This is a genomic window from Ferrovibrio sp. GW821-FHT12F09 (assembly GCF_058806775.1).
Genome location: NZ_JBXAPZ010000003.1, coordinates 335,066 through 391,327 on the forward strand (window position 1 = coordinate 335,066; position 56,262 = coordinate 391,327).

General features: G+C 63.7%; 54 protein-coding genes (2 of these 54 only partly in view). 29 read left to right on the forward strand and 25 right to left on the reverse strand.

The window, feature by feature from the left end:
• Positions 1–616, reverse strand: the beginning of a protein-coding gene (locus AC1ROB_RS21930) for an AsmA family protein (RefSeq protein WP_492972938.1). The gene continues 1,385 nt to the left of window position 1, outside the view; only the first 616 of its 2,001 coding nucleotides appear in the window; it begins with the start codon at positions 614–616; its stop codon lies beyond the left edge, outside the window.
• A gap of 123 nt (positions 617–739) precedes the next feature.
• Here AC1ROB_RS21930 and AC1ROB_RS21935 point away from each other — a divergent pair, with 123 nt between their 5' ends.
• On the forward strand, positions 740–1,132 hold the full coding sequence (locus AC1ROB_RS21935; RefSeq protein ID WP_492972937.1) for a hypothetical protein: 393 nt from the start codon (positions 740–742) through the stop codon (positions 1,130–1,132).
• 56 nt (positions 1,133–1,188) lie between these two features.
• Positions 1,189–2,109 (forward strand): AEC family transporter, encoded by a 921-nt coding sequence (locus AC1ROB_RS21940; protein ID WP_492972936.1) that lies wholly within the window; start codon positions 1,189–1,191, stop codon positions 2,107–2,109.
• 6 nt (positions 2,110–2,115) lie between these two features.
• Here AC1ROB_RS21940 and era read toward each other — a convergent pair whose 3' ends face one another.
• From era to folK, 10 genes are all read right to left on the reverse strand, one after another.
• Positions 2,116–3,042 (reverse strand): GTPase Era, encoded by a 927-nt coding sequence (era, locus tag AC1ROB_RS21945; RefSeq protein WP_492972935.1) that lies wholly within the window; start codon positions 3,040–3,042, stop codon positions 2,116–2,118.
• Complete coding sequence (rnc, locus tag AC1ROB_RS21950) at positions 3,039–3,791, reverse strand: ribonuclease III (protein WP_492972934.1); 753 nt, start codon at positions 3,789–3,791, stop codon at positions 3,039–3,041. Before rnc ends, era begins: the two co-directional genes overlap by 4 nt.
• A 7-nt stretch (positions 3,792–3,798) precedes the next feature.
• Positions 3,799–4,557 carry a signal peptidase I gene (gene lepB / locus AC1ROB_RS21955; RefSeq protein WP_492972933.1) on the reverse strand — a complete coding sequence of 253 codons (759 nt, stop codon included), beginning with the start codon at positions 4,555–4,557 and terminating at the stop codon, positions 3,799–3,801.
• A gap of 88 nt (positions 4,558–4,645) precedes the next feature.
• Complete coding sequence (acpS, locus tag AC1ROB_RS21960; RefSeq protein ID WP_492972932.1) at positions 4,646–5,080, reverse strand: holo-ACP synthase; 435 nt, start codon at positions 5,078–5,080, stop codon at positions 4,646–4,648.
• Complete coding sequence (locus AC1ROB_RS21965) at positions 5,077–5,829, reverse strand: pyridoxine 5'-phosphate synthase (protein ID WP_492972931.1); 753 nt, start codon at positions 5,827–5,829, stop codon at positions 5,077–5,079. The genes acpS and AC1ROB_RS21965 overlap by 4 nt, the downstream gene beginning before the upstream one ends.
• 10 nt (positions 5,830–5,839) lie before the next feature.
• Positions 5,840–6,427: an orotate phosphoribosyltransferase gene (gene pyrE / locus AC1ROB_RS21970; RefSeq protein ID WP_492972930.1), complete on the reverse strand. Its 588-nt coding sequence runs from the start codon at positions 6,425–6,427 to the stop codon at positions 5,840–5,842.
• 64 nt (positions 6,428–6,491) lie between these two features.
• Positions 6,492–7,745: an alpha/beta fold hydrolase gene (locus tag AC1ROB_RS21975; RefSeq protein WP_492972929.1), complete on the reverse strand. Its 1,254-nt coding sequence runs from the start codon at positions 7,743–7,745 to the stop codon at positions 6,492–6,494.
• Between the two features lie 120 nt (positions 7,746–7,865).
• Entirely contained in the window at positions 7,866–10,043 is a 2,178-nt protein-coding gene (locus tag AC1ROB_RS21980; protein ID WP_493031563.1) for a RelA/SpoT family protein, read from the reverse strand.
• A 145-nt stretch (positions 10,044–10,188) separates the two neighbouring features.
• Positions 10,189–10,593 carry a DNA-directed RNA polymerase subunit omega gene (rpoZ, locus tag AC1ROB_RS21985; protein WP_492972927.1) on the reverse strand — a complete coding sequence of 135 codons (405 nt, stop codon included), beginning with the start codon at positions 10,591–10,593 and terminating at the stop codon, positions 10,189–10,191.
• A 115-nt stretch (positions 10,594–10,708) separates the two neighbouring features.
• On the reverse strand, positions 10,709–11,212 hold the full coding sequence (gene folK / locus AC1ROB_RS21990; protein WP_492972926.1) for a 2-amino-4-hydroxy-6-hydroxymethyldihydropteridine diphosphokinase: 504 nt from the start codon (positions 11,210–11,212) through the stop codon (positions 10,709–10,711).
• Positions 11,213–11,312: 100 nt separating this feature from the next.
• Between folK and AC1ROB_RS21995 the strand changes: the two genes are divergently transcribed.
• Complete coding sequence (locus tag AC1ROB_RS21995; protein WP_492972925.1) at positions 11,313–12,002, forward strand: LabA-like NYN domain-containing protein; 690 nt, start codon at positions 11,313–11,315, stop codon at positions 12,000–12,002.
• 31 nt (positions 12,003–12,033) lie between these two features.
• Positions 12,034–12,678, forward strand: coding sequence for a uracil-DNA glycosylase (locus AC1ROB_RS22000; protein WP_492972924.1), 645 nt, complete (start codon positions 12,034–12,036; stop codon positions 12,676–12,678).
• A gap of 8 nt (positions 12,679–12,686) precedes the next feature.
• Here the strand turns inward: AC1ROB_RS22000 and AC1ROB_RS22005 are convergent, their stop codons facing one another.
• Complete coding sequence (locus AC1ROB_RS22005) at positions 12,687–14,276, reverse strand: ABC transporter substrate-binding protein (protein WP_492972923.1); 1,590 nt, start codon at positions 14,274–14,276, stop codon at positions 12,687–12,689.
• A 91-nt stretch (positions 14,277–14,367) separates the two neighbouring features.
• Here AC1ROB_RS22005 and AC1ROB_RS22010 point away from each other — a divergent pair, with 91 nt between their 5' ends.
• Positions 14,368–15,885, forward strand: a complete 1,518-nt coding sequence (locus tag AC1ROB_RS22010) for a M81 family metallopeptidase (RefSeq protein ID WP_492972922.1) — start codon at positions 14,368–14,370, stop codon at positions 15,883–15,885.
• A gap of 70 nt (positions 15,886–15,955) precedes the next feature.
• A complete protein-coding gene (locus AC1ROB_RS22015; protein WP_492972921.1) occupies positions 15,956–16,864 on the forward strand; it encodes a hypothetical protein in 909 nt (302 codons plus the stop codon).
• Here AC1ROB_RS22015 and AC1ROB_RS22020 read toward each other — a convergent pair.
• Genes AC1ROB_RS22020 through dapA form a run of 4 tightly spaced genes read right to left on the reverse strand, consistent with a single transcriptional unit; the run spans position 16,861 to position 19,980 of the window.
• Positions 16,861–17,865 carry a CorA family divalent cation transporter gene (locus AC1ROB_RS22020; protein WP_492972920.1) on the reverse strand — a complete coding sequence of 335 codons (1,005 nt, stop codon included), beginning with the start codon at positions 17,863–17,865 and terminating at the stop codon, positions 16,861–16,863. The genes AC1ROB_RS22015 and AC1ROB_RS22020 overlap by 4 nt on opposite strands.
• Positions 17,866–17,888: 23 nt before the next feature.
• On the reverse strand, positions 17,889–18,560 hold the full coding sequence (locus AC1ROB_RS22025; protein WP_492972919.1) for a sulfite oxidase-like oxidoreductase: 672 nt from the start codon (positions 18,558–18,560) through the stop codon (positions 17,889–17,891).
• Between the two features lie 25 nt (positions 18,561–18,585).
• Entirely contained in the window at positions 18,586–19,044 is a 459-nt protein-coding gene (smpB, locus tag AC1ROB_RS22030; RefSeq protein ID WP_492972918.1) for an SsrA-binding protein SmpB, read from the reverse strand.
• A 6-nt stretch (positions 19,045–19,050) separates the two neighbouring features.
• Positions 19,051–19,980, reverse strand: a complete 930-nt coding sequence (dapA, locus tag AC1ROB_RS22035) for a 4-hydroxy-tetrahydrodipicolinate synthase (protein WP_492972917.1) — start codon at positions 19,978–19,980, stop codon at positions 19,051–19,053.
• A gap of 234 nt (positions 19,981–20,214) precedes the next feature.
• On the opposite strand from dapA, the gene AC1ROB_RS22040 reads away from it, so the two are divergent.
• The 6 genes from AC1ROB_RS22040 (at position 20,215) to AC1ROB_RS22065 (ending at position 26,615) form a co-directional block, all read left to right on the forward strand.
• Positions 20,215–22,269 carry a lytic transglycosylase domain-containing protein gene (locus AC1ROB_RS22040; protein ID WP_492972916.1) on the forward strand — a complete coding sequence of 685 codons (2,055 nt, stop codon included), beginning with the start codon at positions 20,215–20,217 and terminating at the stop codon, positions 22,267–22,269.
• Between the two features lie 2 nt (positions 22,270–22,271).
• On the forward strand, positions 22,272–22,964 hold the full coding sequence (locus AC1ROB_RS22045; RefSeq protein WP_492972915.1) for a haloacid dehalogenase type II: 693 nt from the start codon (positions 22,272–22,274) through the stop codon (positions 22,962–22,964).
• Entirely contained in the window at positions 22,961–23,824 is an 864-nt protein-coding gene (locus tag AC1ROB_RS22050; RefSeq protein ID WP_492972914.1) for an alpha/beta fold hydrolase, read from the forward strand. Before AC1ROB_RS22045 ends, AC1ROB_RS22050 begins: the two co-directional genes overlap by 4 nt.
• Positions 23,825–23,915: 91 nt before the next feature.
• Positions 23,916–24,923, forward strand: coding sequence for a threonine ammonia-lyase (locus AC1ROB_RS22055; protein ID WP_492972913.1), 1,008 nt, complete (start codon positions 23,916–23,918; stop codon positions 24,921–24,923).
• Between the two features lie 62 nt (positions 24,924–24,985).
• Entirely contained in the window at positions 24,986–26,188 is a 1,203-nt protein-coding gene (gene pcaF, locus AC1ROB_RS22060; RefSeq protein ID WP_492972912.1) for a 3-oxoadipyl-CoA thiolase, read from the forward strand.
• A 16-nt stretch (positions 26,189–26,204) separates the two neighbouring features.
• Complete coding sequence (locus AC1ROB_RS22065; RefSeq protein WP_492972911.1) at positions 26,205–26,615, forward strand: VOC family protein; 411 nt, start codon at positions 26,205–26,207, stop codon at positions 26,613–26,615.
• On the opposite strand, the gene AC1ROB_RS22070 is transcribed toward AC1ROB_RS22065, so the two are convergent.
• Positions 26,612–28,546, reverse strand: coding sequence for a methyl-accepting chemotaxis protein (locus AC1ROB_RS22070; protein ID WP_492972910.1), 1,935 nt, complete (start codon positions 28,544–28,546; stop codon positions 26,612–26,614). The genes AC1ROB_RS22065 and AC1ROB_RS22070 overlap by 4 nt on opposite strands.
• A 268-nt stretch (positions 28,547–28,814) precedes the next feature.
• On the opposite strand from AC1ROB_RS22070, the gene AC1ROB_RS22075 reads away from it, so the two are divergent.
• The 3 genes from AC1ROB_RS22075 to AC1ROB_RS22085 all read left to right on the forward strand — a co-directional run bounded on the left by AC1ROB_RS22075 (position 28,815) and on the right by AC1ROB_RS22085 (position 31,701).
• On the forward strand, positions 28,815–30,824 hold the full coding sequence (locus AC1ROB_RS22075) for a PhoX family protein (RefSeq protein WP_492972909.1): 2,010 nt from the start codon (positions 28,815–28,817) through the stop codon (positions 30,822–30,824).
• Between the two features lie 113 nt (positions 30,825–30,937).
• On the forward strand, positions 30,938–31,441 hold the full coding sequence (locus AC1ROB_RS22080; RefSeq protein WP_492972908.1) for a hypothetical protein: 504 nt from the start codon (positions 30,938–30,940) through the stop codon (positions 31,439–31,441).
• A gap of 53 nt (positions 31,442–31,494) precedes the next feature.
• A complete protein-coding gene (locus AC1ROB_RS22085; RefSeq protein WP_492972907.1) occupies positions 31,495–31,701 on the forward strand; it encodes a hypothetical protein in 207 nt (68 codons plus the stop codon).
• A 2-nt stretch (positions 31,702–31,703) separates the two neighbouring features.
• On the opposite strand, the gene AC1ROB_RS22090 is transcribed toward AC1ROB_RS22085, so the two are convergent.
• The 4 genes from AC1ROB_RS22090 to AC1ROB_RS22105 all read right to left on the reverse strand — a co-directional run bounded on the left by AC1ROB_RS22090 (position 31,704) and on the right by AC1ROB_RS22105 (position 36,780).
• Positions 31,704–32,687, reverse strand: a complete 984-nt coding sequence (locus tag AC1ROB_RS22090; protein ID WP_492972906.1) for a pentapeptide repeat-containing protein — start codon at positions 32,685–32,687, stop codon at positions 31,704–31,706.
• 78 nt (positions 32,688–32,765) lie between these two features.
• Positions 32,766–33,296 (reverse strand): gamma carbonic anhydrase family protein, encoded by a 531-nt coding sequence (locus tag AC1ROB_RS22095; RefSeq protein WP_492972905.1) that lies wholly within the window; start codon positions 33,294–33,296, stop codon positions 32,766–32,768.
• Complete coding sequence (gene argC / locus AC1ROB_RS22100) at positions 33,293–34,339, reverse strand: N-acetyl-gamma-glutamyl-phosphate reductase (protein ID WP_492972904.1); 1,047 nt, start codon at positions 34,337–34,339, stop codon at positions 33,293–33,295. Before argC ends, AC1ROB_RS22095 begins: the two co-directional genes overlap by 4 nt.
• An 86-nt stretch (positions 34,340–34,425) precedes the next feature.
• Positions 34,426–36,780, reverse strand: a complete 2,355-nt coding sequence (locus AC1ROB_RS22105) for a methyl-accepting chemotaxis protein (protein WP_492972903.1) — start codon at positions 36,778–36,780, stop codon at positions 34,426–34,428.
• A gap of 176 nt (positions 36,781–36,956) precedes the next feature.
• Between AC1ROB_RS22105 and AC1ROB_RS22110 the strand changes: the two genes are divergently transcribed.
• The 12 genes from AC1ROB_RS22110 to AC1ROB_RS22165 all read left to right on the forward strand — a co-directional run bounded on the left by AC1ROB_RS22110 (position 36,957) and on the right by AC1ROB_RS22165 (position 48,303).
• Positions 36,957–37,568 carry an anthranilate synthase component II gene (locus AC1ROB_RS22110; protein WP_492972902.1) on the forward strand — a complete coding sequence of 204 codons (612 nt, stop codon included), beginning with the start codon at positions 36,957–36,959 and terminating at the stop codon, positions 37,566–37,568.
• Complete coding sequence (gene trpD / locus AC1ROB_RS22115; protein WP_492972901.1) at positions 37,565–38,641, forward strand: anthranilate phosphoribosyltransferase; 1,077 nt, start codon at positions 37,565–37,567, stop codon at positions 38,639–38,641. Before AC1ROB_RS22110 ends, trpD begins: the two co-directional genes overlap by 4 nt.
• On the forward strand, positions 38,638–39,444 hold the full coding sequence (gene trpC, locus AC1ROB_RS22120; RefSeq protein WP_492972900.1) for an indole-3-glycerol phosphate synthase TrpC: 807 nt from the start codon (positions 38,638–38,640) through the stop codon (positions 39,442–39,444). Before trpD ends, trpC begins: the two co-directional genes overlap by 4 nt.
• Entirely contained in the window at positions 39,441–39,920 is a 480-nt protein-coding gene (gene moaC / locus AC1ROB_RS22125; protein WP_492972899.1) for a cyclic pyranopterin monophosphate synthase MoaC, read from the forward strand. The genes trpC and moaC overlap by 4 nt, the downstream gene beginning before the upstream one ends.
• A 3-nt stretch (positions 39,921–39,923) precedes the next feature.
• Positions 39,924–41,132 carry a molybdopterin molybdotransferase MoeA gene (locus tag AC1ROB_RS22130; RefSeq protein WP_492972898.1) on the forward strand — a complete coding sequence of 403 codons (1,209 nt, stop codon included), beginning with the start codon at positions 39,924–39,926 and terminating at the stop codon, positions 41,130–41,132.
• A 2-nt stretch (positions 41,133–41,134) separates the two neighbouring features.
• Positions 41,135–42,010 carry an MBL fold metallo-hydrolase gene (locus AC1ROB_RS22135; RefSeq protein WP_492972897.1) on the forward strand — a complete coding sequence of 292 codons (876 nt, stop codon included), beginning with the start codon at positions 41,135–41,137 and terminating at the stop codon, positions 42,008–42,010.
• Positions 42,011–42,490, forward strand: coding sequence for a GNAT family N-acetyltransferase (locus tag AC1ROB_RS22140; protein ID WP_492972896.1), 480 nt, complete (start codon positions 42,011–42,013; stop codon positions 42,488–42,490).
• Positions 42,491–42,517: 27 nt separating this feature from the next.
• Positions 42,518–44,227, forward strand: a complete 1,710-nt coding sequence (locus tag AC1ROB_RS22145; RefSeq protein ID WP_492972895.1) for a RimK family ATP-grasp domain-containing protein — start codon at positions 42,518–42,520, stop codon at positions 44,225–44,227.
• Between the two features lie 48 nt (positions 44,228–44,275).
• Positions 44,276–45,511: an MFS transporter gene (locus tag AC1ROB_RS22150; RefSeq protein WP_492972894.1), complete on the forward strand. Its 1,236-nt coding sequence runs from the start codon at positions 44,276–44,278 to the stop codon at positions 45,509–45,511.
• The gene (locus AC1ROB_RS22155) at positions 45,508–46,047 is read left to right on the forward strand and encodes an ureidoglycolate lyase (protein ID WP_492972893.1); all 540 of its coding nucleotides are present in this window, start codon (positions 45,508–45,510) and stop codon (positions 46,045–46,047) included. Before AC1ROB_RS22150 ends, AC1ROB_RS22155 begins: the two co-directional genes overlap by 4 nt.
• The gene (locus AC1ROB_RS22160; protein WP_492972892.1) at positions 46,044–47,564 is read left to right on the forward strand and encodes an acetate--CoA ligase; all 1,521 of its coding nucleotides are present in this window, start codon (positions 46,044–46,046) and stop codon (positions 47,562–47,564) included. The genes AC1ROB_RS22155 and AC1ROB_RS22160 overlap by 4 nt, the downstream gene beginning before the upstream one ends.
• A gap of 64 nt (positions 47,565–47,628) precedes the next feature.
• On the forward strand, positions 47,629–48,303 hold the full coding sequence (locus tag AC1ROB_RS22165) for a hypothetical protein (RefSeq protein WP_492972891.1): 675 nt from the start codon (positions 47,629–47,631) through the stop codon (positions 48,301–48,303).
• Here AC1ROB_RS22165 and kefC read toward each other — a convergent pair whose 3' ends face one another.
• The 3 genes from kefC to AC1ROB_RS22180 are packed head-to-tail and all read right to left on the reverse strand — an operon-like array spanning position 48,304 to position 51,506.
• Entirely contained in the window at positions 48,304–50,109 is a 1,806-nt protein-coding gene (kefC, locus tag AC1ROB_RS22170; protein ID WP_492972890.1) for a glutathione-regulated potassium-efflux system protein KefC, read from the reverse strand.
• Positions 50,110–50,117: 8 nt separating this feature from the next.
• On the reverse strand, positions 50,118–50,723 hold the full coding sequence (gene kefF / locus AC1ROB_RS22175) for a glutathione-regulated potassium-efflux system oxidoreductase KefF (protein ID WP_492972889.1): 606 nt from the start codon (positions 50,721–50,723) through the stop codon (positions 50,118–50,120).
• Between the two features lie 21 nt (positions 50,724–50,744).
• A complete protein-coding gene (locus tag AC1ROB_RS22180) occupies positions 50,745–51,506 on the reverse strand; it encodes an SDR family oxidoreductase (RefSeq protein ID WP_492972888.1) in 762 nt (253 codons plus the stop codon).
• Positions 51,507–51,600: 94 nt separating this feature from the next.
• Here AC1ROB_RS22180 and AC1ROB_RS22185 point away from each other — a divergent pair, with 94 nt between their 5' ends.
• Entirely contained in the window at positions 51,601–52,257 is a 657-nt protein-coding gene (locus AC1ROB_RS22185) for a DsbA family oxidoreductase (RefSeq protein WP_492972887.1), read from the forward strand.
• A 2-nt stretch (positions 52,258–52,259) separates the two neighbouring features.
• Positions 52,260–52,784: a PAS domain-containing protein gene (locus tag AC1ROB_RS22190; protein WP_492972886.1), complete on the forward strand. Its 525-nt coding sequence runs from the start codon at positions 52,260–52,262 to the stop codon at positions 52,782–52,784.
• Here AC1ROB_RS22190 and mfd read toward each other — a convergent pair.
• Positions 52,781–56,262 carry the 3' portion of a transcription-repair coupling factor gene (gene mfd, locus AC1ROB_RS22195; protein WP_492972885.1) on the reverse strand. The gene runs 55 nt beyond the window's last position, so the window shows 3,482 of its 3,537 coding nt (coding positions 56–3,537); its start codon lies beyond the right edge, outside the window; it ends in the stop codon at positions 52,781–52,783. The genes AC1ROB_RS22190 and mfd overlap by 4 nt on opposite strands.

Below are 56,262 nucleotides of genomic sequence, written 5' to 3' on the forward strand. Positions count from 1 at the left end.
GTTGCAGATCGAACCGTTCGCCATGCATGTTGCCGCGACCGCGCAGGCGCACCTGGTCGCGGCGCTCGCGCCCCACGATGGTGGCGATATTGGCGTCGATATCGATTCCGGCTTTTTTATCCTGATAGAGGAAACGGCCATCCTCGATGATCAGCCGGCCGATCAGCGGGACTTCGGTGCGGTCTTCCGGTGCGGCCACATCCTTCGCGACCGCAATGCCGAAGGTCCAGTTGCCCTCGCCGTCGGCGCGGCGCTCCAGTGCCACCACGGGCTTCACCAGGCGGATCTCGGGCAGGACGGTGCGGCCGCGCAGCAGTTCGCGCAGGTCGATCACGATTTCGGCCCGTTCGAAACTGATCAGCTCCGGCTGCCCGGCCCAGTCGGCATTGGCCATGTGGAAGTCTTCGATGACGAAGCGCGGGGTCAGCGACCACTCGCCGGTGAGCCGGCCGTTGATCTTGGTGGCCCGGCCGGTGGCGGCGGTGATGGCGCTCTGCGCCGGGTTGCGCAGCCAGTTCCAGTCGAACAGCAGGGCGCCGGCCACAATGGCGACCACCAGGACCCCGACGAGTCCCAGGGCCCAATGCCACCATTTCATCCGTTTTATTGCCGTCATAGCCGGTCTCCAGATAAGGGAAACCGGCCTATCTCCTTAGAGTTCCAAGGAAAACTGTGTAACGCCCGATGAAAATTAACCCGAGTTTAAGATTTCTTAACAAAGCTTTGTAATCCTCACGCCATGGGCGTGCAGACCGAGATCATCATCCCGCGTTACGTGGTGCTGACCAGACTGGCAGACAGCTGGATTCCGCGTGCATCCCATGGCGATGCCGAACGTGCCGAGGCGGAGGCGTTCCGCTGGCGCCGCATCTACGGCCCCAACCACACCCGGGTGGCCGAGTTCATGGTGCCCGAACTGGTGCGGGAGAGCGCCAACCTGCCGGCTCTCTACGAACCGCCGCCCGCCGTGACGGTCTCTGCCGAGCCGGTTGGCAACCTGCGCTATGCCGCGCCCGGACTGCGGCAGCCGCTCAGCCTGCAGGATGCCGCCCTGCGTGGACTGGCCCTGTATCTGGGCTTCGGCTTCGCCAACCGCGTGATGGAACTGCTGATCGTCCTCGCCCAGCATTAGTGCCGGTCGCCGGCATCGGCTAGACTTCGGCGCAGCGCCGCCTGTCCGAGTCCATCATGCTTACCGTCATCCTCGCCATCGTGCCGATCTTCCTGCTCATCGCGATCGGCGGCGGCATGAAGCGGTTCAATTTCCCCGGCGATGCCTTCTGGCCGCTGGCCGACAAGGTCACCTATTACATCTTCTTCCCGGCCCTGCTGGTCGAAAACCTGAGCAGCGCCAAACTGGGCGGACTGGATCCGACCGGCATGCTGGGAGCGCTGCTGGCCGGCATCCTGCTGCAGGCCGCGCTGGTCTATGTGCTGCGGCCCCTCGCCCGCGTCGATGGTCCGGGCTTCACCTCAGTGTTTCAGGGCGCGGTGCGCTTCAACACCTTTGTCGGCCTTGGCGCCGTGGCGGCGCTGGAAGGCGGTGCCGGCCTGACGCTGTTCGCGGTCGCCATCGCGCTCGCCATTCCCGTGCTGAACGTGCTCTGCGTGCTGACGCTGGCGCGCTATGGCGCCCATGGCCAGGGCACCAGCCTGCGCGCGCAGATGCTGTTCCTGATCAAGAACCCGCTGATCATCGCCTGCCTGATCGGCATCGCCATGAACCTGTCGGGCCTGACGCTGCCGCCAGGCATCCTGCCGGTGTTCAAGATGCTGGGCAGCATGGCCGCACCGATGGGCCTGCTCACCGTCGGCGCCGGCCTGCAATGGCAGGCCGCCCGCAGCGGCGGACGGGCCGTGGCACTGTCCTGCGCGCTGAAGCTTCTGGTCTATCCCGTGATGCTGTACGGCCTGAGCCGGCTCTGGGGCCTCGGCGCGCTGGAGACCAAGGTGCTGGTGCTGTGGGGCACCATGCCGACGGCCAGTGCCAGTTACATCCTGGCGAGACAGATGGGCGGCGATGCGCCGCTGGCCGCCGCCATTGTCACGGTCGGCACGATGATGGCCTTCATCACCATGCCGGTCTTCCTGCTGCTGGCCGGCGTGTAGGGCCAGTTATTTCTTCGGGAAGTCGAGCCCCATGGCCTCGTAGCGCTCGGGGTCGTCGCCCCAGTCCTCGCGCACCTTCACGAACAGGAAAAGATGGATGCGGCGCTCGAACTGCTCCTCCATCTCCTTGCGCGCATAGGAACCGATGCGCTTGGCCATCTGCCCGCCATCGCCCAGCACGATCTTCTTCTGGCTGTCGCGCTCGACATAGATCACCTGGTCGATCCGCGCCGAACCGTCCTTCTGGTCTTTCCAGTTCTCGGTCTCGACCGTGATCGCGTAAGGCAGCTCGTCATGCAGCGAGCGGTAGACCTGCTCGCGCGTGATCTCGGCCGCCAGGAAGCGCATCGGCACATCGGCAAGCTGGTCTTCCGGATAAAGCCACGGGCCGGCCGGCATGCGGGCGGCAAGATCGCGACGCACATCCTCGACGCCGCTGCCCTTGGTGGCAGAGATCATGAAGACTTTCTCGAAGTCATAGGCTTCGCTGATGATCTTGGCCAAACCAAGCAACCGGTCGCGCGGGACGGCATCGATCTTGTTCAGCGCCAGCAGCACGCCCTTGCGGTTGCGGTCCTTCAGGGCCTCGACAATGGCCCGGCTTTCGTCGTCGAAGCCGCGTTCGGCATCGACCAGCAGCAGCACGGCATTCGCTTCATCGATGCCGCTCCAGGCCGCATTGACCATGGCGCGATCCAGCCGGCGCTTCGGCTTGAAGATGCCGGGCGTGTCCAGATAAATGACCTGCGCCTGCCCTTCCATGCCGATGGCCGTGATGCGCGCCCGCGTGGTCTGCACCTTCTTCGAGACGATGGAGACCTTCGCCCCCACCATCTGGTTCAGCAGGGTGGACTTGCCGGCATTCGGCGCGCCGACGATGGCGACATACCCGCATTGGGTATTCGCCCGCACAGTTTCAGTTTCTTCGTTCATGCTTTCCCGACGACCAGCTGCCCGAGCAGAAATCCGGCCGCTTCCTGTTCCGCGGCCCGTTTCGAGCCGCCCTGTCCCTTGGCCAGATTGCCGCCGCCCAGCTTCACCGACACGGTGAAGCGCGGCTCATGCGGCGGACCTTCCTGGCTCACGATCTCATAGCGCGGCGCGGCCATGCCGCGGGCCGCAGCCCATTCCTGCAACGCAGTCTTGGGATCCTTGTCGCCGGCGGCCACCTCGGTGACCATCGGTTCCATATAGCGGCGCACAAAGCGCTCGGCGGCGCGCAGGCCGCCATCCAGATACAGCGCCGCCACCACGGCCTCGCAGGCATCGGCAAGGATGGCCGGCTTGCCGGCGCCGCCGGAATCGCGCTCGGAGCGCGACAGATGAATGAAGTCACCCAGGTCGAGCGACTGGGCGAAGCGCGCCAGGCTTTCCTGTTTGACCAGCGAATTGTAGCGCAATGCCAGTTCGCCGGCCTCGGCCTGCGGGAACCGCTCGGCCAGCAGGGTCGCCACGATCAGGCCCAGCACGCGGTCGCCAATAAATTCCAGACGGTTGTAGTCGCGCTGGATGGCGGGTGCGTCGGCCGGCGGCGTTTTCTGCCGCGCCGACTTGGCGCGACTGCGCCGTGGATTGGCCGAAGGATGCACCAGGGCCTCCTCCAGCAGTTTGGTATCGGCGAATTTATGGCCGAGAACCTGCTGCAGCTGCTCCAGCACCGGTTTGCGCTGATCGGCCGTCACGCCCGCCTCACTCGATACCGGTGAACATGCGGTTCCAACGCAACGCACTGAACCAGGTCCAGGGCTTCAGCAGCGTGGCATTCTGGTCGATGGAGATCCAGCGCACATCGGCCCGACCGATCAGATGATCGGCCGGCACGAAGCCGACGCCGCCGGCTTCCAGGCCGATACGGCTGTCGAGCGAGTTGTCGCGGTTGTCGCCCATCATGAAATAGTGCCCGGCCGGCACCGTATAGGTGCCGGTATTGTCGGTGCTGCTGAACATGTTGATGTCGAGCGTGCGGTAGGTCACGCCATTGGGCAGGGTTTCCTCCCACTGGCGCTCGCGGTCGACGACATTGCCGAAGCGGTCGCGGCGTTCGAAATCCTCGACGCGCCGGCGCTTCACCGCTTCGCCGTTGATGTAGAGCGCACCTTCGCGCATCTGGATGCGGTCGCCCGGCAAACCGACCAGGCGCTTGATGTAATCGATCGAGGGATCGCGCGGCCAACGGAAGACCACGACATCGCCACGCTTGGGCGGGGTGCCGAGGATGCGGCCTTCGAAAATCGGCGGGCTGAACAGCAGGGAATACTTGCTGTAGCCATAGGCGTATTTCGAAACGAAGACATAATCGCCGACCAGCAGGGTGGGCAGCATCGACTCAGACGGGATATGGAAAGGCTCGTAGGCGACGGTGCGGATACTGAGGGCAATCAGCACGGCGTAGACGAGCGTCCGCAGGCTTTCCCAAATGTCGCCCACACGCGTCTTCGTCTTAGCCACTGCCTGCTCCTGATCCATATAAATCAATCCCTTAGACCCGATTTCCGCCCGGTCGGGGCAGCATCAAGCCGGCAACGATCCGCCAAAGTCAAGGTCCCGTCGGCGTTCCCGGAAAACCAGGTAATCTGGGGCGCGCGGAGATAATAACAATAGCCTGGGCCAGGGGTGGTTCGTCGGTCAATGAGACCTCGATCTGGGCCTCGTAGCCCTCGGGCAGCAGGCTCTGCAACCGGGCCAGCGCGCCGCCGGTCAGGGCCATCGAGGGCTTGCCGCTGGCCAGATTGATGACGCCCATGTCGCGCCAGAACACGCCTTTGCGCAGGCCGGTCCCCAGGGCCTTGGAGCAGGCCTCCTTGGCAGCAAAACGCTTGGCGTAGGACTCGATGCGGGTCAGCGGCCGGCGCTCGGACCGGGCCCGTTCCATCGGCGTGAAAATGCGCTCGAGGAAACGGTCGCCAAAACGGGCAACCGTCTGCTCGATACGGCGGATATCGATCAGGTCAGAGCCCAGACCGATGATCATGCCGATTTCGCGTTCAGACCGCGGGCTTCGTTCATCAGCGCGCGCATGCGACGGATAGCGCCGTCGAGGCCGCCAAAGATCGCTTCGCCGATCAGGAAATGACCGATATTGAGTTCGACGATGCTGGAGATCGCCGCAATCGGTGCCACCGTTTCGAAATTCAGACCATGGCCGGCATGGCATTCCAGACCCAGGGCTTCGGCATGGGCGGCGGCCTTACGAATACGCTCCAGTTCGGCCTGCTGTTCCGCGCCATCCGTTTCGCAGTAGCGGCCGGTATGCAGCTCGACGACCGGCGCACCCAGGGCTTTGGCAGCATCCAGCTGACTGATGGAAGCCTCGATGAATAGCGACACGCGTATTCCGGCCGCCGACAATTGCCGGATCATGGGCTCCAGTTGCTTGTACTGGCCGGCTGCGTCCAGGCCGCCTTCGGTGGTGCGTTCCTCACGTTTCTCCGGCACGATACAGGCTGCGTGAGGACGATGACGTAACGCAATCCCCAGCATCTCATCGGTCGCCGCCATCTCGAGGTTGAGTGGCAGGCTGATCTCCGCCATCAGGCGGTCGATGTCGCCATCGGAAATATGACGACGGTCTTCACGCAGATGCGCCGTGATGCCATCGGCACCGGCGCCGGCCGCCATCTTCGCGGCACGCAGCGGATCGGGATGCCGGCCGCCGCGCGCGTTACGGATGGTGGCGACATGATCGATGTTGACCCCGAGGCGCAACGGACGCAGCGACATCGCCCTCTCCTTATTTCAGATTGCGCGAGCCCGGCTTCACGGCCGGAATCTTCTGCAGCTCCGGCGGCAGTTCGTCCTCGCGATAGGCCATCACCTTGTAGCCGCAGAGAGCGAAAAGCGGCACGCCGAGATCGACTTCGCCATCAGAACGGTCGACGATGCAGGAGGCGCCGACGGTGACACCGCCGTGATCCGTAATACAATCGATGCATTCGCGGCTCGACTTGCCGGTGGTGACCACATCCTCGGCCATCAGCACGCGGGCGCCCTTCGGGATATCGAAGCCGCGGCGGAGCGCGAACTTGCCATCGACGCGTTCGGTGAAGATCGCCGGCACGCCAAGCTGGCGCGCCAGCTCGTAGCCGACAACCACACCACCCATGGCGGGCGAGCAGACCAGATCGACAGGCTTGGGTCCGAGTTTGGCCCGGATACGCTCGGCCAGGGCCTTGCACAGGGCTTCGGCACGCTCGGGATACATGAACACACGGGCGGACTGCATGTAGACGGGGCTGTGCAGACCCGAGGTCAGCAGAAAATGGCCTTCCAGAAGGGCGCCGGACTCCCGGTAATGCTGCAGCACGTCGTCGCGAGTCATGATCGGCGGGGTCCTTTCAGGCTGTCGGCTTATCGGCCGCAGCCTATACAAAGACCCGCGCCGTTCAAGGCATCCGATGCATCAGGATTGTCTCGATTTCCGTGCCTTTCCGGCGCTCGCCCCGCAGGGTGCCATCCGGCCCCGGGCCGAAGGCATAAGCTACCCCGTCGCCGTCCTCCAGCATGCCGCCAAGGGGCAGGCGCCATGCACGGTTTTCCGGGAGCTGGCCATCGACCCCGCGTCCCGGGCGGTAGGTTGCCGTGGCCATATCGCCCTCGACATGGCTGACCGCCAGGACGGCAAAACGGCCGGAGTCCCAGGTGCCCTGCCAGACGCCGACATAGTCGCCCTGCCGCGCCGGTGCCGGACCGGGCGCAATCCCGAAGACAGCCGCTGTGGCAGGATCGCGATCGTCGCAGGCCGGACGCGCGCCGGACTCGACAAACAGCTCCAGACAGGGCCCGTAGCGGCGCGCGAACGGCCAGCCCAGGCCAGCCTCGTGGCCTTCCATTGCCTTTAAGGCCGGCTGGTCGATCACGAAATGCGGCACCTGCATGGCGGTCAGCGCTTCGGCAGCGGCAGGGCCGCGCACATTCGGCTGGTAGCCTTCATACCATTCGTCGCCCTTGAAGAAGGCGGTCGCCAGCTGAATCGAGGCCGGCGGGAATTCATTATAGAGCCGCAGCAGGCTGCTGTGATTGCGACGCCAGTGCATGGTGCTCAGATGATCGTTATAGAGCGCCGGCGCCAGCGCGATGATGCCCTGCACGCTGGCGCGAAACCGGCCGGCGCGGATGCTTTCATAAGCGCCACGGCCGGTGCCCATCAGCACCACACGCTGATAGCCCATGGCACGCCCCTCTTCGGCAATGGCCAGGATCAGCCGCACCACCTTGTTGTCGCGCCGCGGCGGCAGCCAGGGCTGTATCATGCCTTCGTTGCCGGCCAGAATGGAGTGACGGCGCAGGTTGTAGACATCCCAGCCCTGCTCGGCGAAATACTGCGCAATCGGCGTCACCTTCAGGAAGGCGATCTTTTCCTCATGGTGATCCGCGCTCCAGATCACCAGACCGCGCGCAGCCTTCGGACCATAGGGATGGCCTTGCACAGGAACCGTGCCGGGGAACTCGGCCGGCGCGAACCAGTAATGGGTGCCCTGCACCCAGTTCTTGATCGCCTCCACCGTATGCGGCGCGGGCACGAAGGCCGGCGGCTCCTCGCCCTCGACCGGCAGCGTCGGCAGGGTCACCTGGGCGCTGACCGCAGCCACCTGCAGCCATGCAGCCAAGCCCATGGCCATGACGGTGCCGACTTTCATGCGCATCCCCCTGCGACCGTGTCTGGCAGAACGATGCGGGACGACTCTGGGTCGGGGCAAGCGGAGACTGCGTGAATAAAACGTCAAAAGCCGCCGGGAAGCGCCTTTTCCGTCTGCGCCCTACCCTTTGGCGCGCTCCACCGAACTGATCGCCGGCGTCGCACGAAGCGCGGCGATGATGTTGGTCAGGTGCTTCACGTCGCGCACCTCGATATCCACGAACATCTCGAAGAAATCCTGGCTGCGATTGGTGATCTTCAGGTTGGTGATGTTGCCCTTGTGCTTGGCGATGATGGTGGTCACCGCACTGAGCGCGCCGGGTTCGTTGTTGATCACCAGGCTGGTGCGGCCGATATGGCCCTGGGCCTTTTCGCCATCGGACGGCGAATCCCAGGCCAGATCGAGCCAGCGCTCCGGCTGTTCGGCAAACTGCTCCAGGGCGTCGCAATCGATGGTGTGGATGGTGACGCCCTTGCCGGTGGTGACGATGCCGACAATGCGGTCGCCCGGCAACGGATGACAGCAGCCGGCGAAATGCATCGCCATGCCCGGAATCAGGCCGCGGATCGGGATGCCGCCACCGGCCTTGTCGCTCTGCTTATGCGGCCGCGGCAGCGGCGGCGCCTTGTCGGCCTCATCTTCCTTCTGTCCCGGGAAGACGATGTTCAGCACCTGGCGGGCTGTGATATTGCCCTCGCCCACGCCGGCATAGACATCATCGGCCGAACGCAGCTTCAGCACCTTCACGACAGGCTCCAGAACCTTGTCGCTGACCGATGCGTCCTGCTCCTTGAATTTCTTGACCAGGATCGCCTTACCCAGCTCCTGGTACTGGCCGCGCTGCTGCTGGCGAATGAAGCGGTTGATGCACGACTTGGCGCGGCCGGATTTGACGAAGTTCAGCCAGGTCGGATTGGGCGACGGCACCTTGGAGCGCAAGATGTCGACCTGGTCGCCGTTGCGCAGCACCGTACGCAACGGCACCACGCGGCCGTTGACCTTCGCGCCCACCGCCGTATCGCCGACATCGGAATGCACCGCATAGGCGAAGTCGATCACCGTGGCGTCGCGCGGCAATGCAATCAGGTCGCCCTTCGGCGTGAAGCAGAAGACCTGATCCTGGAACATGTTGAGCTTGGTATGCTCCAGAAACTCTTCCGGATCGGCGGTCTGCTCCAGGATTTCCAGCAGCTCGCGCAGCCAGCGGTATTGCCGTGCCTCGGATTCCGGCGCACCCGTGTTGCTGTTGCCGTTCTGCTTGTACTGCCAATGCGCGGCCACGCCGAGATCAGCGATGTCGTGCATCTCCTGCGTACGGATCTGGATTTCGATACGTTTGTTTTCAGGACCGATCACCGTGCTGTGCAGGCTGCGATAGCCATTCTGCTTCGGCGTCGAGAGATAATCCTTGAACCGGCCCGGCACCGAAGGCCAGGTCTGATGCACCACGCCGAGCGCGTGATAGCAGGCGGCGACATCGCGCACGACGATACGGAAGGCCATGATGTCGGAGAGCTGCTCGAACGCAATGTTCTTGCGCTGCATCTTTTCCCAGATGGCATAAGGCCGTTTCTCACGACCCGAAACCCAGGCATCGACGCCGCTTTCCGCCAGCGTGCGCTTCAATCGGTCCGCAATGCGGTCGACCAGGCTGCCGCCCTCACTGCGCAACTGGTCCAGGCGCGCGATGATCGAGGCGCGGGCATCGCCATTCAGTTCGGCAAAGGCCAGGTCTTCCAGTTCCTCCTTCAGTTCCTGCATGCCGATGCGATCGGCCAGCGGAACGAAGATTTCCATGGTCTCCTTGGCAATGCGGCGACGCTTGTCCGGTGTCTTGATGAAATGCAGCGTGCGCATGTTGTGCAGCCGGTCAGCCAGCTTGACCAGCAATACGCGGATGTCGTTCGACATCGCCAGCAGCAATTTCCGGAAATTCTCGGCCTGGCGGGCGCGGTCGGATTGCAGTTCGATACGCGATAGCTTGGTGACGCCATCGACCAGGCGCAGCACATCGCCGCCGAAATTCCGCTCAATCTCTTCCGGCGTGGCGACGGTATCTTCGAGGGTGTCGTGCAGCAGGCCAGTGGCAATGGCGGTGCTGTCCAGCTTCATGCCGGCCAGGATGCCGGCAACCTCCACCGGATGGGAAAAATAGGGGTCGCCCGAGGCCCGTTTCTGCGCCCCATGCGCCTTCATGGAGAACACATAGGCGCGATTCAGCAGATCCTCGTCCGCATCCGCATCGTATGCGAGGACCTTCTCTACCAGCTCAACTTGGCGCATGACTCGCGGGCGCATGGTCTTCGGTCCGTTTCACCTCTGGCAAACGGTTGAACCTAAAGACGAATTTTGAACGAAAATGCGGCGGGAACAAGCCCGCCGCGTCACAAACCGGAGGTTTTATGGTCAGACCAGCCCTGCAGGCTGGCCATACCTTCCGATCTCAGGCTTCGTCGGCCTCGGCAGCCGGTGCGGCTTCCTCGGCCTCTTCAGCCTCGTCCTCGCCTTCGGCGTCATCGATGGACATACCTTCGGCCAGATCATCGTTATCCTGCTGCACGCCGGCCCATTCGCCGGACTGCATCAGGTTGGCCATGTTGTCCTCTTCCGGCTCGTCGACTTCCGGGCTGTCCTGCATATCGCCGATCATGCGCTGGCGCAGACCTTCGATATCCACGGTTTCATCGGCGATTTCACGCAGAGCGACGACCGGGTTCTTGTCGTTGTCGCGATCCACGGTCAGCGAAGCGCCGGTGCCGATGGCGCGGGCGCGCTGGGCCGCCAGCAAAACCAGCTCGAAGCGGTTCGGGATCTTGAGGACGCAATCTTCGACGGTGACGCGAGCCATGGTCTACCCTTGGGTAAAGCAGTGAAATACGGCGGAGGGCGCTTATTAAGGGCGATTCCGCAGGGATGCAAGGCCTCATTCAAGCAGAAATGCGCCTGAAGGCCCAAGAAAATACCTATAACCTATTGATATCAATAGATTCTGCCGCCGTCCGCAGGTCCGGTAACCCCAGCCCGCTGACCGGATGGCGCCAGTCTGGTGCGATTTCCTGCAGGGGCAGCAGCACGAACAGCCGTTCATGCAGGCGCGGATGAGGCAGAATCAGCGATCCCCCAGCCTCTGCTTCCGGCCGAACCAGACCGCGGTAATCCAGCAGATCAAGATCGAGTGTCCGCGCTTCCCAGCGTTGCTGACGGACCCGGCCGCAGATCGTTTCAATCCGGTGTAACTGCTGCAACAACGCGGTCGGGTCGAGATGGGTATCGATTTCGACCACGCCATTGATGAAGTCGGGCTGGTCGCCAGCCGGCAGCGGTGCGGAGCGCCACCAGGAGGAGCGGTTCAGGATGGCAATATTCTCGGCCGCGAGCATCCCTAGGGCGGTTTCCAGCGTTACGCGTGGCTCACCGAAACGGCTGGGCAGGTTGGCGCCCAAGGCTATGTAAATACCGCCGGTCATGCTGCGAATTATCTTGCCATGAAGGCCGGAGTGACTAAGAAGAAGGGCATAGAAGATTAAGTACCATTGCCTTGAAAGTCATTGAACAAAGGATATTGCCATGAAGTTCTATACGCAGGAGCGTGTGGCGCTCTTCATTGACGGTGCGAACCTGTATTCGGCGGCCCGCAGCCTCGGCTTTGAAATCGACTATCGTCGTCTGCTGGAGTCCTTCCGCAAAGAATCGCATCTGGTACGCGCCTTCTATTACACCGCTCTGGTCGAGGACCAGGAATATTCGCCGCTACGCCCGCTGATCGACTGGCTCGACTATAACGGCTTCACCATGGTGACCAAGCCGGCCAAGGAATACACCGATGCCATGGGCCGCCGGAAGGTGAAAGGCAACATGGATATCGAGCTGGCCATCGACGTGATGGAAATGGCGCCGCATATCGACCATGTGGTGCTGTTCTCCGGCGATGGCGATTTCCGCCGCCTGGTGGAAGCCGTGCAGCGCAAGGGCGTGCGTGTCAGCGTGGTCAGTTCGACCAAGACCCAGCCGCCCATGGTGGCCGACGAACTGCGCCGCCAGGCCGATACCTTCATCGAGCTGCAGGACCTGATGCCCAAGATCATGCGCGACCAGACCGCCCGCGACCATTCGCGCACCGCCGGCGTGCACGCCACACTACGCAGCGGCCACGGTAATCAGATGGGGGGCAATGCTGTGGCACCGTCCAGTCCGTCTCAGGCGATGGACGATTTCGACGAGATCGATACGGCCGACCCACGCAAGCATCTGCGTTGATCTCTGCTCATAATCGCTATACACCGCGATTATGACCGCTGCCCCTGCCCTGCCGAGCCATGACTGCCCGCTCTGCCCGCGCCTGGCCGACTTCCGCACCGCCAATCGCGTCGCCTATCCGACTTTCTTCAATGGCCCGGTGCCGCCCTGGGGCGATCCGCAGCCCGCCCTGCTGATCGTTGGCCTGGCGCCCGGCCTGAAAGGCGCCAACCGTACCGGCCGACCCTTCACGGGCGATTATGCCGGCGACCTGCTCTACAGCACGCTGATCAAATACGGCTTTGCCAAGGGCGTGTTCAAGGCCGATCCGAAAGACGGACTGCAGCTGGTGCGCTGCCACATCACCAATGCGGTGAAATGCGTGCCCCCGGAAAACAAGCCGACGCCGGCCGAGACCAAGACCTGCCGCGCCAATTTCCTGACCGGCGAAATCGCGGCGTTGACCAATCTGAAAGCGATTCTTGCGCTTGGCCAGATCGCCCATATCGCCACACTGGACACCCTGAAAGTAAAACGCGCCGCAGCCCCCTTTGGCCACGGCGCGCAATACAGACTGCCCAGCGGCGTGACGCTGCTCTCCAGCTATCACTGCTCGCGCTACAACACCAACACCGGCCGCCTGACCGAGCGGATGTTCCACGACGTCTTCGACAAGATCGTCACGGTCACCGGCTAGCCCGGCTTTTACGCCTTCGGCTTCATCATCAGCGCGTTGAAGCGGCGTTCCGGCCGCGGCGTGACCGCGATATTCGCCTTGCTGGCCATTTCCGCGTTCGGATGGAAGATCGGAATGATCGCCTGTTCTTCCATGGTGATTTCAATCGAAGCCTGAACCAGGGGCTTGCGCTTCACCGGATCCATCTCGCCCTGCGCCTTCTCGATCGCCGCATCGATATCGGTATGCGAGAACTTGGTGCGGTTGGCAGTGCCATAGATACCACCGGGCGTATGCACCAGCGCGCGCGGACCGATTGAGGCATCCTCGGTGCCATATTGCGCCATGAAGACGGAGTATTCCTGCTTGGTGGCCTGGGTGAAGAACACCGTGCCGGGCATGGCTTCGACGCTCACCTGCAGGCCAAGCCGCGTCCAGGCCTGACCGACGGCCTGGGCGATATCCTTGTCCTTCGGATAGCGGTCGTTGGTCGCATGCAGCGTGATCTTGAAACCGTTGGCGTAGCCGGCGTCTTTCAGCAGCGCCTTGGCCTTGTCCAGATCGAAGGGATCGACCTTCAGTTTGGTGCTGGTGCCGTCAAAGCGCGACGGGAGGAACTGCGAGGCCGGCGTGCCGGAGCCATCCAGAATCTTGTCGACAATCAGCTTACGATTGATGGCCAGCGACAGCGCCTTGCGCACGCGCTTGTCTTTCAGCGGATTGCCGAGCAGCGCCGGCTGGCCGTCCTTGGCCGAAATGAACGGGCTGACATCGCGCACGGCATCCATGGCGATATACTGCACGGTGGCGGATGCACCGCTGGACATGGCGAAGCGCTTGTCCTGCTTGATGCGCGGGATATCCACGGTGGGAATTTCGTCGATGGCATCCACATCGCCCGACAGCAGTGCCGCAATACGGCCGGCATCGCCCTTGATGACACGCTCGGTCACCTTGGCCCAGGGCTGCTTTTCGCCCCAGTAGGCGTCATTGCGGTTCAGCACCAGCTGCTGGCCATTCGTCCATTCCACCACCTTGTAGGGGCCGGTGCCAACCGCCGCGCCGGCGGCGCCGTTATTGAAGTCGGCCGTGCTGGCGGCGACGTGCTTCTTCGAGATGATAAAAACGCGCGCGAGGTCGGAGGCCAGTGTCGGGGTCGGCGTCTCGGTCTTGAAGCGGATCTTGTGATCGCCCAGCTTTTGGCTGGAGACAATCGAACGACTGAACTGCGTGAACGGATTCGGGCTGTTCGGCACCTTCGGCACGCGCTCCAGCGTGGCGATCACGTCATCGGCGGTGAAGTCGGAACCATCATGGAACTTCACGCCCTGGCGCAGGTCGAATTCCCAGGTCAGCGGATCGACATTGCGCCAGGCAGTCGCCAGCGCCGGCACCAGGCGCAGCTCGCTGTCCATCGCCAGCAGGGCATCGAAGATCACGCTGTGCGACGAGCCTTGCGGGAAGCCGTTGAAGAAATGCGGATCGAGGGTATTCAGTTCGAGCTTGGTGCCGATCACCAGAGACGGCGCGCCCTGCGCCAGACCGCGAGAATGGATGCCAGCCGCGGCCAGGGTCGCGAGCGTGCCGCCCATGAAGAGCCGGCGTGAGACTGGGATCATTTCCATTATCCTTCTGGTTCTTGGCGTCGTGTTGAATCTATAACAGACTGCATTTCACAGAAGTGTCAATCAGACAGGATGACATAGCCCCATGTCGCGCCGGTATCGCATTGCAATTGGTGGATTCATGCTCGAGAGCAACGGCCATGCGCCGGTCTCGACCCGGGAAGAGTTCGCGTCCAGCGTCCATATCGAGGGCGACGCGCTGTTGGCCGACCTGGCCAGCGCCAATCCGCGCAGCCCCACCACCCTGACCGGCTTCACCCATGAAATGGACAAACTGGCCGACTGGGAGCGTGTGCCGCTGGTGATGGCCGCCGTGGGCGCCTCCGGTCCGGTCGACCAACCCTTCTTCGAAGAGGTCGTGGCCCGCCTGTGCCAGTTGCTGCGCGAGGCCGGCCCGGTTGACGCCGTCTATCTGTCGCAGCATGGCGCCGCCATTGCCACGGTCGATATCGATCCCGACGGCACCATCTTCCGCGCCGTGCGCGAGATCGTCGGCCCCGATGTGCCGGTGCTGGCGACGCTGGACCTGCATGCCAATGTCAGTATCGAGATGGTACAGGCCGCCGATATCCTGGTGGCCTATCGCGAGAACCCGCATACCGACATGCCGGACCGCGGCGCCGATTGCGCACACCATATGATGGCGATGCTGAACGGGCTGAAGCCCCATGCCGCCTTCGTGAAGCTGCCGTTCATTCCGCCCTCGACCAGCCAGAACACCAAGGCCGGGCCTTACGCGGATGTGATCGCCTATGGCCAGAAGAAGGTCGGGAACGGTGTGATCGACGTCTCGGTATCGTCAGGCTTCTCGCTGGGCGATACGCCCAAGAACGGCATGTCGGTGATCGCCACCGCGACCGATCCGAAACTGGCGGAAACCGTGGCGCGCGACGTCGCGGCACATGCCTGGAGCCAGCGCCATCGCTTCACCACAAACCTGACCAGTCTGGAGAACTGCACGGCCATGGCGCTGGCCTGCAGCCGCGACGCGGCGAAACCGTCGCTGCTGTTCGCCGATGTCGCTGACAATCCCGGTGGCGGCGGCCGCGGCAACACCACCTATATCCTGTCTGCCTTCCACAAGGCCGGCGTCACCGGTTGTTCTATCGGCCCGATCTTCGACCCGGCTCTGGCAGCCGAGGCGCATAAGCTGGGCGTGGGCGCCGAATTCGAGGCGCGCTTCAACCGCGACGAGACCACCACCTTCTCCGACCCCTTCACCGCCAAAGGCCGCGTCGTCGCACTCAGTGCGGGACTGTTTGTCGGCCGGCGCGGCATGGCGGCCGGACGCACGCTGGACATGGGCCCCGCCGCCGCCATCGATGTCGGCGGCATCATCGCCGTGGTGATGACCAACCGGCATCAGGCGCTGGACCCGATGTTCTTCGAAACCTTCGGTATCGATATCACCAGGCTGCGCAGCCTCGTGGTGAAGTCGCGGGGTCATTTCCGCGCCGGCTTCGACCAGTTCTTCCCTGACGACAGGATCATCGAGGTGGACGTGCCCGGCCTGACCACCCCGGTGCTGAAGAATGTGCCCTGGCGCCAGGTCCCGCGGCCAATTTATCCGCTGGATCCGGATATCGCCTGGTCGCCGCCATGAGCGACCGCAGCGAACATATTGGCAACAATATGATGGCGTGGTATAATTAGATAAATCAGTGCGTTATGTCATGAAAACAGAACAAATAAAGATCAATAATATCCCTGCCCGGACAACGATTTACGACCATCTGCGCGAGCGGTTCGGTCTGGACGAGGCCATGCGGCCGTTCCTCGGCCGCACCACCGCCCTGCACCGCTACCGTCTGGCGATTGCCAGCCAGGATCTGCTGGCCGAAGCCTGCCGCGCCGTGATTGCCCATTACGGCCTGCGCGGTTTCCGCAACACCGGCGACGATAACCCCAACCCGGCCTATGGTTCACTGTCGCTGACCTGCGATCCCGATGCGCGGACCGATCCGCATTCCGCCACCCTGGGATCGCCCAGCCTGCGCGGTGACCAGTATTATCTGGCCACGCCGGACATGATGGCTCTGCTGCCGCAGCAGAAAGGCGGCTACCACGACAGCTACTGCTTTCGGCGCCTGACCCCGGCCGGTGAATACGGGGCACTGGGCGACCTGCTGCGCGGCTTTCGCCTGCCATTGATCCGCTCGCGTCTCAGCGTGATTGCCGCCGACCGTATCGAACCGACGCTCGACCACTTTGGCTGGCATCGGGATGAAACCGTCTTCCACAACCTGCGCATCAACATCCCGATCTGGACGGCGCCGGAATTCCTGCTGGAGATCGAGACAGCGCTCGATCATCACGTTCCACAATCCACCACCGTCCTGCGCCGGCATCTGGCGACAGGCCATGCCTGGTCCTGGGATACGTACAGACCACATCGCGTCTTCGCAGCGCGGCAAACCGCACAGTCGCGCTGCCATATTGTGGTGGGGCTGGCGCCCTGGTTCGATTACGACCCGGCGACCGACAGCTGGAGCCCGAACCGGTATTTCGGCCGGGTCCATCCGCATGACCTGATCGCCGAAGGTCTCGCACACCCTGCGATCCGCGCAGGGGCAAGGCTCTAGAACCAGCGCATCTTGCGCAGGAGCCAGACCTCCAGGCCGATCATCACAAAAGCCGCAGCACAGACTGCAGCGAAAGCCCATGGCTCGTCGGCGAACGGAATGCCGGCAACATTCGTGCCCAGCAGACCGGCAATCAGGCTTGGCGGCAGCAGGATGGCGGTCAGTGCGGTCAGACGGTTGGTCGTCTGTGCGATCTGCTCACTCATCACCGTGGTCAGATCTTCGTGCAGGATGGTGAGGCGGTCTCGCAACGCATCGAGTGTTTCCACACTGCGCAGCACTTTATCGGTTAGTTCGCGCAGGCGCTGGCGATCACGCGGCATGATCCAGCCGACATTGGCACCCTGCAGGCGGAACATCGCCTCGCGCTGTGGCGCCATGTAGCGGCGCAGCGAGATCACCCGCCGCCGCATATTGCTGAGATCGCCGCGCGCCACGCGCACATCGCAGTCCTCGATCTGGTGGTCGAATTCATCGACCTCATCTTCCAACTGCTCCAGTACCGGCTCGATATATTTCACCACCCGGCGGGCGATTTTGGTCAACAGGTGGCCGACATGGGCCGCACCCTGGCGCTGCGCAAACGATTCCCGGATATCGCGCAGCGCATGGAGATAATGATCCTTGTCGCGCAGCGAAATCAGCCGGGTCTCATCGGCCCAGAGATGGATCGGCACCAGATCGAGCGTATTCTCGTTGGGATCGCGATTGACGCCGCGCAGCACCGCGATCAGGCCGTTGGTGCTTTCCTGGATACGCGGTCGCGATTCGTCAGCCAGCAGCGCATCGCAAACCACGGCGTCGAGACCGCTTTCCTGGCGCAGCCAGCGCGCGGCCGTCGGATCGTCGCGCTCAAGATGGACCCAGAGTACGCCCTGGGCGGGACGCCAGTGCCGCACCTCGTCCCAGCCAACCTCGCGGGCGCCGCCGGCGCCATCGAGAATCAAGGCAAAGCGCATGCCGGGCTGCTCGCCGTAAATCAATCCACGCTGCTGATCCATACCCGCCCCCAACTCCGGCCTGTTCAGCCGTACCGGTCTTCTTTCCAGGGATTGCCCGTATTGTGATAGCCGCGCACTTCCCAGTAGCCCGGCGCATCCTGATCCAGGAACGCGATATGCTTAACCCACTTGGCGGATTTCCAGAAATAGAATTGCGGCATGACGATACGGACCGGGCCGCCATGCTCGCGGGTCAGCGGCTGGCCTTCCCAGGAATGCGCCAGCAGGACATCCGCTGCTGAAAACATCTCCATGGTCACATTGGTGGCATAGCCGTCATAGGACTGAAATACGACGTGCCTTGCATCGGCATGGGGCTTCACCGCCTTGAGGAAATCTCTGGCCAGCACGCCGCTCCAGCGGTTGTCGTAGCGCGACCAGGCGGTGACGCAATGAATGTCGGATACCGTGTCGGTTTGCGGCAGATCGAGGAAGTCGTTCCAGTTGAGCTTGAGCGGCTTGCCGATCAGGCCGCCGGCCGTGAGCTGCCAGCGATCGAGCTGGATATTCGGCTGTACGCCGAGATCCAGTACAGGCCAGTCGCGCACCAGGCGCTGGCCCGGCGGCAGGCGACGTTTCTCCGGGCTGCTGCTTTCGCCGGTCAGCAGGCGGCCATCCTTGGCCCATTGCTGTTTGGAAGCGATCAGTTTGTCTTTGATCTGGCCGAGCAGGCCGGGCTTGTAATCGTCACTCATCGCCGCCTCCTTTGCCGCGCCCGGCTTATTTGGTGCGCAGCAGCCTGTGCTTCTCGCGATCCCAGTCTCGCTTCTTCTCGGTCTCGCGCTTGTCGTGCAGCTTCTTGCCGCGCGCCAGTGCGATCTTCACCTTGGCCCGGCCGCGCTCATTGAAATACACAGTGAGCGGCACGATGGTGACGCCGCCGCGCTTCAGGCCGCCGATCAGCTTGCTGATCTCCTTGCGGTTCAGCAGCAGCTTGCGCTGGCGTCGCGGCTCATGGTTGAAGCGGTTGGCGCCGTGATACTCGGGAATATGCGAGTTGATCAGCCAGATTTCACCACCCTGCTCGGCTGCATAAGCATCCTGGATGCTGGCACGGCCGTCGCGCAGGCTTTTCACCTCCGAGCCAACCAGAACCACGCCGGCATCGTAGGTTTCGTCCAGATGATAGTCGAAGCGCGCCCGGCGGTTTTCGGCCACCGTGCGCGATTGCTGCACCATGAAATCTTACTTCTTCTTTTTCTTGCCGGCCTTGGCCTTGGTCGCGGACTTGCCGCTCTTGGGGCCGACGAGGCCGAGCGCCTTGACCACGGCCTTCACCTTGGCCTGGGTTTCCTTGGTGGGCTGCACCAGCGGCAGACGCACTTCCGCCGTGCAGATGCCCAGCAGTTCGGCGGCATACTTCACCGGGCCGGGGCTGGCTTCGGCGAACAGCACCGAATGCAGCGGCATCAGCTTTTCCTGGATCGCCAGGGCCTTGGCATGGTCGCCGGCAAGGCTGGCTTCCTGCATCTGCGCCACCAGCTTCGGCGCGATATTGCCGGTCACCGAGATGCAGCCGCTGCCGCCATGGGTATTGAAGCCCGGCGCGGTCGCGTCGTCGCCATCGAGCTGGCAGAATTTCGCACCCGAAGCGATACGCTGCTTGAGCGGACGCACCAGATCGCCGGTCGCATCCTTCACGCCAACGATGCGCTTCAGCTTCGACAGCGCCGCCATGGTCTCGACCGACATGTCGATGATGCAGCGCGGCGGGATGTTGTAGATGAAGATCGGGATATCGGTCGCGTCGTGGATCGCCTTGTAATGCGCGTACAGCCCAGCCTGGGTCGGCTTGTTGTAATACGGCGTCACGATCAGCGCCGCGTCAGCACCGGCTTCTTCGGCATGTCGGGTCAGCTCGATCGCCTCGTCGGTCGAGTTCGAGCCGGCACCAGCCATCACCGGAACGCGGCCATGAGCCGCTTCGATGCAGATTTCCACCACACGCTTGTGTTCGTCATGGCTGAGAGTCGGCGATTCACCGGTGGTGCCGACCGGCACCAGGCCATGCGTGCCCTGGGCAATCTGCCATTCGACGAAATCGCCGAACGCTTTCTCGTCCACCTTCCCCTTCTTGAACGGGGTGATGAGTGCGACGAACGAGCCCTTGAACATGATGGTTCCTTTACCTTTGCACGGTACCAAACGGAGTAGCCGCGACCATACCCGCGCCGGCAGGCCTCATCAAGGGCAAGCCGTGCTTTTGCCGCGGCCCCCGGCCTGCTATCATGTTATTGTATTTGCGAAAGATTCGCCGTGCCGCAGCATTGTATCGATTGTCTCTCTGCCTGGGTTCGCCGGTTTACCGCCGCGGCCGTCCTGTCGGCTTGCCTGGGCCTGATGCCGGCTGTGGCGAAACCGCCGGCCAAGTCGCCTGAACTGGCCTCGACCGCCGGCACCGTACCCGTTCCCTCCGAGAAACCCCGTCGCGGGACCCCGCCGGCCCGACCCGAGCAGACCAAGCTGCCCGCCGACCATGCGATCCTGTCGGCCGAAGACCGCGAGATCGGCCGCAAGGCGATCCAGGAGGCAGGCGCCGGTCGCTTCGATGCCGCCCGCCGGATCGCCGCCACCGCCAAGAATCCCCTGCTCGCCCAGTTGGTCCGCTGGCTGTGGCTGCAGACCGCCAACAGCGGCGCCAGCTTCGACGAGATCACCACCTTCATCGATACCAAACCCGACTGGCCGGCCCGCGAGGCCCTGCTGCGCCGGGCTGAAGAAGCTATAGATGGCTCGACCGGCGATGGCCGCATCCTGACCTGGTTCGACGCGCATCCGCCCGAAACCGGTCTCGGCCTGCTGCGTCTGGGCGAGACGCTGCTGCGGCTCGGTCGTGACAAGGATGCGTTCCCGGTGATGCGGCGCGCCTGGGTGGACGGCAATCTGTCGCTGCGTGATGAAAAAGTGCTGTGGGCTGAATTCGGTCATCGCTTCACGCCAGCCGATAACGGCGCCCGCACCGACCGTTTGCTGTGGGATGGCAATATCGAGGCCGCCCGCCGCATGATCCCGCGTCTGGATGACGATGGCCGCCGGCTGGCAGAGGCCCGTATAGCCCTCGCCAATAATGTCGCCGGTGCCGAGAATGTCGTGGCTGGTCTGCCGGCTCATCTGCGTGACGATGGCGGCCTGAATTACGACCGTCTGCGCTGGCAGCGCAAACGCGGCATGAACGATGGCGTCGAGGCCCTGCTGTATAACGCCCCCGACGATCTTGGCCGCGCCGAAAAATGGTGGGTCGAGCGGCATTTCCGTGCCCGCAAGGCAATGGCCGAAGGACGCATCTCGGAAGCCTATCGCCTGGCCGCAGGCCATGGGCTGAAGGCCGGCGGCGCCATGGCCGATGCCGAATGGATGGCCGGCTGGATTGCGCTGCGCCTGCTGCAGGAGCCCAGAACGGCGCTCAAACATTTCACGGCGCTGCAGGACAGTGTGCGCTTCCCGGTCAGCCAGGCGCGCGCCGCCTACTGGCTCGCCCGTACCCACGCCGCCCTGGGCGACGCCGAGCAGGCCCGCCAGTGGTATGTCCAGGCAGCTCGCAACAGCACCACGTTCTACGGGCAGCTCGCCGCGCACGAACTCGATCCCAAAGCGTCGCTGGATTTGCAGGACCCGATCCGTCCTTCACCCGAGGCGACCCGACAGTTTCAGCGGCGCGAAGTGGTGCGTGCGGCACAGATCCTGGTCGAACTTGACCAGGAAGACCGGCTGCGCCCCTTCATCCTGCGCCTGGTCAACACCGCCGATTCACCGGAAGAGCATAAAATGGTGGCGCAGCTGGCGCGCAACCTGCGCCGGGTCGACTTGGCGGTCATGTCCAGCAAGCGATCGGCACGTCAGGGCATCATCCTGGTGCAGGAGGCCTTCCCGCTGGTCGAGCCGATGCTGCGCATCAACGATCCGGAAACCGCTCTGGTCCTGGGCTTGTCCCGTCAGGAAAGCGAGTTCAACCAGTTCGCCGTCTCGCCGGTCGGCGCACGCGGCCTGATGCAGCTCATGCCAGCAACGGCCAAAGATGTCGCCAAGGATATCAAGGTTGGCTTCGACCAGGGCCGCCTGACCCGCGACGCCGGTTACAACGTGCAGCTTGGCTCGACCTATCTGAAAGGTCTGCTGCAGAAATGGGACAACAACTATGTCCTCGCGCTGGCCAGCTACAATGCTGGCGAAGGCCGGGCGCGAAAATGGATCCAGGACTGGGGCGATCCGCGCCAGCCGCATGTGGATGTGATCGACTGGATCGAGCTGATCCCTTTCACCGAGACGCGTAACTATGTGCAGCGCGTACTGGAAAGCGTGCAGGTTTACCGCGTCCTGCTGGGCGGACGCCCGACGCCGATCGATCGCATGCAGACCGACCTGCGTGGCACAACGCGGCAGGCCTGCAGCGCACAGAGCTGCTGAACATGATGCGGCCGGGCGCGATCAGGGCCTGTCTTTTCGACGCCTATGGCACGCTGTTCGATGTCAGCGCCGCAGCGCGCACCCTGGCGCAGGAGATCGGCCCGCAATGGCAGGCCCTGGCCGATACCTGGCGCGCCAAGCAGTTGAACTACTCCTGGCTGCGCAGCCTGATGGGTGGCGCCCATGCAGATTTCTGGCAGGTGACCGCCGATGCGCTGGATTACGCCCTCGATGCGCATAAGCCTGATTCTCCGCCTGGCTTGCGGGAACGCCTGCTCGACCTCTATCGCAATCTCGCCTGCTATCCGGAAGCGCCCGGCATGCTGCAACGGCTGAAGGATGCAGGCCTCGTCACCGGCATCCTGTCGAATGGCGCGCCGGCAATGCTGCAGGCTGCCTGCGCATCCTCCGGCATCGCCGGACTGATCGACCACCTGATCTCCGTGGAGGACGTCGGCATCTACAAGCCCGATCCGCGCATCTACCAGCTGGCCATCGACCGGCTCGCCCTGCCGGCTTCGGCCATCGCCTTCCACAGCAGCAACGGCTGGGACATCCATGCCGGCAAACGCGCCGGATTCTTCGCGCTCTGGATCAACCGCAGCGGCCAGCCGGCCGAACGGTTGCCCAATCCGCCCGATGTGGTCCTGCAGACTCTGGCCGATGTGCCCGCCGTGCTGGGGATTGCCGCATGATTGCCGATTATACCCAGCACAGCTTCCATGCCCAGGACGGCCTGCGGCTGTCCTATCGCGACTATGGCGACCGCCGCAGCCCGAAAACGCCGCTGCTCTGTCTGAGCGGTCTGACCCGCAATGCCAACGATTTCCACGAATTCGCCATGCGGCATGCGGCAACGCGCCGGGTGATCTGTCCCGATTACCGGGGCCGCGGCCGATCGGCCTATGACCCCGATCCGAGCAACTACCAGGCGCCAGTCTATCTGAACGATATCCAGCATCTGCTGGCGGTCACACATATCCAGAAGGTGATCGTCGTCGGCACATCGCTGGGCGGCATCCTGGCGATGGCGATGACCGTGGCGGTTCCGACCCTGCTGGCCGGTGCGATCATCAACGATATCGGGCCCGATGTCAGCGAGGCCGGCCGTCAGCGCATTGCCGGTTATGTCGGGCGTGGCGTCAGCGTGCCGAGCTATGAAGCCGGCGCCGCAAACTGGCGACAGGTCTATGGCGCGGCCTATCCCAATTTGAGCGATGAAGGCTGGATGCGTATTTCCCGCGGCAGCTTCACCGAAGACGAGATCAACGGTGGTTTGCGCCTGGACTATGACCTGAATATCGCGACTGCCCTGCGGGAGCAGGCAAAAAGCCCACTGCCAGACCTCTGGCCGCTGTTCCGGGGACTGCGGACGGTCCCCGTGCTGGCCCTGCGTGGCGCCCTGTCGGATGTGCTGACCGCCGACACCTTCGTGCGCATGAAGCGTGAACATGCCGGCATGATCGCCGTGACCGTTCCCGGGGTGGGGCATATCCCCATGCTGGACGAGCCCGAAGCCGAAACCGCCATCGACAGTTTTCTGGCAGACCTGTAACCGGCGCTGCGGCGGCTCTATACTGCCGGCCGTCCTGCGGTCGGGTTTCGGGGTCCGGCCGCGCTATTCAGTCTGAACGCCGGAGACTTCCATGAACGCCCCTGCCAAGCTGCCTGCCCTGCCCACCGTTGCCGATGTCGAGGATGCCGCCCGCCAGTTACGTGGCGTCGCCGTCCGCACACCGCTGCTTGAAAGCCAGTATCTCAACGAGCGCCTGGGCGGCCGCCTGCTGATCAAGGCCGAACCCCTGCAGGTCAGCGGCTCCTTCAAGTTCCGCGGCGCCTATAATCGCATCAGTCGCCTGGACGCCGAGCAGCGCAAACGCGGCATCGTCGCCTTCTCCTCCGGCAATCATGCGCAGGCCTGCGCCTGGGCTTCCAAGATCACCGGCACGCCGGCCGTGATCGTGATGCCCAGCGATGCCCCCAAGATCAAGATCAACAACACCCGCGCCTACGGTGCCGAAGTGGTGCTCTACGATCGCTATAAGGAAGACCGCGAAGCCATTGGCAAACGCTATTCCGACGAGCGCGGCATGACGCTGGTGCCGCCCTTCAACGATCCCTACATCATCTGCGGCCAGGGCACGATTGGCCTGGAGATCGCCGCGCAATGCGCCGAACGCGACATCAAACCCGATGCCGTGCTGGCGCCGGCCTCCGGCGGCGGCCTGATCTCCGGTATCTCGCTGGCGATCAAGGATCGGCTGCCCGGTACCGATGTCTATTGTGCCGAGCCGGACCAGTTCGACGATATCGATCTCTCCCTGAAGGCCGGCAAGATCACCAGCCACGCCAACAAGGGGCAGACTTTCTGCGATGCGCTGATGGCCCCACATCCGGGCGACATCACCTTCGGCGTGATGAGCGCCAATCTGAAAGGTGCTGTATCGGCGACCGATGCAGAAGTCGAAACCGCAATGGCAACCGCCTTCACCTATTTCAAGCTGGTGGTCGAACCCGGCGGAGCGGCTGCGCTGGCCTCGGTGCTGAACGGCAAGGTCTCGTGCGTTAACCGCACGGTGGTCGTTGTCTGTTCCGGGGGAAATGTTGACTCTGCCCTTTACTCCGCCATCATCTCCCGCACGCCGCCGGTCTGACCCGAAAGGATCCGGCCGGGTGGCGGAGTTCCACTCGGCCGAGAGACCTTAGGGAGAGACAAATGACCGAGGCATTCATCTGTGACGCAATCCGTACGCCCGTTGGCCGCTATGGCGGGGCGCTGTCCGCCGTCCGCGCGGACGATCTGGGCGCTGTACCGATCAAGGCGCTGATGCAGCGCAATCCCGCCGTCGACTGGGCTGCCATCGACGACGTGATTTATGGCTGCGCCAACCAGGCCGGCGAAGACAACCGCAACGTCGCCCGCATGTCGCTGCTGCTGGCCGGCCTGCCCGAGAAGGTGCCGGGCGCAACCGTGAACCGCCTGTGCGGTTCGGGCCTGGAAGCCGCCAGCGCCGGTGCCCGTGCGATCAAGACCGGCGAGGCCGACCTGATCATCACCGGCGGCGTCGAAAGCATGAGCCGCGCGCCCTTCGTGATGGGCAAGGCCGAAAGCGCCTTCTCGCGCACCGCCGATATCCATGACACCACCATCGGCTGGCGCTTCGTCAACAAGCTGATGAAGCAGAAATACGGCGTCGATTCCATGCCGGAAACAGCCGAGAACGTGGCCGAACAGTATCAGATCAGCCGCGCCGACCAGGATGCCTTTGCCCTGCGGAGCCAGCAGCGCGCACTGAATGCCATCAAGCTCGGCCTGTTCGAGGCCGAGATCACTTCGGTCACTATCCCGAGCCGCAAGGGCGATCCGGTGGTGGTCGACCGCGACGAGCATCCGCGCGATACCTCGATCGAAGCCCTGGCCAAGCTGCCGACACCATTCCGCCAGGGTGGCACGGTAACCGCCGGTAATGCGTCTGGCGTCAACGACGGCGCCGCCGCGCTCATCCTGGCTTCGGCTGCCGGCGCCAAGACCCACGGCCTGACGCCGCGTGGCCGGATCGTTGCGACCGCTGCCGCCGGCGTGCCGCCGCGCGTCATGGGCATCGGTCCGGTACCCGCAACCGAGAAGGTTCTGGCCAAGGCCGGCTTGAGCATCCGCGATATGGATGTGATCGAGCTGAACGAGGCTTTCGCGGCCCAGGCGCTCGCCGTGCTGCGGCAACTCAACGTGCCCGATGATGCCACTTACGTGAATCCGAATGGCGGCGCGATTGCCATCGGCCATCCGCTCGGCATGAGCGGCGCGCGTCTGATCACCACCGCACTGAACCAGCTCGAGCGCACCGGCGGCCGCTACGCCCTCTGCACCATGTGCATCGGTGTCGGCCAGGGCATCGCCATGGTCATCGAACGCATCTAGAGAAACGGAGGCCGCCATGCTGACACGGATCCACCACATCGGCATGGCGGTCCCCAATCTCGATGCAGCACTCGCCGCCTATCGCGACGCCGGCAGCACCGTCGGCGAACCCTTCGAGATACCGGGCCTGCCCTATCGCCTGGCCTATGTGGAAACCGGCGGCACGCGGATCGAGATCGTTGAATCCTTCAACCCCGAAAGCACTGCCGGTAAATACCTGCAGGCCAATCCCAGCGGCGGGATTTACCATCTGGCCTATGAGGTCGATGACCTGGAACAGGCCCGCACCTATCTGCAGACACTCGGCGCCAGCATCATCGGGCCGCCCACCCCCAGGCTGGAACCCGATGGTTCGCTTGTGATGGTCTTCGATGCGCGCCGCAGCCACGGCACCATGCTGGAACTGCGTCAGCCGCAAACCGCCTAATTGGTCTTGTAGCCGATTCTGAACCCGCCCCAGTGGCGCCCCTGCACCGTGATCGGTGCGGACATATCCTTCATCAGCACGAAGACACCGCCGCCCATGTCGCGGCGGTAGCATTGCAGCAGGTACGGTTTTGTGTTGCGGCCGCAAGCCAGGCCGACCGGATCGTTGAACAGCCGACGGTTGCGCGAGTTCGCCGTGTTCCAGACAGGATCGCTGCCCTGCGGCTGGCAGTATTTTACGTTATGCGTGGGAATGAAGCCGTTGCGATCGATAGCCACGCAGAAGGTGATGCTCGCATTGGACTCCAGCAGCTGTTCCTGAATTTTCGGCAGAGCTGCATCCGTGAAATTCACGAAGCGGGTCATGTATTGCTGCGGATTGGTGCCCTTGATCGGTGCATAGGTTTCATCGAACAAATCTTCCAGCCGCAATTCGCCGCGGCTGATCGCATCTTCGAAGGCCGCGCTGATCCGTCCGGCGCCATCCTGTGCGGCCAGCAGCAGCGGACGATCCACGGTGGTGGTGACGAACGCGATCTGGGTGGCCAGGTTGGCGACCTGCTGGTCGATATCCTGGATCGCCTTGCCCGTGCGCTGCACCACCGAGAGATATCCCCGCGTCGCCGCATTCATCTCGGTGATCGCACCTGTCACGCCATTCACCCGTGACGACTGATCGGTGCTGGCCTGCTCGATTTCACCCAGCTGCTCGCCCATCGAATCGATGGCCTCGACGATACCGTTCAGCACTTTGCCGGTTTCGCTGACCAGAGTGACGCCCGACTTCACCTTGTCGTCGGATTGCTTGATGATCGCGCCGATATCCTTGGATGCATTGGCCGAGCGCTGGGCCAGGGCCCGCACCTCCTGCGCCACCACCGCAAAGCCCTTGCCGGCCTCGCCGGCACGGGCCGCTTCAACGCTGGCATTCAGCGCCAGAAGATTGGTCTGGAATGCGATTTCGTTGATGAGGGACGTAATTTCAGAAATACGGTGCGACATCTCCGCCATTTCGTTCATAGCATCGATGGACCGGCGCACCACGGTGACGCCATTCTGGGCTGCGGCCCGTGCCTGTTCGGCGCGCTGATTGGCCCGTTTCGCCGCCGCCTCGTTGGCGCGCGCGGCTTCGCTCAGAGACGCCGCATCGGCAGCGGTCCGGTCAAGGCTGTCGGACTGTGCTTCGGCACTTTCAGCCAGCCCCTTCGCCTCACGATTGAGCTGCACGGAGGCCCCGGAGATCGAATTGGCCGCCTGGACGATGGTACCGATGACCCCGCCTAAACGCTCGGCCACCTGCACCGACCCCTGGCTGATGACGCCGAAATCGCCGCTGTAATCATTGTCCATACCGATGGAAAGATCGCCCTCGGCCATACGACCGAACAGCCCCTTCAGGTCCGTAACCACGATATCCAGGGTTTGGGCCATGGCATTGAACTTTTCGGCCAGCGCGTGGGCTGCTTCCTCGTCTTCGTGCGAGGCCACCCGCTTGCTCAGAACGCCGGAGCCGATTGCGCCACACAACTCGGCCATCTCGCCCAGCACAACATTATCGGCACGACGCAGATGATCGAGTTCCGCCTGTAAATCCGCGATCCGGCGTTCCAGCGCCTCACGATGCTGGGTGGCTTCGGCCCCGTTGCGCACCAGATTCTGCAGCGGCTCACGCAGACCGGCAGGCGCATCGGCAATCCGGGCCGCCCCGGCAGGCCATGCCGACAGAAGCGATGCCAGCCTGGAACTGTCGCCGGACAGGGACAGAGCCAGCAGTGCGCCGAGCACAAAAACGACCACGGCGGCGGCAATGACAGGCACTGCATCGCCACTCGACTGGCTGGCAACCCAGACCCACCCCAAAGTTGCCACTGCGAGCAGAGTAATCACCAGACCGGCACGCAGCCCGCTCGGCAGATTGGTTAATCCCAACATACTTCCTCCCGCCTGCCGGACCCTGAGGGCCTCGGTCATACCCGCCTGTTATGCTTTTCTATTTTATGTTGGGTTTATCTTAGCGGTATCGGCGGATATATGCGCAAGCCGTCCGTATCCGCACTGCGCGTGTCAGGCCCAGACTTTAGTCGAATTCCGCCGATTCAAACGCGGCAGAGTTGTGATCGACCCGGGGTTCATCAGCCGGTCACATATGCAGGCTACCCCATCGGACGGGCCGAACCAGGCCCGATTCCAGGAGACGACCATGCCCCACGATTTCCCCCCCGGCCTCAGCCGTAGCGAAGCCTATGAACGTTCGCAGGATGTCGGCGTCAACGACAGCACCAATACGACCATCGGCGACGTGGTGCTGCGCCGCTATGGCCGCCGTGACATCCTCAAGGGCCTGATGGCCGGTGCCGCCGGTCTGACGCTCGGCCAAAGCCTCGCTTTCCCGGATGGCGCCATGGCGCAGCCCCAGACGGCAAGCCGCTTCACCTTCACCGAGATCAGCCATGGCGTCGACCGCACACATCATGTGGCGCCGGGATATGACGCCGACATCCTGATCCGCTGGGGCGATGCCGTCCTCCCCGATGCGCCGGCTTTCAATGTGCGCCAGCAGACTGCGGCGGCACAATCCGCGCAGTTTGGCTACAACAACGATTTCATCGGATACCTGCCGCTGCCGCTGGGCAGCACGAATTCCGACCGCGGCCTGCTGTTCATCAATCACGAATACACCAATGAAGAGGTCATGTTCCCCGGCGTCGGGCGCCAGGAAGCCAAGGACAAACTGTTCAAGGATATGACGCCGGCGCTGGTTGCGGTGGAAATAGCGGCGCACGGCGCCAGCATCATCGAAGTCGAGAAGACGGCGAATGGCAAATGGGGCGTCACCACCGGCAGCCGTTACGCCCGCCGCATCGATGCATCCACTCCGATGGAACTGACCGGCCCCGCGGCCGGCCATGCGCGCCTGCGCACCAAGGCAGATCCCACCGCTCGGCGCGTTGCCGGCATGATCAACAACTGCGCCGGCGGCCTCACGCCCTGGGGCACCGTGCTGACGGCGGAAGAGAATTTCCACGGATATTTCTGGGGCAAACTGGATGCCGGTCATCCGGAAGAGCGCAATCACAAGCGTTATGGCGTTCCGGACAACTGGTATAACTGGGGCCAGTATCACGAGCGTTTCGATGTGGCCAAGGAGCCCAACGAGGCGAACCGCTTTGGCTGGCTGGTCGAGATCGACCCCTACGATCCGAATTTCGTGCCGCGCAAGCGGACGGCACTCGGCCGCTTCAAGCATGAGGGCGCGGCTGTCGTAGTGAATGGCGATGGCCGTGTGGTGGTCTATTCCGGCGACGACGAGCGGTTCGAGTATGTCTACAAATTCGTCACCAGCCGCCGCTACAATGCCGCTGACCGCCAGGCCAATTTCGGTATTCTCGACGAGGGCACGCTGCATGTCGCCCGTTACAATGCCGATGGCACCATCGACTGGCTGCCGCTGGTCTTTGGCCAGGGACCGCTGACCGCCGCCAATGGCTTTGCCAGCCAGGCCGATGTCCTGATCGAGGCAAGGCGGGCCGGCGATCTGCTTGGCGCGACCAAGATGGACCGCCCGGAAGACATCGATGCCAATCCGGCGACCGGCAAAGTCTATGTGATGCTGACGAACAACAACCGTCGCACCGCCGATCAGAAAGATGCGGCAAATCCACGGGCCGCAAACGAATGGGGCCAGGTGCTGGAAATGACGCCCATCAATGGCGACCATGCGGCGACAAAAGCCAACTGGTCACTGCTGCTGCAGGCCGGCAACCCGGCCGATGCAAAGGTGGCCGGCAAGTATCACCCGGCGACCAGCCCGAACGGCTGGTTCGCCTGTCCGGACAACTGCACGTTCGACAACCAGGGGCGGCTGTGGATCAGCACAGACCAGGGCGAGGCCTGGGAAAAAGCCAGTGGCACTGCCGATGGCATCTGGGCGGTGGAAACCGAGGGGCCGAACCGTGGTCTGTCGAAAATGTTTTTCCGCGTCCCGGTCGGCGCCGAAATGTGCGGCCCCTGCTTCACGCCGGATGGACGGACCTTCTTCGTCGCCGTCCAACATCCGGCGACAGATGGCGGCGAAAAGTTCACCCAGAGCGGCAAGGGTTCCACCTTCGAGGATCCCGCTACCCGCTGGCCGGACTTCCAGCCAGACATGCCGCCCCGCCCTTCGGTCGTGGTCATCACCAAGCGGGATGGCGGGCTGATCGGCGCTTAACCATCTGCGGCAGTATACAGAGCACGGGTAGGGCGATATAACCGCCCTGCCCGCCTTGCGGGTATGCTGGCCACGCAATGCAAGCCAGCAGTTCTGGGGACTGGCTGCCTGGCATGAGCAAGGCCAATAAAGTTCAGATCATCAAGGCGCCGCAGGACCTGCGACAGCGTGCGGTCAACTTCACGACCGGCATGGACCTGGTCCTGACCGACGAAGTCCGCGGCCTGATCGAGAAAGCCATCGGCTCCTCGGCAGACACCTTCTCCAACGAGGTCCTCGACAAGCTGCGTGAGATGCGCGTGCAGGTCAAAGCTGCCGAAGGCGACCCGCTGTCACGGATTTTCATACTATCCACCATTGCCGAACTGGCGTTCGACATCAAAGGCATGGGGGGCATTTTCGGCTACCCGCTGCTGAGCCATCTGGCGAAGTCTCTGAAGGATTTCATCACCCATCTGGCCCTGCCCAACGAGGCCCAGCTGGAAGTCATCAGCATCCATGTCGATGCCATGTATGTGGTTTTGGCCCAGGGCGTGCGCGGAACCAGCGAAAAACTGCAAAAAGACCTGCTTGATAACCTGCGGGTAGCCGTCGGCAAGGTCAGCGAACCTTCATAAGACCAGCCGCCGGGGTTACACTTCGCTAACCTTTTCCAGCCAGTCTGCGGCCCATGTCATCCGATGCTGAAATCTGGCGCGCTGCGCGCGATCTGATCGCCGATCACGGGGCCCGCCGTGCGGAAGCGCATGCCAGCCGTCAATTGAATGAAATGACGCAGAGCAATGATTTCGCCGGCATCCTGGTCTGGCGCCGCGTCCTACGGGCCGTCAAAAACCTGACCGCAAACGATCCCAAGGCCGCCGCAGGTCGGCGCTAGGGTCAGTTCTTCTTTTCGTTCTGCACAACCGGCAGACCGCGTACACCTTCGATCAACGACCCGCGCAGGTCGGCATCTGTCAGATTGGCATACATCAGATTGGCCTCCCGCAGATCCGAACAGATCAGCCGGGCCCCATGCAGGTTGGCATTCGAGAGATTGACCTGGCGCAGATCGGCGCCGTTCAGGTTGGCATGCACCAGATGGGCACGCGACAGATACCAGCCTGACAGGATCGCGCGACGGCCGGACTTCCCTTCCGTATCGACCCAGGACTGGTGATCCCGGAGAACCTGTTCGATCACATCGACCGGAATCTCCTTCGGCACCCGCGCGCCACTGCCCTGAAGCTGGGCCATCATCTCGGGCGGGAAATCCGCGAGCTTGAAATTGGCATCGTGCAGCTTGGTGTTTTTGAACTGCACATTGCTCAGCGTGGAATACGAGAAATCCGCGCCTTCCAGATCGGCATTGTCGAGAATGCAGCCATCAAGGATGGCGCCGACGAAAGACGCGCCCAGCAGCTTGGCCTGGCTCAGATTGGTGTTGTGCAGCGTCGTGTCGCTCAGTGACACCGCGCCGCCCTTGCCATGTGGCGGCACCGGCGGATCGGTCATCGGCCGCATGTCGGCATTTTCGAAGCGTGTGCCCTTCAGGATGGCGCGCGACAGATCGGCGCCCCGCAGATTGGCCCAGACGAACCGCGCATTGGTCAGATCGGCGCCGGAGAAATCGCAGCCGGTGAGAACAGCCTGGCTGAAATCGGCATTGCGGAGATCGGCGCAATAAAAACGGCAGCTGCGAAAAACCGTGCGCTGCAGATTCATGCCAACCAGCTTGATGCCGGTCAGGTCGGCGCCGACCAGGGTGAGCTGCTTGCCGCGCGTCAGCTTGCCCAGTCGGCCGGACAGAAACTCCCCATGCGCCTTGATCTGATCGTAGAGATCATCGGGCCAGGACGTGTTGGTGGCAGCACCGGTTGTCATGTTTCCATCCACAGAACCGGCTTATGCCGGGCTTGTTCTGTAAATGTGTAAGGCTAGCGACCGGATTTCAAGAAAGTCTTAACGAACGGCTGCAAGCTGCAGGCGGTATGTACTACCCAGCCGGGCATAATGCTGCGCTGTTTCAGTAATATTGCGCAATTCGTCCGCATCAAGACGACGCATCAGCTTGGCCGGACGACCGGCCCAGAGTTCACCGGCAGCAATGCGCTTGCCGGGCGTGAGCAACGCTCCGGCGGCCAGCATGCCGGTGCTCTCGATCACGCAGGCATCCATCACGGTCGCCTGCATGCCGACGAAGCAGTTGTCCTGCAGGGTGCAGCCATGGATCAGGGCCATATGGCCGATGGTGACACCTGAACCGATGGTCGTGCCGAATTTGGCGCGGGTAACATGCACCACGCTGCCATCCTGGATATTGGTATCGCTGCCGATACGGATGCTGTTGACGTCTCCGCGCAGGACGCAGCCAAACCAGATCGAACTGCGCGCCCCGATTTCGGTATCGCCGATCACCGTTGCGTTTGGCGCAACGAAGGCATCCGGCGCAATGGCCGGATGCTTATCGCCGAACGGCAGGACAAGGCTCACGGGAACAGGGCGATCTGGTCCAGACCGGTGGTTTCCGGAATGCCGTACATCACATTGAAGTTCTGCACCGCCTGGCCGCTCGCACCCTTCATCAGGTTGTCGATGGCCGAGAAGATCATCACCCGCCCCTTGATGCGGTCGGCGAAGATGCCGATGTGGCAGGAATTGGTGCCCCGCACATGACGGGTCTGCGGCGACACGCCCTGCGGCAGAATCTGCACAAAGGGTTCTTCGGCATACCGCTTGAGCAGTGTGGTGCGCAGGTCATCGGCGCTGACGCCCGGCTTGGTCTTCACATAGATGCTGGACAGCATGCCGCGGTTCATTGGCATCAGATGCGGGGTGAAGCTCACCACCATCTCCTGACCCGAAGCATCCGCCAGGATCTGCTCGATCTCGGGGCCATGCCGGTGCGAGCCAATCCCGTAGGCATGGGTGCCCTCGGCGGCTTCGCAATACAGCGAGCCCTCCTTGAGCGCACGGCCGGCACCGGATACGCCCGACTTGGCGTCGATCACGATGTCGTCAGCGTCGATCTGGCCGGCTTCCAGCAGCGGCATCAGCGGCAGCTGGGCTGAGGTGGGATAGCAGCCGGGATTGGCCACCAGCCGCGCCTTGGCCACCTTGTCGCGATACATCTCGGTCAGGCCGTAGACCGCTTCGTCCTGCAGCTTCGGCGCCCGGTGCTCATGGCCATACCACTTGGCGTATTCGTCCAGGTTGCGCAACCGGAAGTCAGCCGACAGATCGATGATCTTCAGATGCGTCGGCAGGCCGGCGATCACCTCCTGGGTGGTGCCATGCGGCAGGGCGCAGAAGACGGCATCCACGCCGCTCCAGTCCACTTCCTTGATGGTAACCAGCTTCGGCAGGTTCAGGCCGGTGAATTGTGGGAAGACCGTCTCAATCCCCTCGCCCGCTTTCCGGTCGGCGGTCAGGGCGACCACGCGGACGCGCGGATGACGCAGCAGGACGCGGAGCAGCTCCGCCCCCGTATAACCGCTGGCACCCAAAATCGCGACCCGAATGGCATCCGTGGCCATGTCGACCTCCTGTGGAAAAGATGGGCCTAAAGATGGAGATGGGTATAACGCGCCAGCCGCTCGGTTCAATAGTTAAATTGATACCGTCAGATCCGGAATTGTCCCACTAAATCGGCCAATTCCTGCGCCTGCCGGGCCATGGCGGTCGCCGAGGCCGTGGTCTGCTCGACCAGGGCGCCGTTCCGCTGGGTCATCTCGTCCATCTGCCCCACGGCCGTGTTCACCTCGTCGAGACCCACCGCCTGCTCCCGGCTGGCCGAGGAAATCTCCCCAACGATATCGGCCACTTTTTTCACAGCCGAGACAATCTCGCTCAGGCTTTCACCGGTCAGGTTGACCAGACGGGCCCCTTCCCGCACCTCGCCGGTGCTGGCCTGTATCAGGGCCTTGATTTCACGCGAGGCGTCAGCAGAACGCTGGGCCAGCGCCCGGACTTCCTGGGCCACCACGGCGAAGCCCTTGCCGGCCTCACCGGCGCGGGCCGCCTCCACGGACGCATTCAGAGCCAGCAGATTGGTCTGGAAGGCGATCTCGTCGATCAGACCGACGATATCGCTGATCTTCTGCGCGCTGCCTTCGATGCGACTGACCGCTTCGACGGCGCTGCGGACGACACTGCCGCCCTTCTCGGCCGTGTTGCGCGCCGTCGCTGCCAGGCTGTTGGCCGCTTCGGCATTATCGGCATTCTGTTTTACGGTTGCCGTGATCTGGTGCATCGAGGCCGCAGTCTCTTCCAGGCTGGCGGCCTGTTGTTCGGTACGGCCGGCCAGATCGTTGCTGCCGCTTGAAATCTCGGTCGCAGCATCGCGCACAGTGGCGGCGGCAGACGTGACCCGGCCCACCGTCTCGGCCAGTTGCTGGGCCGTCCGGTTGGCATCCTGCTTCAACCGGTCATAAACACCCTGATAATCTGCTCCGATACGATGGGTGAAGTCGCCACGCGCCATGGCGCCCAGGGCATCGCCCAGATTGCCGAACACAGTCTCCACCGTGCCAAGCATGCCGTTCATCCGTTCGCCCAGGCGGGCCATCATCCCGTCCAGCTTGCTGGTATCGATGCGGGCAGACAAGTCACCGCCCGCGGCCGCACCGACCACTTCGCCGACAGCGCGATCCAGCAGGTCTTCCTGGGCCTTGCGCTGTTCTTCCGCGCTCAGGCGATTGCGCTCGACCTCCTGCTGCAGCTCCTCGTTCTGCAGACCGTTCTCCTTGAACACCTGCACGGCACGAGCCATGGCGCCGATCTCGTCGCCACGCTGCCGGTCCGGAACGTCCGTGCCCCATTCGCGATTGGCCAGCCGGTCCATGACACCGGTCAGAGCCGCCAGCGGATCGGCGACGCGGCGGCCGATATAGAGCCATCCGACCAAGAATGCCGCCACAAGGCTGGCAGCGGCTACAATCACCAGAATCATCCGGCCGGTACTGCTGCTGCTCTTTGCTTCTCTGGTTGCTGCAGCAACGTCAAGATTGGCATCCTCGACCACCTGCTGCGCCACCGCCGCCAGGCGTTTGGCCGCATCACGGCTGGTCTTCAAGGTGGAGCGTGCATATTCGAGCGAGTCCAGTTCCTGTTCGCGGAAACTCAACAGGCCCGTGCCTTCATCGCCGTAGCCGACAACCGTCTTGGTCGCCTTGCTCAGCTCAGGATGCGGGTTGATTTTCTCCACCACCGTCAGCGCCTTGGTGACGCGTTCAGACGTGGTGGCAAAGCGTTTTGTCGCGGCTTCCAGTTCGGCCCGGGTAGCGGCCTGGGCACCCACGGCCAGCTGACCAACCGCGTTGTTCACTTCGCCGATCAGCGTGGCGGTGGCCTGCACCAGCATTACGTCGTTATTGGCCATACGGGTGAGCGAGCGCTCGATACGGCTGAGGTCGCCGCTGCGCGTCACCGAGGTCATGCTGCCGGCCAGATCCGTCACCGCGTCATCGATCAGTGGATTGGCGAATTGCAGGAAGGTGGTGTGCGCCTTGGCCAGTTCCTGGGTCTCGGTCTCACGCTGCTGGGTTGTCCGGATACGGGCGCTGACCAGCTGCTGCAACCGGCCGATATTGGCCAGCAGGCCATCGGTTTCCTTCTTGATTTCCTCCAGGCGGCCGCCGCTCACCCGTGCTGCAACCAGATCCAACACCGAACGGATATCGTTCTCGCGCTCCTTGATGCCAGCCGCGGTGACCTTGACTTCTTCCTCGGTGCTGGCCGAGACCAGATCGGGCGCGGCGCCGGCCAGATCGGCAACCCGTTCCGACAGCGCCAGGGCCGCAACCACGGCCGTCACCCCCTCATCCGTCACTGTGGTGATGGCCCGGTCAAGCCGCGACATGGCAAACCAGCCGGCGGCAGCCGAGATCAGGGCGAAGGAGGCGATTGCGCCCACCGCGATATACAGGCGTTGGCGGATCCCCCCGCCCGACGTCGAAACCGGCTGCAGATCAGCCATAGCCTACCCCCCTCTCGATTCTTCAAGACCGGAGGATTGTTCTGGGTTTTTACCGTTGGGGCAAGCCCATGATATGCAATGAAAACCCAGTTTCACGTACTAGCAAAACGGGTGGTCGGGCCGTGGCGCGTCGCACAACCGGATGCTAGGCTTCCGGCTCTGAGGAAACTGGCCCCATGCTCGTCCTGATCGACAATTACGACAGCTTTACCTGGAACCTGGTGCACTATTTTGGCCAGATCGGTGCCGAGATGCGTGTGTTCCGCAACGATGAAACGACACCGGAGGCCATTCTGGCACTCAAGCCCGCCGGCGTCGTGCTGTCACCCGGTCCCTGCGATCCCGACCGCGCCGGCATCTGCCTCGCCATGATCGACAAGGCTGCCGAGACCCGCCTGCCGCTGTTCGGCGTCTGCCTTGGGCACCAGGCCATCGGCCAGGCCTTCGGCGGCAAGGTTGTGCGCGCCCCCAAGCCGCTGCATGGCAAGCTCAGTCGCATCCACCACACCGGCGAGAGCGTGTTTGCCGGTCTGGCCCAGGACTTCCAGGCCACCCGGTATCACTCGCTGGCCGTCGACCCGGCCAGCCTGCCCAACAGCCTGAAGGTGACCGCACGATCGGAAGACGGCGTCATCATGGGCCTCGCCCATCACGACCTGCCGATCCATGGCGTGCAGTTCCACCCGGAAAGCATTGCCTCCGAGCATGGCCTTGCGATGCTGGCCAATTTTGTGCGCTATTGCGGCCTGCCGGTGACGGCGATTGCGGAGCACGGACAGGCGGCATGAGCGGGGATATTGCGGATTTCAAACGGCTGCTCGGTCTGGTGGCCGGCGGCGCGCGGCTCAGCATCGACGATGCGCGCACGGCCTTCGACGTGATGATGTCGGGCAATGCCACGCCATCGCAGATGGGCGCTTTCCTGATGGCGCTGCGCGTGCGCGGCGAAAGCGTGGACGAGATCACCGGCGGCGCACTGACCATGCGCGCCAAGGTCAATGGCGTGAAGGCTCCGGCCGACGCCATCGACATCGTCGGCACCGGCGGCGACGTCAAGGGCACCTGGAATGTCTCCACCTGCTCGGCCTTCGTGCTCGCCGGCTGCGGCGTGCCGGTGGCCAAGCATGGCAACCGCGCGGTGTCGTCGAAAACCGGCGCGGCCGACGTGCTGACGGCGCTGGGCGTCAACATCGACTGCGATTTCCGCCTGATCGAGAAGGCCATCGTCGAAGCCGGCGTCGGCTTCCTGATGGCCCCGCGACACCATGGTGCCATGCGCCATGTCGGCCCCACCCGCGTCGAACTGGGCACCCGCACGATTTTCAACCTGCTCGGCCCTCTGAGCAATCCGGCGCTGGTGAAGCGTCAGCTGATCGGCGTGTTCGACCGCCAGTGGGTGCAACCACTGGCCGAGGTGATGGGCAAGGTCGGCGCTGAAGTCGTCTGGGTCGTGCATGGCTCGGACGGCCTCGACGAGATCACCACCACCGGCCCCACCTATGTGTCCGAAATGGCCGGCGGCAAGCTGCGGCATTTCGAGATCACGCCCGAAGACGCCGGCCTGCCGCGTGCCCGCATGGAAGACCTGAAGGGCGACGAGCCGACCGCCAATGCCGTGGCCCTGCGCGCGGTGCTGAGCGGAGCGCCCGGCGCCTTCCGCGATATCGTGCTGATCAATTCCGCGGCCGCGCTGGTGATCGCCGGCAAGGCCAAGGACCTGCGCGAGGGCGCCGGCATCGCGGCGCAAGCCATCGACAGCGGCAAGGCACGTGCGGCGCTGGCACGCCTGATCGAAATCACCCATGAACCGCCGCCGGTGGAACCGGAAGCGGACGACAAGCCGGCCAAGAAAAAAGCATGAGCGACGTTCTCACCAGGATCAACGCCGACAAGCGGCTGCATATCGCCGCCAGCAAGGCCGCCGTGCCGCAGGCGAAGCTGGAGCAGCTGGCGCGCGCCACCCCGGCGCCGCGCGGCTTTTTCCGGGCGCTGAAGACCACGGCTGACTCCGGGCGTTATGCGCTGATCGCCGAGATCAAGAAAGCCTCGCCCTCCAAGGGCCTGATCCGTCCGGATTTCGATCCGCCGGCGCTGGCCCGCGCCTATGCCGCCGGCGGCGCCACCTGTCTGTCGGTACTGACCGACGTTCCGTATTTCCAGGGCAGCGATGACTATCTCCGCGCCGCGCGTGCGGTTGTCGACCTGCCGATCCTGCGCAAGGACTTCATGCTCGATCCCTACCAGGTGATCGAAGCGCGGGCGATGGGCGCGGACTGCATCCTGCTGATCATGGCCGCGCTGAGCGATGCGCAGGCCGCCGAACTGGAGGCCGCCGCCGGCGAGTACGGTCTGGATGTGCTGGTCGAGGTGCATGACGGCGAGGAACTGGATCGCGCGCTGAAGCTGAAAAGCCGCTTGCTGGGCGTAAACAACCGCAATCTCAAGACCCTTGAGATCGATATCGCCAATACCGAGGCACTGGCCGCCCGCGTGCCGGCAGAGAAAATGCTGGTGGCTGAATCCGGCCTCTACACCAAGGCCGATCTCGATCGCATGGCCAAATGCGGTGCGCGCTGCTTCCTGGTCGGCGAAAGCCTGATGCGGCAGACTGACGTGGAATCCGCCACCCGCCTGCTGTTGACCGGCAAGGAGCTGGCCGCGTGAGCGACAAGCTGACCCATCTCAACGCCGCCGGCGAAGCCCATATGGTCGATGTCTCGACCAAGGCCGTGACCGAGCGCGTCGCCAGTGCCGGCGCCCGCGTCCTGATGCAGAAGGCCACGCTGGACCTGATCCTGTCGGGCCAGGCTGCCAAAGGCGACGTGCTGGCCACCGCGCGCATCGCCGGCATCATGGCGGCGAAGAAGACGTCAGACCTGATCCCGCTCTGTCATCCGCTGGCGCTGAGCCAGGTCACGGTCGAGCTGACACCCGACACCAAGGCCAATGCCATCGATATCGTCGCCACCTGCAAGCTGAAAGGCCGCACCGGCGTCGAGATGGAAGCTCTCACCGCTGCCAGCGTTGCTGCGCTGACGATCTATGACATGGCCAAGGCGGTAGATCGCGGGATGCAGATCACCGATGTGAAGCTGCTGCACAAATCCGGCGGCAAGTCCGGCGACTTCAACGCGGCCTGAGCGATGCTGGCCGTCACCGAAGCCCGCGCCCGTATCGTTGCCGCCCTGCCGGCGATGCCGTCGGAGACGGTGGCGCTGACCGCTGCTGCTGGTCGTGTGCTGGCCGAGGATGTGGCCGCGCGGCGCACCCAACCGCCCTTCGATGTCAGCGCCATGGATGGCTGGGCCTGTCGCCAGGCCGATCTCACTGCCATTCCCGCCATCCTGAAGCCGGTCGGCGCAGCCGCTGCCGGCGGTCGCCATGACGGTCGCGTCGGACCGGGCGACTGCGTGCGCATCTTCACCGGCGCACCGATCCCCGATGGCGCCGATGCCATCGTGATCCAGGAAGACGCCGATCTGGGCAGCGACGGTCGCCTGACCGTGCGCGAAGCACCCAGGCCCGGCCAATGGATCCGCAAGGCCGGTCTGGATTTCGCCGAGGGCGAAATTCTGCTGAAGGCCGGCATCCGGCTCAGCCCTGCCGATATCGGGCTGTCGGCCGCCATGAACGTGCCCTGGCTGGCCGTGCGGCGCAAACCGCGCATTGCCGTGCTGGCGACCGGCGACGAACTGGCCCGACCGGGCGAACCAATCGGTCCGAACCAGATCGTCAGTTCCAACAATATTGCCCTGTGTGCCCTGATCGATGCCCATGGCGGCGTTGCCATTGACCTCGGCATTGCCCGCGACACCGAAACCGACCTGCGCGCCAAGGCTGCCGCCGCGGCCGGCTGCGACCTGCTTCTGACGCTGGGCGGCGCCAGCGTCGGCGAACATGACCTGATCCATAAAATCCTCGGTGGCGGCGGCACCAGAATCGACTTCTGGAACATCGCCATGCGGCCGGGCAAGCCCCTGATGTTCGGCCATGCCGATCTGGGCGACGGACAGTCCATTCCGCTGCTGGGCCTGCCCGGCAATCCTGTCTCGGCTCTCGTCTGCGGCTATAATTTCCTGCTGCCGGCCATGCGCGCCATGCTTGGGCTGGACTGGGAAATCCGTTTCGAGACAGCTGTCTCCGGCTCGGACCTCGCCGCAAACGACAAGCGTGAGGACTACCTGCGTGCCACCCTGCGCCAGGATGGTAACCGGTTGGTCGCGACCGGCTTCGCCAGGCAGGACAGCTCCATGCTGCGCCGCCTGAGCGAGGCCGACTGCCTGATCGTGCGCGCGCCGCTGGCCCCGCCACTGCAGGCAGGTGCGCCGGTCCAGATCCTGCGCCTGCGCTGATCATGCGCGTCACCCTCCTCGGCACCGGATGTCCGCAGGTTTCGACCTTGCGCTACGGGCCGGCCAGCCTGCTGCAATGGGGCGAACGGCAGTTCCTGATCGATTGCGGCTCGGGCGTGACCCAGCGTCTGCTCGGTGCCGGCAGCGCCGGCAAGCTGCTGGATGGCATCCTGCTGACGCACCTGCATTCCGACCATATCGTTGATCTGTTCCAGCTCATCATCTCCAGCTGGCACCAGGGCCGCGACCGGCCGCAGCGCATCTACGGCCCGGTCGGCACCAGGCAATACATGAAAGGGCTGATGGCCCTGTGGAAGCCTGAGCTGGATCAGCGCATCGCCCATGAAAAGCGCCCGTCCACCACAGCACTGGAACTCGAAGTCACAGAGGTCGAGCCCGGCACCATCATCCGCGACGGCGACCTGCGGGTCATGGCCATTCCGGTGCGACACCAGCCGGTCAAGGCCGCGTTCGGTTATGCCTTCACCGACGGGCAGCACAGTATCGCCTTCAGCGGCGATACCGCCTTCTGTCCGGAGCTGATCACGGCGGCAAAAGATGCCGACGCGCTGGTGCATGAATGTTTCCTGCACCGGGAGATGCTGGCGCTGCCAGGTCGGAATCCGGAGACCGTCGCCAATGTCGCCAGCTATCACACCCTGTCGACCGAAGTCGGCAAGGTCGCTGCCCAGGCCGGTGTCGGCTGCCTGATTCTCAATCACTTCGTGCCGGTCGTCTTCGACCGTCCGGCGCTGCTGGCCGAAGTCCGCGCCGATTACACCGGCCCGGTGCTGATCGGCGAGGACCTGATGCAGTTCGACGCCACGACACGTCTGGTGACCCACGCCGGCGCGGCCATCGGCCTGCCGACGGCCTGAATGCCGGCCAGACCAGCAATCCGTCCTGCTCATCCGGGCGATCTCGATGCCCTGGTCGAACTGGAAAACCGCTGTTTCCAAGGCGATCGCATGTCCCGCCGCAGTTATGCCGCGGCGCTGCATAACCCGCGCGCCGTACTGCTGGTTGCCGATCAGGGCGAGGCCATCCTGGGGGCTGCCACGCTGTTTCGCCGCGCCGACAGCGAGGCTGGGCGGCTTTACTCCATTGCCGTCGATCCGGCCATGCAGGGACAGGGACTGGGTGCGGCCCTGCTCACTGCCATCGAGCGGGTGGCCACCGGGCTCGGCCTGCACTGCGTGCGACTGGAAGTCAGCGTTCACAACAAAGCCGCAATCGACCTCTACCGTAAAAACCGCTATGGAATCGTAGGCCGCATCGCGCAATACTATGAAGACGGTTCGGATGCCCTGCGGCTGGAGAAGCCGCTGCAGACCGGATCAGGCAAAGTCCCCCGCTGAGCTTTACGGGAGCCGCTTCCCGCTGCCATGCATATCATCATCGTCGAGCGTAAAACCCATTTCCGCTACCGCAATCCGGGCTGTCTGGTCCTGAACAACCGCGAGTTCATCACACGCCCCGATCTGGTGCAGGACAAACGGGCCAAGATCATCAACCTCAGCAAAGATTACTCCTACCTCGGCTACGGTTATTACTGCTCCCTGCTCGCCGAGGCGCGCAGCCAGAAGGTCATCCCCTCGGTCAAGACCATCCTGGATCTGCGCGAGCGCAGCATATACAGCCATGCCCTGCCCGAGCTGGACGAACTGCTGCAGCAGCAGGTGAAACGGCTCGTCATGCTGCCGACGGCGCCCTTCACGGTGAATGTCTTCTTCGGCCGCAGCGACGACCTGCGTTTCCCCGATCTGGCCCGCCGGGTCTTCGACGAATTCCGCTGCCCGTTGCTGAAGCTCAGCATCTCACCGGAAGATGGCTGGCACATCGCCTCGATCCGGCCGATGGCCCTCAGTGACCTGAAGCCCGAGCAGCAGGAATTCTTCGAGCGCGCGCTGGAATCCTACACCCGCTCCAGCTGGCGCACACCAAAGGCCAAGCCAGCCGCGAAATACAGCCTGGCCATCCTGCATAATCCGACGGAAGCCCTGCCGCCGTCGGACCGCCGCACCCTGCAGAAATTCGTCCGCATCGGCGAGCAAATGGGCGTCGAGGTCGAGCTGGTCGAAAAGAAAGACTATGCCGAACTGGCCGAATACGACGCGCTCTTCATCCGGGAAACGACCGCGCTCGATCACCACACCTACCGCTTTGCCAAGAAAGCAGAGAATGAAGGTATGGCGGTGATTGATGATCCAACTTCGATCCTGCGTTGCACCAACAAGGTGTATCTGGCCGAGTTGCTGAAGGCGAACAAGATTCCAACGCCCAAGACCGTGGTGCTCGACAATCGCGGCGTGGAAGCCGTGGAACAGGAAATCGCCTATCCCATCATCCTGAAAATTCCCGATGGTTCTTTCTCACGCGGCATCGTCAAGGCCGAAAACCGCGGCCAGCTTGAAGAAGCCGCTACCCGCCTGCTGCGGGAATCCGACGTCATTCTGGCGCAGGAATACCTCTACACCGATTTCGACTGGCGGATCGGCATCCTGCGTGGGCAGCCGATCTATGCCTGCCAGTATTTCATGTCCCGTGGCCACTGGCAGGTGGTGAAGCACAGTGATGGCGGCCGCTTCACCGAAGGCGGCTTTCGCACCCTGCGCGTGGAAGACGCGCCGCGGCCGGTGGTCGACATCGCGCTCAAGGCCGCCAGCCTGATCGGCGATGGCTTCTACGGCGTCGACCTGAAGCAGACAGAAAAGGGCGTGGTGGTTATCGAAATCAACGACAACCCCTCGATCAACCAGGGCGAGGAAGACGCCGTTCTGAAGGATGACCTGTATCGCCGGATCATCCAGGAATTCATCCGCCGCCTGGAAGAACGCCCGGGCGGGGAGACCATAACACTGGCTCAATCCCAGCAGACCATGGCCGGAGCCTACGCCATCACACCCGGCCAGCCGCCCTCGCCAGCCCAGATCGCCGCCCAGGTGGCCGCAAAGGTATCGAGCGAGGTGGCAGCGCGGATCGCCGCCGAGGTATCAAGCCAGGTCATCGCCTCGATGCTGGGCGCCCGCCCCCATGTGGTGGCCGAGGAAAACTCCGAAGAACCTTCCCTGCCCCTGCCATACAGCCAGAAATGATCTAAACTCGGGCGGCCTATCGCCCGAGACTCCAAGCAAGAGGCCGCAATGCCCGTCGCCTGGCGCATCCTGCTCTGCGCCTGCCTGAGCTACACCATCAGCCAGTTCTACCGCTCGGCCAATGCCGTGATCGGACCTGACCTGATGACTGAACTGCTGTTGACGCCGGAAGATCTGGGCATCCTGACCGGAGCCTTCTTCCTGACCTTCTCGGTCAGTCAGCTGCCGGTCGGCATTGCGCTCGACCGCTGGGGCCCGCGTCGCACCATTCTGGTGACGCTGGTGATCGCCTTCATTGGCGCCCTTGCCTTTGCCCATGGCCGAAACCTCACCGAGCTGAGCCTGGCGCGTGTCGTGCTCGGCTTCGGGTGCGCGGCCCTCCTGACCGGCCCGATGGTGCTGTTCTCCCGCTGGTTCCCGCCCGACCGTTTTGCCACCATGTCCGGCATCCTGATCGCGATCGGCAATCTCGGTGTCGTCGCCTCCACGGCGCCACTGGCCTGGCTGGCGGCCGCCTATGGCTGGCGCATGGCCTTTTATCTCACCGCCGGAATCACAGTCTGCCTGATCGGACTCTCGTACTGGGCGATCCAGGATCATCCCGATCCCGCCAAGGCGCGCCCCGGCGCCGGCGAAACCCTCGGGCAGGCCCTGCGCGGCGTGGCCGACATCATCCGCCTTCCCGCCTTCCCCAACCTGTTCGCCATCATCTTCTGCGCCTACGCCACCTTCATCACCATCCTCGGCCTGTGGGGCGGGCCATATCTGCACGATGTGCATGGCATGGATGCGGCGGCGCGCGGCAATGTGCTGATCTTCATGGCGCTGGGTGCCGCCGCCGGCTATTTCATCTGGGGACCGCTGGACCGCGTCTTCAACACCCGGAAATGGCTGCTCGCCGTGGGATTGGGCGCGCAGCTTCTGTGCATTTTCATCATCGTCATCGTTCCGGGTCTCAGTGTCTTTCTGATCACCGTCCTCTTCACCTTCATGGGCGTGATGAATGGCTGCATCGTCATGATCTTTGCCCATGCCCGTTCCGTCTTCCCGGCGGCCGTTGTCGGCCGCGGCATCACGACCCTGAATATCGGCACCATGGGCGGCGGTGCTTTCCAGCAGATTCTGACCGGTTTTCTGATGGGTCGCCTGGCGCCGAAGGGGCAGATGCCGACCGAGACCGATTATCGTATTATCTTCGGTGTGCAGGGCGTGATCCTGCTGTCGGCGTTGCTGTTCTATCTGCGCACGCCTGACGCCAAGCCGCACCAGACCGCCACACTATGACGATGCGCGCCGAAACGCCGATCCGGATTGAAGTCCTCAGCGAAGTCGCCGCCGCACCTTATGGCTGGATGCTGGGCAAGCCCCTCGCCTCTGCCCCCACGGACGCGGCTTATGGCAGCCCGTCTTCCGATTTCTGGCAGGAGCATATCTTCGATGCCGGCACAGACGGTCAACCGGAAATACTATGGGTGACCTATCGCTCGGCCGAACCGGTCATCGCACGCCTTGAGGTGCATCACCGGACCCAACAGGCCGTGGTGCCGCTGACCGGCAGCGTCGTGCAGGTGGTGGCCACCAGCACGCCGTCCGGCGAGCCCGATCTTGCGACCGTCAGGGCTTTTCTTGTTCCGCAAGGCCAGGGCATCTGCATGCGAACCGGTACCTGGCATGCAACCAGAACCTCAGGCCGCGAAGCCACCTGCCTGATGCTGACACGGCGCTCCACCACCGCCGATCTGGTGAACCACCTGAACAACGGCGCGGCAGCGGTGGAATCGCGCCTTGCCGATATCCCGGCGCTGCGACTGGTGCCATGACCCGCGAACCGGTTCCCGCCCGTTTCAATATCGCGCGCTATTGCCTGGCTGAAAATGCCCGCCTGCGCGGCGGCAAGACCGCCATGATCCTGGTGGGCGAGAGTGACGAGACCCGCCTTACCTTCGCGGAGGCCGATCTTGCCGTGCGCCGGCTTGCTGCCGGCCTGCGCTCGCTGGGCCTCGCAGCCGGCAGCCGCATCATGATCCGCATGGCCAACGATGCGGATTATGCGCTGACCTATTTCGCCACCATGGCAGCCGGCTATGTCGCGCTGCCCTCCAGCGCCCAGCTCACCGCCGCCGAAGCCGATTACCTGCTGCAGAATTCCGGCGCCGCGGTTGTTGCCGCCAGTGCCGAGCTTGCGCGCGACCTGACGCTGCCGGCCGATGTCATCCTGCTCGATCCGGTCCGCCTGACGACCCTGAAACAGCATGACCCGCTGCCCGACTATGCCGATACGGCCGCCGACGATCCGGCCTATCTGGTCTATACCTCGGGCACCACCGGCCGGCCAAAGGGTGTACTGCATGCCCATCGTGCCGCCTGGGGGCGACGGCCGATGTACCAGGGCTGGCTCGGCCTGCAGGACAGCGACGTGATGCTGCATGCCGGCGCCTTCAACTGGACCTATACGCTGGGCGTCGGCCTCGTCGATCCCTGGGCGGCTGGCGCCACCACCGTGCTGTATAACGGGCCGCGCGACATCCAGGTCTGGCCACGGCTGCTGGCGCGGCATCGCGCCACTATCTTTGCTGCCGTGCCCACGCTCTATCGCCAGATCCTGAAATACTGCGATCTCGATGCTCACGACCTTTCGGCATTGCGCCATGGGGCGACGGCCGGCGAGGCCTTGCCGCCGGCATTGCTGGAAGAATGGCAGAGCCGCACCGGCAAGCCGCTGTATGAAGCCCTAGGCATGTCGGAGATTTCCACCTACATCTCCACCGGACCCGGCATGACGATCAAACCCGGCAGCCCCGGCAAGCCGCAGGCCGGTCGTCGTGTCGCCGTCCTGTCGCCTGACAGTGACGAACCGGTGCTGCTGCCGGATGGCGAAACCGGCCTGCTGGCCGTGCATCGTTCGGAACCGTCGCTGATGCTGGGATACTGGCACCGGCCGGAAGAAGAAGCCCTGGTCTATCGCGGTGACTGGTTCTGCGGTGGCGATCTCGCCAGCCTGGATGCCGATGGCTATCTCTGGCATCACGGCCGCAACGACGACGTGATGAATGCGATGGGCTATCGCGTCTCGCCTGTGGAAGTGGAACTCGCCCTCGCCGACCATCCAGCCATCGCCGAGGTGGCGGTGACCGAATTGAAAGTTCGGGCGGATGTCTCGGTGGTCGCGGCTTTCATCGTCCTGCGCGAGGGGCAGGCTGCCGAGCCCGCCGAACTGGGCCGCTTCGCCGAGGCGCGGCTCGCCGCCTATAAATGCCCGCGCGAATGGCGCTTCGTGGCGGCCCTGCCGCGCACCGCCAATGGCAAGGTGCAGCGCAAGAAACTGGCGGCACCCTGACCTGAAATAATGTGGCACCGGGCTTGCAGTTTCCCTGATCGGAACCAAACCGATGGGGATAGCCATGAGTACCGTTGCTGCCGCCGCCAAGACTCCGTTCGGCGATGCCATGTCCGCCCACCAGACCGTCGCCACCAATACGCCGGCGACCCTGGCCGCTACGAAATTCGCGGATTACCTGCAAGAAAAGCAGGCGGCGAACCAGTCTGTTGCCGTCGTAAACAGCCGTGCGCCGACGCCCGATCATCTGGCCAAGACCCTGTTCGGGACGGCCTATGACGCCAAGAACCAGAGCGTGCGCCTGGATAAACTTGCCGCCGAGGCCCAGAAGCAGACGGCAGAATTTGCCGACCAGCTGCATCGGCAGCTTGCCAATGCCGGCATCGATCCGAACATCCCGCTGGAACTGACCATGGGCGCCGGGGGCCGCGTTATCGTCGATGGCAACCATCCGCAGGCCGCCGAGATCACCAAGCTGTTCGAAGAAACGCCGGCCCTGGCCCAGGCCTATCGCAGCATCGCCACCCAGAATGACAAACTGGCCATGCAGCAGGTCGGCGCGGCCTATATCAAGGAATACAATGCCGCCAAATCGGATAACGAACGGCAGGCCAGCTGGAACCGCTACAGCACCCTGATGGACAAGCTCTCGTCCATGTTCAGTGGCCGCATGACCTTCGGTCCCGGCACGGTGGTCACCGAAAGCCAGCAGATGCTGCGTCGCATGGATATCGCGTAATCAATCCCAGCCGAGACCGCGCGCGCTTTCCTGCGCCTTCTCGTCGGCTTCCAGATTCTGCTGCAGGCGGGCACGGGCCTGCCGCTGCAGCGTGATCCGCTTGTTCAGATCGTCGTCCCAATGGGCGAAGAGCTGCAGCAGAAGCTGCTCGTTATGCTCCTTGAACGTGAGCGTCTTCTGTCGTGCGGCATAGGCTGTCTGGCCCAGCGCGCGCAAGGTCTGCTCGCCGATATGCAGGGCCGAACGGAAAGTCTCGCGTTCCACCACCGGAATGTCGCGCTTCATCAGCTCCATCGCATGCGGCAGATCCCGGGCCCGCGCCACGATCTTCAGGTTTGGGAAATGCTGCTTGGCCAGATCAACCAGTTGCAGTGACGCCTCCTGACTGTCGACCGCCACCACCAGCACTTTCGCTTTCGCTGCACCGGCCGCTTCCAGAAGGTCCAGCCGTGTGGCGTCGCCGTAGAAAACCTTGAAATCGAACTGTCGCAGGGTATCGATGATTTCCGGATCGTGATCCAGCACGGTCACGCCGATGCGGTTGGCATACAGCAGGCGGACCACAATCTGGCCGAAGCGGCCGAAACCAGCCACGATGACCGGGTTGCCTTCATCTTCCGGCACGTCGTGAGGCCGGTCATTGATATGCACGAAGCGTGGTTCGATCAGCTTGTCGTTGATCACCACCAGCAACGGTGCCGTGGCCATGGACAGGGCCACCACAACGGTCAGCAGGGCGACCGTCTCGCTGTCGATGATCCCAAATCCGGACGCCGCCCCGAACAGCACAAAGGCAAATTCACCGCCCTGCGCCAGCAGGAAAACGAACAACGCCGTCTGGCTCCAGGGCAGTTTCGCCACACGGGCAATGATGAACAGCACCGCGCCTTTCATCGCCAGCAGGGCCGCGATCAGCGCCAGCACCGTGCCGGGTCGACTCACCAACAGACCGAAATCGACCGACATGCCCACTGCCGTGAAAAACAGGCCGAGCAGCAATCCCTTGAAGGGCTCGATGTCGGTCTCCAGCTCGTGGCGGTATTCCGATTCCGCGAGAAGGACGCCGGCCAGGAAGGCGCCGAGCGCCATGGACAGGCCGGCCAGTTGCATCATCAGCCCGATGCCCATGACGATCAGCAGCGCTGTTGCCGTGAAAATTTCGCGCAGGCCGGTTCCGGCAATGATGCGGAACAGCGGCCTTGTCAGATAGCGGCCCCCAAAGACAATGATGGCAATCGCAGCCACCGCCTTCAGGGCGCCGATCCAGCCTTCGCTCTGCCCCGTGACCGCCGGTGCCGTGGCCAGCAGCGGCAGCAGCGCCAGCATGGGGATGACGGCGATATCCTGGAACAGCAAGATCGAAAAAGCCGAACGGCCGCCCGGCGTGCCCAGCAGGTTGCGCTCGGTCAGGGGTTGCAGCGCGATAGCGGTAGACGACAGCGACAGGCCGAGGGCGGCTGCCAGCGCCATCTGCCAGGACCAGCCCAGCAGCAGACCGAGGGCCGTCAGCAACAGCGTGCAGCCAATCACCTGGCCGCCGCCAAGCCCGAGGATCGGCCAGCGCATCTGCCACAGACGCCGCGGATTCAGTTCCAGGCCGATGACGAAGAGCAGCAGCACCACGCCGAATTCGGAGAAATGCAGGATCGCCTCAACATCGGTGATGAGTTTCAGCACCCAGGGACCGACGATCACGCCGGCGATCAGATAGCCAAGCACCGAGCCCAGCCCAAGCCGCTTGGCGATCGGCACGGCGATCACCGATGCGGCCAGGTAGATCACGGCATTGAACAGCAACCCGTCCATGCTGCGGCCTACCGGTCGATCGCCGGCACCGCCGGCTTGGCGCAGATGGCGCTGGCCTTGGGATGCGGATAAGCGTCGAGCCAGGCACGATAGGCCTCGGCATGGGCCTCGACCTCAAGCTGTTTTTTCAGGCGTGCGCCCTGCAGCAGGAAGGGTTCGCGATAGGTCATGCCGCAAAGCGCTGCCGAGCGTTCGAAGGGACGCAGCAGCTCGGCCATGGTGATGCCGTTATAGCCATCCGTCTTGTAGGCGTCGTCCGGCCCGCCGGTGGAAACCGCCTGGGCCAGTTCCTTGCCGCGCAGCGCCTCGCCACTGGTGCCGTAGGCCCAGCCATATTCAAGCACCGCATCCATCCATTCCTTCAGGAGCGACGGGCAGGAATACCAGTAGAACGGATGCTGCATCACCACAACATCATGGGCAGTCAGCAGCGCCTGCTCGCGTCGCACATCGATATGGAAATCCGGATAGACTTCGTAAAGATCGTGCAGGGTCACATGCGGCAGCTCGCGGGCCATATCCGCCATGGCGCGGTTGACCCGCGACAGATGCGGATAGGGATGCGCAAACAGCACCAGGATTTTCGGCTTTTCCGTTTCCGGCACTATGCTCACACGGCCCTCGTCTTTCCGGCCTCAGGTTATAGCCAGACCATCATCGGCGGCAATGATCGCGCCATTGATGAATCGGGCTTCATCGGAGGCCAGCAGCATCAGCAGGCCGTCCAGGTCCTTGGCCTCGCCCACTCGCCGGCGCGGCAGAATCTCGATCAGCTTCTGGCCACCCGGTGTCGCCCAGTAGTCGCGGTTGATCTCGGTTTCGATATAGCCCGGGCAGATCGCATTGGTGTTGATCCCGTAGCGCGCCCATTCCAGCGCCATCGCCTTGGTCATATGCACGACAGCCGCTTTCGACATGCAGTAGACCGACAGCTGGCTCAGCACCCGCAGTCCGGCAACCGAGGCGATATTGATGATGCGCCCTGCAACCTTCCTGGCAATCATGTCCCTGGCCGCCGCCTGGGCGACAAAAAAGGCGCCCTTGGCATTGGTGTTCATGGTGAAATCGAAGTCTTCCGGCGTCACGTCGACAATGCGGCCCTGCTTGCTGACCCCGGAATTGTTGACCAGGATATCCACCCCGCCCAGTTTTTCAGCAATCTCGGCAAAGGCCGACTGAATGTTATCGTAATCGTTGACGTCCAGTTTCACCGTGATCGCCGTGCCGCCGGCTCCGGTGATCCGCTCGGCCAGCGCACTCAGCCGGTCGGTGCGGCGCGCCGCCAGCGCCACGCTGGCCCCGGCCCCGCTCAGCAGTCCGGCGAACCGTTCGCCCAACCCGCTGCTGGCGCCGGTCACCACCGCCACCTTGCCCTTCAGACTGATACCCTGGCCCATCGAATCCTCCTGTTTTGCCAGCCGGATCGTCGGTTTCTCGTCCCCTGCGGTCAAGGGGCTGGTCTGGCCGGCAACCCTGCGCTACCGTTGCGGCATGCGCATCGAAATCGTTTCTGACGTCATTTGTCCCTGGTGCTTCATTGGCAAGCGCCGCCTCGAACAGGCGCTGGCCCAGCGCCCGGATATGGAATTCGAGATCGGCTGGCGGCCGTTCCAGCTCAATCCCGACATGCCGCGCGAGGGGGCCGACCGCAAAAGCTACCTGGAAGCCAAGTTCGGTGGCCCGGCCCGCGCGAAAGACATTTATGCCCGGGTTTCCGCTGAAGGCGCCAAGGAAGGCATCGCCTTCGACTTCGACGGCATCAAGCGTACCCCCAATACCCTAGCTGCTCACAGCGTCCTGCGCTGGGCCCTCACCGCCGGTGCGCAGAACGAATTGAAGGAGCGGCTGTTCCGCCTGTATTTCCTTGAAGGCCGGGATATCGGCGATCATCAGGTGCTGGCCGATGCCGCGGCTGCCGAGGGCATGGATGGCGCGCTGGTGAAACAGTTGCTGGATGAATGTCGCGACGCCGACGTCATCCAGTCCGAAGACATGATGGCGCGCGAGATGGGCATCACCGGCGTGCCCTTCTTCATCTTCGAGCGCAAATATGGCGTTTCGGGCGCGCAGCCCGCGGATGCCCTGCTGCAGGTGATCGACAAGGTTGCCGCCGAACCCCGTGAACAGGCACAGGCCGCTCAAGGCTGACCATGAACGTCGAGAGCTCCGCCATAACGCCGCAGGGCATGCCACACCTTGGTTTTGCTGCGGACGCCGAAAGCGTGCAGGACTCCAATGTGCGGCAGTTTCTGCAGCTATGGTTCGACGCGCGTGCCGCAGGCGAAACGCCGGGCAAGGAATTCCTCGATCCCCTGCGCCTGCGTTTTTTGCTCGGGTCTCTGTCCCTGCTGGAAGTGCATGCCGATCCGCTGCGCTTCCGGTATCGTTTGGTCGGCACCGACATCGTCGAACGGCTCGGTCATGAACTGACCGGCAAATGGCTCGACGAACATCCCGATTCCAACTGGCGTCCCTTCCTGCTCAAGGGCGCGACCATGGTCCATCACGCCGCCATGCCAGTCTACGGCCATGTGAAGTCCCGGGCACTGGGGCAGGACTGGCTGCTGGAAGTAGTGGCCGTGCCGCTCTTCGGCCCCGATGGCGAAGTCGCCTATATCGGCGCAGGCCAGAGCTTCCCGCCCTATAAGTCCGAACTGCCGGGCCGCCCCAGCTAGGCCACTTTCTTTTTCGCCTTGCCCGCGATCTCGGCCAGCCGCAGGGCGGCATGCAGCACGCCCTTCAGGCGATCATGCGGCTCGGGCCAGTCACGCATCAGCACCACTTTATGGTCCGGCCGCAGCTTGGCGCCGCGTTCCGACTGGATGAACATCACCAGGCCGGCCGGATCGGCAAACAGGTTGTCGCGGAAGGTGAGCGTCGCGCCTTTCGGGCCGGCCTCGATTTTCAGAATATTCGCTTCCAGGCAGAATTTCTTGATCGCCACGATGTCCAGAAGATGGTTCACCTCCTCGGGCAAGGGCCCGAAGCGGTCGATCATCTCGGCGGCAAAGGCATCGATATCGGCGCGGCCATCCAGATCGGCGACGCGGCGATAGAGCTGCATGCGCAAGTTCAGATCGGCGACATAGCTTTCGGGAATGAGAACCGCTGTGCCAATCTGAATCTGCGGCGACCACTTCTCGCCCGAACCCGCCTTCTCGCCGCGCGCCGTCGCCCGGGCAGCGACAATCGCCTCCTGCAGCATCTCCTGATACAGCTCGAAGCCAACCTCGCGGATATGGCCCGATTGTTCCTCGCCCAGAAGATTGCCGGCACCGCGCAGGTCGAGATCGTGGGAGGCCAGCGTGAAGCCGGCGCCCAGCGTATCCAGGCTCTGCAGCACGCGCAGCCGCTGTTCCGCCCCGGTGTTGAGCAGGCGTCCGCCCTGATAGGTAAAATAGGAATACGCGCGCAGTTTCGAACGGCCGACGCGGCCGCGCAGCTGGTACATCTGCGCCAGGCCGAACAGGTCGGCGCGATACACCACCAGCGTATTGGCCGAAGGGATATCCAGGCCGCTTTCGACGATATTGGTCGCCACCAGCACGTCGTAGCGCCGGTCGTAGAAGGCGTTCATCACGTCATCCAGCTCGGTCGGCGCCAGCTGGCCATGCGCCACCACGGCCTTCAGTTCCGGCACATGGTCGCGGATGAAGGCCATGGCGGTATCGAGGAACTCGATGCGCGGACAGACGAAGAAGCTCTGGCCGCCGCGGAAATGCTCGCGCAGCAGGGCCTCGCGGATCACCACCGGATCGAAGGGCGTGACAAAGGTGCGCACGGCCAGGCGGTCGACCGGCGGCGTGGCGATCAGGCTGAGCTCGCGCACGCCCGACAGCGCCAGTTGCAGCGTGCGCGGGATCGGCGTGGCCGACATGGTCAGCACATGCACCTCGGCCTTGAGCTGCTTCAGCCGTTCCTTGTGCTTGACGCCGAAATGCTGCTCTTCGTCGATGATCAGCAGGCCCAGCCGCTTGAAATCGATGCTCTTCGACAGCAGGGCATGCGTGCCGATCACGATATCGACCGTGCCTTCGGTCAGGCCCTTCTTGGTATCCGCAGCGGACTTCGCCGTCACCATGCGCGAAAGCTGTTCGATCCGTAACGGCAGGCCGCGGAAACGCTGGAAGAAGGTGCGATAATGCTGGCGGCAGAGCAGTGTGGTCGGGCAGATCAGCGCCACCTGCTGGCCCGACATGGCGGCCGCAAAGGCCGCGCGGATCGCCACCTCGGTCTTGCCGAAGCCGACATCGCCGCAGATCAGGCGATCCATCGGCTTGCCGCTGGCCAGGTCGTCCAGCACCTCGTTGATGGCGCGGTCCTGATCCTCGGTTTCCTCATAGGGGAAGCGGGCGCAGAATTCCTCGTACAGGCCATCCGGCGGCGTGACGCGTTCGCCCTGTCGCAACTCACGCTCGGCCGCCACCTTCATCAACTCGCCGGCCATGTCCTTCAGGCGCTGCTTCATGCGCGCCTTGCGGTTCTGCCAGCCGACACCGCCGAGCTTGTCGAGCGTTACTTCCGCATCGGGCGAGCCGTAACGCGACAGCATCTCGATATTTTCGACCGGCAGGTACAGCCGGTCGCCGCCATCGTAATGCAGCAGCAGGCAATCATGCGGCGCACCGGCCACATCCAGCGTCACCAAGTCCTTGTACTGGCCAATGCCGTGGTCGATATGCACGACGAAGTCGCCGGGCTGCAGCGCGCTGGCCTCGGCGATGAAATTCTCCGCCCGGCGCTTCTTCTGGCGCGGGCGCACGAGACGATCACCGAGAATGTCCTGCTCGGCGACGACGCAGAGGTCCTTCGCCTCGAAGCCATGCTCCAGCGGCAGCACGGCAATCGCCGGTACGCTCTTCGCCAGGGCGTCGATGTCATTGGCCGCTTCGATGATCTGCGGCATCGGCAGGCCGTGATCCTTCAGCACCAGGGCCAGACGGTCGCGCGCGCCGACAGAGAAGGTTGCGAACAGCACGCGCTTGCCGGCCATCACCTGCTTAGCCAGATGCCCACCCAGCGCATCGTAGACGCTGACCACGGCCGCCTTCTTCTCGGCGGCCTGCGCCGCCTGTGTGCGTTCCGGCGCGAAATCGCGGCCGGGCCGGGCGCCAAGATCGACCACGGTCACATCCGGGCCGCCAACCGCCTCGAAGGGATACAGCATGCCGACGGCGCGGCGTTCCTGTCGCGCCGCCCATTCGCCGGCGGTCAGATACAGCCGGTCGGGCGGCAGCGGCTTGTAGGGCGCTCCGCCCTCTTCCAGTCCGCGCTTCATGGCAGCGCGGCGGGCGTCATAGTGATCGGCAATCGCCTTGAAGCGCTCGTCCACCGCATCGCCGGCCAGATGATCGAGGATCACCGCCGCCTGCGGCACATAATCGAACACGGTGGCCAACTGTTCGAAGAACAGCGGCAGCCAGTGCTCCATGCCGATCTGGCGGCGGCCGGAGGAAACGGCTTCGTAGAGCGGATCTTCCTTGGTGACGGTGCCGAACAGCTCGCGATAGCCGCCACGGAAGCGTGCAATGGCATCCGGATCGAGCGGCACTTCGCTCATGGCTGTCAGCGACAGCTCGGTCACCGTATCGATGGTGCGCTGGGTGGCCGGGTCGAAACGGCGGATGTTCTCGACCTCATCGCCGAAGAAATCCAGGCGGTACGGCGCCTCGGTGCCCGGCGGGAACAGGTCGACCAGGCCGCCGCGCACGGCATATTCGCCGGGTTCGTTCACGGTGGAGACGCGGCTGTAGCCGTTGCGGCTCAGATACTCGATCAGCGTCTCCGGTTTGACCCGGCCGCCCTTGGCGGCGCGGAAGCCGGTGGTGGCCAGATAACCCGGCTGCGGCAGGCGTTGCAGCGCCGCGTTCACCGTGGTCAGCAGCAGCCACGGCACATCCGGCCGCTCACCGGCCAGACGGTTCAGCGTGTCCATGCGCCGTGCCGCGATCTCGGCATTGGGCGACACGCGATCATAAGGCTGGCAGTCCCAGGCCGGCAGGGTCAGCACCGGCAGATCGGGAGCAAAGAATTTCAGTGCCGCTTCCAGCGTCGCCATGCGGGCGTCGTCGCGGCAGACATGCAGCACCCCCTGCCCCTTCCGGCGGGCAGCGAGCGCGATCAGCAGGCGCGCGTCCTGGCCCTCCGGCGCGC

What these genes read in the sequence shown, in the direction of transcription:
- folK (WP_492972926.1), bottom strand. Translation starts at nt 11,212, where the DNA reads ATGACCGGCGGTATTTACATAGCCTTGGGCGCCAACCTGCCCAGCCGT.
- pcaF (WP_492972912.1), top strand. Translation starts at nt 24,986, where the DNA reads ATGACCGAGGCATTCATCTGTGACGCAATCCGTACGCCCGTTGGCCGC.
- AC1ROB_RS22015 (WP_492972921.1), top strand. Translation starts at nt 15,956, where the DNA reads ATGAAAACAGAACAAATAAAGATCAATAATATCCCTGCCCGGACAACG.
- pyrE (WP_492972930.1), bottom strand. Translation starts at nt 6,427, where the DNA reads ATGACTCGCGACGACGTGCTGCAGCATTACCGGGAGTCCGGCGCCCTT.
- AC1ROB_RS22050 (WP_492972914.1), top strand. Translation starts at nt 22,961, where the DNA reads ATGATTGCCGATTATACCCAGCACAGCTTCCATGCCCAGGACGGCCTG.
- smpB (WP_492972918.1), bottom strand. Translation starts at nt 19,044, where the DNA reads ATGGTGCAGCAATCGCGCACGGTGGCCGAAAACCGCCGGGCGCGCTTC.
- AC1ROB_RS22105 (WP_492972903.1), bottom strand. Translation starts at nt 36,780, where the DNA reads ATGGCTGATCTGCAGCCGGTTTCGACGTCGGGCGGGGGGATCCGCCAA.
- AC1ROB_RS22010 (WP_492972922.1), top strand. Translation starts at nt 14,368, where the DNA reads ATGTCGCGCCGGTATCGCATTGCAATTGGTGGATTCATGCTCGAGAGC.
- AC1ROB_RS22055 (WP_492972913.1), top strand. Translation starts at nt 23,916, where the DNA reads ATGAACGCCCCTGCCAAGCTGCCTGCCCTGCCCACCGTTGCCGATGTC.
- dapA (WP_492972917.1), bottom strand. Translation starts at nt 19,980, where the DNA reads ATGTTCAAGGGCTCGTTCGTCGCACTCATCACCCCGTTCAAGAAGGGG.
- AC1ROB_RS21995 (WP_492972925.1), top strand. Translation starts at nt 11,313, where the DNA reads ATGAAGTTCTATACGCAGGAGCGTGTGGCGCTCTTCATTGACGGTGCG.
- AC1ROB_RS22155 (WP_492972893.1), top strand. Translation starts at nt 45,508, where the DNA reads ATGACGATGCGCGCCGAAACGCCGATCCGGATTGAAGTCCTCAGCGAA.
- era (WP_492972935.1), bottom strand. Translation starts at nt 3,042, where the DNA reads ATGAACGAAGAAACTGAAACTGTGCGGGCGAATACCCAATGCGGGTAT.
- trpC (WP_492972900.1), top strand. Translation starts at nt 38,638, where the DNA reads ATGAGCGACGTTCTCACCAGGATCAACGCCGACAAGCGGCTGCATATC.
- rpoZ (WP_492972927.1), bottom strand. Translation starts at nt 10,593, where the DNA reads ATGGCTCGCGTCACCGTCGAAGATTGCGTCCTCAAGATCCCGAACCGC.
- acpS (WP_492972932.1), bottom strand. Translation starts at nt 5,080, where the DNA reads ATGATCATCGGTCTGGGCTCTGACCTGATCGATATCCGCCGTATCGAG.
- AC1ROB_RS22075 (WP_492972909.1), top strand. Translation starts at nt 28,815, where the DNA reads ATGCCCCACGATTTCCCCCCCGGCCTCAGCCGTAGCGAAGCCTATGAA.
- AC1ROB_RS22190 (WP_492972886.1), top strand. Translation starts at nt 52,260, where the DNA reads ATGAACGTCGAGAGCTCCGCCATAACGCCGCAGGGCATGCCACACCTT.
- AC1ROB_RS22000 (WP_492972924.1), top strand. Translation starts at nt 12,034, where the DNA reads ATGACCGCTGCCCCTGCCCTGCCGAGCCATGACTGCCCGCTCTGCCCG.
- AC1ROB_RS22185 (WP_492972887.1), top strand. Translation starts at nt 51,601, where the DNA reads ATGCGCATCGAAATCGTTTCTGACGTCATTTGTCCCTGGTGCTTCATT.
- AC1ROB_RS22110 (WP_492972902.1), top strand. Translation starts at nt 36,957, where the DNA reads ATGCTCGTCCTGATCGACAATTACGACAGCTTTACCTGGAACCTGGTG.
- AC1ROB_RS22165 (WP_492972891.1), top strand. Translation starts at nt 47,629, where the DNA reads ATGAGTACCGTTGCTGCCGCCGCCAAGACTCCGTTCGGCGATGCCATG.
- AC1ROB_RS21980 (WP_493031563.1), bottom strand. Translation starts at nt 10,043, where the DNA reads ATGCGCCCGCGAGTCATGCGCCAAGTTGAGCTGGTAGAGAAGGTCCTC.
- AC1ROB_RS21965 (WP_492972931.1), bottom strand. Translation starts at nt 5,829, where the DNA reads ATGTCGCTGCGTCCGTTGCGCCTCGGGGTCAACATCGATCATGTCGCC.
- AC1ROB_RS22005 (WP_492972923.1), bottom strand. Translation starts at nt 14,276, where the DNA reads ATGATCCCAGTCTCACGCCGGCTCTTCATGGGCGGCACGCTCGCGACC.
- AC1ROB_RS22045 (WP_492972915.1), top strand. Translation starts at nt 22,272, where the DNA reads ATGATGCGGCCGGGCGCGATCAGGGCCTGTCTTTTCGACGCCTATGGC.
- AC1ROB_RS22130 (WP_492972898.1), top strand. Translation starts at nt 39,924, where the DNA reads ATGCTGGCCGTCACCGAAGCCCGCGCCCGTATCGTTGCCGCCCTGCCG.
- AC1ROB_RS22065 (WP_492972911.1), top strand. Translation starts at nt 26,205, where the DNA reads ATGCTGACACGGATCCACCACATCGGCATGGCGGTCCCCAATCTCGAT.
- AC1ROB_RS21935 (WP_492972937.1), top strand. Translation starts at nt 740, where the DNA reads ATGGGCGTGCAGACCGAGATCATCATCCCGCGTTACGTGGTGCTGACC.
- AC1ROB_RS22140 (WP_492972896.1), top strand. Translation starts at nt 42,011, where the DNA reads ATGCCGGCCAGACCAGCAATCCGTCCTGCTCATCCGGGCGATCTCGAT.
- trpD (WP_492972901.1), top strand. Translation starts at nt 37,565, where the DNA reads ATGAGCGGGGATATTGCGGATTTCAAACGGCTGCTCGGTCTGGTGGCC.
- AC1ROB_RS22080 (WP_492972908.1), top strand. Translation starts at nt 30,938, where the DNA reads ATGAGCAAGGCCAATAAAGTTCAGATCATCAAGGCGCCGCAGGACCTG.
- AC1ROB_RS22160 (WP_492972892.1), top strand. Translation starts at nt 46,044, where the DNA reads ATGACCCGCGAACCGGTTCCCGCCCGTTTCAATATCGCGCGCTATTGC.
- AC1ROB_RS21940 (WP_492972936.1), top strand. Translation starts at nt 1,189, where the DNA reads ATGCTTACCGTCATCCTCGCCATCGTGCCGATCTTCCTGCTCATCGCG.
- kefC (WP_492972890.1), bottom strand. Translation starts at nt 50,109, where the DNA reads ATGGACGGGTTGCTGTTCAATGCCGTGATCTACCTGGCCGCATCGGTG.
- AC1ROB_RS22085 (WP_492972907.1), top strand. Translation starts at nt 31,495, where the DNA reads ATGTCATCCGATGCTGAAATCTGGCGCGCTGCGCGCGATCTGATCGCC.
- AC1ROB_RS22150 (WP_492972894.1), top strand. Translation starts at nt 44,276, where the DNA reads ATGCCCGTCGCCTGGCGCATCCTGCTCTGCGCCTGCCTGAGCTACACC.
- AC1ROB_RS22070 (WP_492972910.1), bottom strand. Translation starts at nt 28,546, where the DNA reads ATGTTGGGATTAACCAATCTGCCGAGCGGGCTGCGTGCCGGTCTGGTG.
- argC (WP_492972904.1), bottom strand. Translation starts at nt 34,339, where the DNA reads ATGGCCACGGATGCCATTCGGGTCGCGATTTTGGGTGCCAGCGGTTAT.
- AC1ROB_RS22135 (WP_492972897.1), top strand. Translation starts at nt 41,135, where the DNA reads ATGCGCGTCACCCTCCTCGGCACCGGATGTCCGCAGGTTTCGACCTTG.
- AC1ROB_RS21975 (WP_492972929.1), bottom strand. Translation starts at nt 7,745, where the DNA reads ATGAAAGTCGGCACCGTCATGGCCATGGGCTTGGCTGCATGGCTGCAG.
- AC1ROB_RS22180 (WP_492972888.1), bottom strand. Translation starts at nt 51,506, where the DNA reads ATGGGCCAGGGTATCAGTCTGAAGGGCAAGGTGGCGGTGGTGACCGGC.
- AC1ROB_RS22145 (WP_492972895.1), top strand. Translation starts at nt 42,518, where the DNA reads ATGCATATCATCATCGTCGAGCGTAAAACCCATTTCCGCTACCGCAAT.
- AC1ROB_RS22025 (WP_492972919.1), bottom strand. Translation starts at nt 18,560, where the DNA reads ATGAGTGACGATTACAAGCCCGGCCTGCTCGGCCAGATCAAAGACAAA.
- AC1ROB_RS22090 (WP_492972906.1), bottom strand. Translation starts at nt 32,687, where the DNA reads ATGACAACCGGTGCTGCCACCAACACGTCCTGGCCCGATGATCTCTAC.
- AC1ROB_RS22020 (WP_492972920.1), bottom strand. Translation starts at nt 17,865, where the DNA reads ATGGATCAGCAGCGTGGATTGATTTACGGCGAGCAGCCCGGCATGCGC.